Source organism: Amycolatopsis sp. CA-161197, assembly GCF_050942255.1.
Lineage (GTDB): Bacteria > Actinomycetota > Actinomycetes > Mycobacteriales > Pseudonocardiaceae > Amycolatopsis.
The window spans coordinates 5,686,828-5,742,565 of the sequence record NZ_CP192059.1 but is presented as its reverse complement, the minus strand read 5'-3'; the positions used below and the strand labels follow the sequence as shown (position 1 = coordinate 5,742,565).

Sequence of the window (55,738 nt, the reverse complement as noted above, 5' to 3'; positions counted from 1 at the left end):
CGGTTTCCCGCACGCGGTGTACCGGGACGGCTCGGGCCGCGCGGCGGTCGAGACCTACTCGATCACGGGCATGGGCCACGGTCAGCCGGTCGCCCCCGGCACGGGTCCCGACCACTGCGGGCACGCCGGTGCCTACCTCCTCGCCGTGGGCGTGTGCGCGGCGGCGCAGGTCGGGAAGGCGTGGAACCTGGCCTCCTGAGGGGGTACCGGGTCGCCCGCGCTTGCCTCCGGCGCGTCACCGGCGGATGATGGGCGACTCGGTATCCCCGAGGTCAGGGAGGCGCGCGATCGCCGGCAACGCTGCCGAACCCGGGCGCACGGTGCTCAGCCGTGCGTTCGCGATCCTGGACTCGTTCCTCGACGGCCGCCCCGAGCAGACGCACGGTGAGATCACACGGGCCACCGGGTTCGCGCCCGCCACGGTCTACCGGCTGCTCGCGGAGCTCGTCGGCTGGGGCGCGCTCGAACGCACCGGTCGGGGCCGCTACCGCATCGGCCTGCGAATGTGGCAGCTCGGCTCGCAGGCGCCGACCGGGCGGGAGCTGCGCGACGTCGCGCTGCCGTTCCTGCAGGACCTGCTGCAGGTGACCCGCGAGGTCGTGCACCTCGTGGTGCTCGACGAGGGCCGCGCGCTCTACCTCGAAAAACTCGAGGCGCACCCGGACGTGGTGGTCACCTCCCGCGTCGGGAAACGGTTGCCGCTGCACGCGACCGGGCCCGGCAAGGTGCTGCTGGCGCACGCGCCCGCCGAGTGCCTGGACGAGGTGGTGTCGGCCGGCCTGGACCGCCGGGCCAGTGGCACCATCACCGATCCCGCGCAGCTGCGTGGTGTGCTCGCCGAGATCCGCCGTTCCGGCTTCAGCATCTCGCGCGACGAGATGACCGACGGCGCGTCGTCGGTCGCGGCGCCGGTGCGCGGGGTCGCCGACGAGGTCATCGCCGCCATCTCCGTGGTCGTGCCCAGCAGCACGCCGAACCTCTCGCCACTGATCCCGGTGGTCCGGATGGCCGCGCTCGGCGTGTCCCGCGCGATCCAGACGGGGTGAAGTTTTCCGTCCAGTGAGAGCGGGGCTGGGTTTCGCAGGCGGACGTAACGGACACTCCTGAGCCACCCACTCCAGGGAGGTTCCTTGCCCGCCACCGTCCGAGACGCCGCGTTCGACGTCCTGCGCCGCTTCGGCGCGACGACGTTGTTCGCCAACCCCGGCTCGACCGAGATCACGCTGCTCACCGACCTGCCGGGCGACTTCGAGTTCGTGCTGGCGCTGCACGAGGGCTCGGTGGTCGGGATGGCCACGGGCTGGGCGCTCGCCGCGGACCGGCCGGCGGTCGCGATCCTGCACACCACCGCGGGATTGGGTAACGCGGTGGGCGCGCTGGCGACCGCGCGGGTCAACCGGGCGCCCCTGGTCGTCCTCGTGGGGCAGCAGGACCGCCGCCACCTCGCGCTGGAGCCGTTCCTCGCGGGCCACCGGCTCGACGACGTCGCCGCGCCCGCGCCCGTGTGGGTCGGGGAACCGCCGCGGCCGCAGGACGTGCCGGGCGCGCTGGCCCGCGCGTGGCACGAGGCGCGCGACCACCGCGGTCCCGCGCTGGTGATCGTGCCGATGGACGACTGGCTCGCGCCGGCCGCCGACGACGAACCGCTGCCCGCGCCGGCGCGACTGGTCCGGACCACCGCGGCGGAGGTGGAGGTCGTCGCCGAGCTCGAGAAGTTCCTGGCGCAGGCCGAAAAACCGGTGCTCGTGGTCGGGGCCGGCGCGGACGACCCGGAGTCGTGGCACGCGCTGGAAGCGCTCGCGCAGCGGCTTCAGTGTCCGGTGTGGCAGGAGGCGTTCGGCGCCCGTGCGGGGTTCCCGCAGGACCACCCGCAGTTCGCCGGGCACCTGCCCGCGGGCCGCGCGGAGCTGCGCAAGGTGCTGGCCGGCCACGACGCCGTGCTCGCCGTGGGCGCGCCGGTGTTCCGGCAATACCCGCGCGAGCCTGGCCGGCTGATCGGCCCGGGCACGCGGATCGCCGTGGTCACCGACGATCCCGACGAGGCCCACCGCAGCCCGGCCGATCTCGCCGTGCTCGCCCGGCCCGCGGCGGTGTGCGGTCCGCTCGCGCAGCGCCTGCCGGCGCGCCCGACGCCCGCCGAACCACTGGGGCGCACGATCGACCTGCCCGCGCCGCCGACCGTCGGGCTGGCTCCGGAGCACGTGTTCGCCGCGCTGGCCCGGCGGATCCCGCGTGACGCGGTGCTCGTGGAGGAGACGCCGTCGAGCCGGCCGTCGCTGCACGCGCTCGTGCCCGCCCGCGAGCCGCTCGGTTTTCTCAGCGCCGCCATGGGCGGCCTCGGTTTCGCGGTGCCCGCGGCGATCGGCGTGCGGATGGCCCGCCCGGACCGCCCGGTGATCGCGGTCGTCGGCGACGGCTCGTCGCTGTACGCGATCCAGGCGCTGTGGAGCGCCGCCCACTACGGAGTCGGCGTGCTCGTGGTGGTGCTCGCGAACGGCCGGTACGCGATCATGGACGAGCTGGCCGCCCGCCACGGCGAACGGTCGGCCGCGCCCGGCGCCGCGCCGTGGCCCGCGTTCGACGAGATCAGCGTGAGCGGTCTCGCGCGCTCGCTCGGGTGTCCCGCCCGGCGGGTCGAGACCCCCGAGGAACTGGAGTCCGTTTTGGACGAAGCACTGCCCGCACTGGCGCGGGCCACCCGGCCGCTCGTGCTCGACGTGGCGGTGGCGCGGTGAGCGCCCCGGCCGGCGCCCTGCTCGGCGCGGTCCGTTGGCAGGGCAGGATCTTCTCGGGCGGCTGGGTGCCCGGCTCCGGCGGCGAGTACGACTCCGTGGAACCGGCGACGGGCCAGGCGCTCGCGCGCGTCGGCGCCGCCTCGGCCGCCGACGTGCCGAAAGCGGCCGAGACCGCCCGGCGCGCGCAGCAGGAGTGGGCCGCGCTGCCCTACGACCGGCGGGCCCGGGTGCTGCGCCGCGCGGCGCGGCTGTTCGAGGATCACGCGGACGAGATCGACGAGTGGCTCGTGCGCGAGTCCGGGGCCACGCGGCCGTTCGCGCGCTTCCAGACGGTGGCGGTCGCGGCCGAGGAGTGCCACGAAGCCGCGGCGCTGGCGGCCCACCCGTACGGTGAGCTGCTGCGCTCCAGCCAGCCACGGCTGTCGATGGCCCGGCGGGTCCCGGCCGGGGTCGTCGGCGTGATCTCACCGTTCAACGCGCCGGTCATCCTCTCGATCCGCGCGATCGCGCCCGCGCTGGCGCTGGGCAACGCCGTGCTGATGAAGCCCGATCCGCGCACGGCCGTGTGCGGCGGCGTGGTGCTCGCCCGGATCTTCGAGGAGGCGGGCCTGCCGGACGGGCTGTTCCACCTGCTGCCGGGCGGGGCCGACGTCGGCGGCGCCCTCGTGGCGGACCCGCTGGTGCGCGTGATCGCGTTCACCGGCTCCACGCGCGCGGGCCGGCAGATCGCCGCCGCGGCGGGGGAGCGGCTCAAGCGGGTTCACCTGGAACTGGGCGGGAACTCGGCGCTCGTGGTGCTCGACGACGTCGACGTGGAGCAGGCCGTGTCGGTCGGCGCGTTCGGCTCGTTCAACCACTCCGGGCAGATCTGCATGGCCACCAGCCGCCACCTGGTCGCGGAGAAGATCGCCGCCGACTACTCGGCCGCGCTCGCCGAGCACGCCGCCCGCCTGCCCGTGGGCGACCCGGCGCGGGCCGACGTCGCCGTCGGCCCGATCATCGACGCCGGGCAGCGCGACCGCATCCACGAGATCGTGACCAGCAGCGTCGACGCGGGCGCGAAACTCGCCACCGGCGGCACGTTCGAGGGCCTGTTCTACAGCCCGACCGTGCTCACCGATGTCCCGCTCACCGCGCCGGCCTACGCCCAGGAGATCTTCGGCCCGGTGGCCCCGGTCGTGCCGTTCTCCACAGTGGACGAAGCGGTCCGCCTGGCCGGCGGTACCGAATACGGGCTGTCACTGGGCATCCTGACCCGGGACGTCACCCAGGGGCTCGCGCTCGCCGAGCGGATCCCGTCCGGGCTCGTGCACATCAACGACCAGACCGTGAACGACGAGGCGCTCGCGCCGTTCGGCGGGGTCGGCGAGTCGGGCACGGGCTCGCGCCACGGCGGTGCGCAGGCCAACCTGGAGGCGTTCACCGAGACGCAGTGGGTCACCGTGCGCGGTGATCTGCCGCGATATCCCTTCTGACGCACCGTTTCCCCAGTCCCCTCCGACGACGCAGGTGATGACATGACGGTCTCTTCCCCGACTGACCCCCGGGCCCGCTACGCGCGCTGGGTGGCCCCGCTCTGCTGGACGGCGGTGGCGCTCGAAGGGTTCGACCTCGTGGTGCTGGGTGTGGTGCTGCCCGCGCTGCTCAAGGTGCCGAGCTGGGGCCTGGACCCCAACTCGGCCTCGCTGATCTCCGTGGTCGGCCTCCTCGGCGTGGCCGTGGGCGCGCTCGCCATCGGCCCCGTGAGCGACCTGTTCGGCCGCCGCGGCACGATGCTGCTCACGGTCACGAGCTTCTCGCTGTTCACGTTGCTGTGCGCGGTGGTCGACGGCCCCTGGCTGTTCGGGCTGCTGCGTTTCCTCGCCGGCCTCGGCCTCGGTGGTGTGCTGCCGACCGCGCTCGCGCTGATCACCGAGTACGCGCGGGTCGGCCGGGGCGGCAGCTCCACCACGGTCCTCATGACCGGCTACCACGTGGGCGCGGTGCTCACCGCGTTGCTCGGGATCCTCGTGGTGGAGCGGTACGGATGGGAGTGGATGTTCGTGATCGGCGCCGCGCCGGCGGTGATCCTCGTGCCGCTGATGGTGAAGTTCCTGCCAGAGTCGGCCGAGTTCCTCAAGGCGCGCGGCACCCGCGCGGCCCGGCCGCCGCGCGAGCGCAACCCGATCGGCATCCTGTTCCGCCACGGCTACGGGCGCGCGACCATCGCGTTCTGGGTCACGTCGTTCATGGGGCTGCTGCTCGTGTACGGCCTCAACACCTGGCTGCCGCAGATCATGCGGGAGGCCGGCTACGAGCTCGGCGCGGCGCTCGCCCTGCTGCTGGTGCTCAACGTCGGCGCCGTGATCGGCCTGCTGATCGGCGGCCGCGTGGCCGACCGGCTGGGGTACCGGCGGTCCACCATCGTCTGGTTCACCGCGGCGGCCGTGTTCCTCGCGCTGCTGAGCATCAAGCTGCCCGGCTTCAGCGTGTACGTCGGCGTGCTGCTCGCGGGGATCTTCACCTTCAGCGCGCAGGTGCTCGTGTACGTCTACGTCGCCCGCGTCTACCCGGCCGCCGCGCGCGGCACGGCGCTGGGCGCGGCGAGTGGCATCGGCCGCTTCGGCGCGATCTCCGGCCCGCTCGTCACCGGCTTCCTGCTCACGGCCGGGCTCGCGTACCCGTGGGGCTTCTACCTTTTCGCCGTCGTCGCGGCCATCGGCGCGGTCGCGATCACGGTCGTCAACCGCGATCCGGCGCCCGACGCACCGCTGGAGGTGACGGCGGAGGAGGAAGCCTCGACCCGCACCGAGTGACGGGCGGGGGTCAGGCCCGCTCGTCGAGGTCCGTGAGCTGGAGAGCGGCGTCGAGGACCAGGTTCCGCAGCCAGGTGTGCAGCGGGTCGGCGTCGAGCCGCGGGTGCCAGGCCATGCCGTACGCGAAGTCCTCCAGCTCCTCGGGGGCGGCGGCGACGCGCACCTCCCGCTCCGGGACGTGGTCCACGAGGCGGCTCGGCAGGACCCCGATGAGCGGGGTGCCGGGCAGCGCCGCGATCGCCCCGGTGAAGAACGGGACCCGCAGTCCCGGCCGCGTCGTGACGCCGAGCGCCGCGAGCCGGGACTCCGCGAGCATCCTCTCGGCGCCCAGCACCACGACACTGGCGTGCGGGTACGACGCGAGGTCCCGGACGGTGAGGCGGTCGCCCGTCAGCGGGTGATCGCGCGACAGGACGCAGACGAAGCGTTCGGTGAACAGCGGCTGCCAGCGCAGGGGAGCCGGCGGTGGCACGGGCGTGAGGACGAGGTCCGCGCGGCCGTGTTCGAGGTCGTCGAACGACTGCGGCGAGAGCCACGCGGCCTGCACGGAGATCTCCGGCGCCTGCCCGAACACCTCACGGAACAGCCGGTTTCCCAGGACCACGGCCGCGTAGTCGGTGAGCTGCACGCGCACGACGTCGGTCACGGAGGCGGGCGAGAACTCGTCGCCCCGCACGATCGACCGCAGCCGCGGCATCACGAGCGCCAGCTCGCGCTGGATCGTGCGCGCCCGCGGAGTCGGCTCGAAACCCCGGGCCGTGCGCACGAGCAGCTCGTCGCCGAACGTGGCGCGCAGGCGCGTGAGAGTGCGGCTCATCGCCGACTGGCTGAGGTGGATCCGCGCCGCCGCCCGCGTGAGGTGCCGTTCCTCCAGCAGGACCTCCAGGGCCTTCAGGAGGTTGAGGTCCGCGTTCTCGAGTTGCACGTCATGCATGTTAGACCTGAGCACCATGCAGTGGACGCTCGATCGGTCCGGGACGAAGGTGGTGGGGTGCAGCCCGAGAAGAGGACCGGAACGATGACGAAAACCGAACTGGCGACCGCACTCGACCGGCTCGCCGGCGCCCTCGGCGGACGGGCGGCGCTCGAAGCCGTCGCGGTCGAGCGAACGGTGGCCACCGGGTGGCGGCGGCACCCGGGGTGGGGGACCGACCCCGCGAAACCCGAGCTGGTCGCCGACTTCACCGCGACGCTGGAGCTCGACGTGGCCGGGCCGCGGTACCGGTGGGCGCACCAGGCGAAGACGTACCTGGTGCCGACGGAGCTGGACTACGTGGAGACCGGGAACGGCAGCCGCGGCCACGTGTCCGGTGTGGACTTCATGTTCGACACCCGGCCGGTGGACACGGACATTCCCTCCTGGCGGGTCGCCGCACGGTTGCGGCACTTCGACCTGTCCTCACCCCTGCGGCTGGTCCGCAAAATGCTGGCGCCCGGTGCCGACGTGACCGTCGAACAGGCCGGTGCGGACACCGTGCTGACGCTGCGGGAGTTCGGCCGTCCGCCGGTCCGGCTCACCGTGGCGGCGACGGGGCTGCCGGTGTCCGTGGAGGTGACTGAGGAGCACTCGCCGCTCGGCGACGCCGCGGTCCGGGTCGCGTTCGACGACTTCCGCCGGGTTTCGCGGGTGCTGCTGCCCTTCCGCGTGGACATCACGATCGGTGATCTCCACGTCCACAGCGAAACGCGGACGGAAGCGACCGTCGGCGAGTCCGCTGACGACGCGGTTTTCGGGTCAGGGGAAGGGAAAATCGTCGACTCGACCGTGGAGCAGGCGTCCTACGCGCTGAATTCGACCGAGTGGATCATGAACTACGTCTATTCCGGCGTGCGGTTCTACTTCGACCTGCAGACGGCTCCCGTGACACCGGAACCGGTCGATCTCGCGCCCGGGGTGAAGCTGGTGATCGGGCCGAGCCACAACACCCTGGTCGTGGAGCTGCCGGACCGCCTGCTCGCCGTGGAATCGCCGCTGTACGACGACTACAGCCGCGCCGCGCTCGCCCAGGTGAAGCGCGCGTTCCCGGGCAAGCCCCTGCGTGAGCTCGTCTGCACGCACTTCCACTACGACCACGTCGGTGGTGTGCGCGAGTTCGCGGCCGACGGTGACCTGACCGTCCACGTCGGAACGCCGTCGGTGGCGTTCTTCGAGCAGGTGCTGGCCGCACCGCACGAGGTCGACCCGGATCGCCTCGCCGCCGGGCCCGTGACGACGGCCGTGCACGGTATCGACGACACGCTGACCTTCGACACGGCCGGCGGCGGGACCGTCGCGGTCCACCGGATCGTCAGCGACCACGCCGACGACATGGTGATCGTCCACGTGTCGTCGGGCAAACTGGTCTTCAACTCCGACCTCTGGAACCCCACCCCGGTTCCGCCGGCGCCGGGTGACCAGCGCGGCCGCCTGGCCACCCAGCTGTACGACGCCATCCAGGCCCTGGGGCTGGACGTCGACACCGTCGTCGGCGGGCACCGCGGCAGCGACGGGACGACGTGGGCCCACGCGGCGCCCGTCGAGTACCTGAAGCGGGCGGCCGGGTACTGACGGAGTCGTTTGTAGACGGACGCGCCGGCGGGAAGGGACAAATCGCCCGCCGGCGCAGGGGTTCAGCCGAAGTTCAACCGGTGGCCACCGGCGGGATCACCCGGGGCTCAACCGCGGCCGAAAGCCTGTCGGAGCTCCCACCGTGCCCGAAGCCGGAAGGATTCCGATGACCGACGCCCCGGAGAACGACAGAACCGGTCTCACCCGTCGCAGGTTGTTCGGCGCTGCCGCCGCCGGTGGCCTGGCCGCCGCCGCGTCCGTGCTGCCCCCGAACGTCCGCAGCGCGCTCGCGTCACCGCCGCCGGCCGGCGGGCGCTTGCGCGACATCGAGCACGTCGTGCTGCTGATGCAGGAGAACCGCAGCTTCGACCACTACTTCGGCACGCTGTCCGGCGTGCGCGGCTTCGACGACCCGCACGCGCTGCGGCTGCCGGGCGGGCGTTCGGTGTTCCACCAGCCCGACCCCTCGCACCCGGACGGCTACCTGCTGCCGTACCGGCTGAACACGAAGATCACCGCGGCGCAGGCGATCCCGTCCACGAGCCACGCGTGGGGCGTGCAGCACCAGGCGTGGAACGACGGGAAGATGGACAACTGGCTGCCCGCCCACCTCGCGGCCGACGGCGCCACCAACGGTCTTTACACGATGGGCTACTTCACGCGCGAGGACATCCCGTTCCAGTACGCGCTGGCGGACGCGTTCACGATCTGCGACGCCTACCACTGCTCGGTCCTCGGCCCGACCTGGCCCAACCGCTACATGTGGCTGGCCGGCACCATCGACGCGGACGGCGAGTTCGGCGGCCCGTCGCTGGAGACGGGCAACGTGCCGGACGGGCACTTCACGTTCAAGACCTACCCCGAGCGCCTCACGGAAGCCGGGGTGAGCTGGAAGGTCTACCACTCGCCGGGCGGCGCGACCGGGCTCCCGCCGTTCAACGCGATCAAGGCCTACGCCGACGCGCAGCCGGGTTCGCCCCTCTACGAGCAGGCGATCAAGCCGTCGCCCCTCGGCCAGTTCGAGTACGACGCGCTGCACGACCAGCTGCCCACCGTCAGCTGGCTGCTGCCGCCGAGCGCCGCCGACGAGCACCCCGCCCACCTGCCGGCCGCGGGCGCCCAGTTCGTCGCCGGCAAGATCGACGCGATCGCCGCCAACCCGGAGGTCTGGGCCAAGACGGTGTTCATCCTGTCCTACGACGAGAACGACGGCCTGTTCGACCACGTCCTGCCGCCCACCCCGCGCCCGGGCACGCCCGGCGAGTTCGTGTCCGGCACCTCGCCCAGCGGCGTCAAGGGCGGCGGCCTGCCGACGGGACTGGGCTACCGCGTGCCGTGCATCGTCGTCTCGCCGTGGACCGCCGGCGGCTGGGTGAGCTCGGAGCTGTTCGACCACACCTCGCAGCTGCGCCTGCTGGAGAAGGTGACCGGCGTCGCCGAGCCGAACATCAGCGACTGGCGCCGCCGCACCGTCGGCGACCTGACCTCGGTCTTCCGCTTCCACGACGCGACCAAGCACGCGCCGGTCCTCCCCGACACGCAGGGCCAGTACACCCTGGCCCAGTACGAGGTGGCGCAGCTGCCGAAGCCGACCGCGCCCGCCGGTGGGCAGGAAGTGCCGCACCAGGAACGCGGTCACCGCCCGCAGGTGCGCTGACCCCGGGAGTCTCGGTCAGCCGGTGACGGTGTCGCCGTGCCGGTGGGCCACGCGCCACACCCCGTGTTCGCGGCGGTAGACCTGCGTCGCCCGCAGGGTGTAGGTGCGTGGCTCACCGTTCACGGACACCGTGGTGTGCTCGAAGCCCGTGGTGTAGGCCATGTCGCCGACGACATCGCAGGCCAGCACCTCGAAGCGGAAGTCCGTGCAGTCGGAGAAGGTCTCACCCAGAGCCGTGAAGAGGCCGTCGACCTCCCGCCGCCCGCACGCATTGCGCCACGCACCCAGCACACTCACCGGCTCGGCCCGCGACCAGATCGCCCGCCGCGGCGCCGGATCTCCGTTGTGCAGCGCGAACTCCGCGTCGTGCAGCGTGGTCCCGACCCACGCCAGGAACTCGTCGCGATCGCTCATCGCCCCATCGTCCGCCGCAGCGGGCGGGAAAGCACCGGCCCGGATTTCACCCCGGGTCCCGCCGCGGACTCGGCCGGACGGCGGGAAGGCGCCGGCCGGCTTGGGGAAACGCACGCAGAAACATGTGTTGCCGGGCCAACTGAGTGACCAGTTTCGAAGCCAAGCCCCGCCGCCAACCGGCGCGCCGTGGCCAACGGGCGAAGGGTTGCCGGTGCGGTTGTCCACGCGCTGGACAGTGAAGTCGAGAGCCGACAAGGACCCTCCGCCGCTCCGGTACGTCGCTGGTGGGGGGAAGCGCCTAGCCCACGCCGGCTTCGGCAGGCGAGTGGGCCTCGCCCGACGCCCGACGTGGACTCGGCCGGACGGCGGGAAGGCGCCGTCCGGCCGAGGGATCGGGGAGTGCTCAGTTGTAGAAGTGGATGTAGCGGAAGTCGCCCGTGTCGAGGTCGTGGACGAGGTAGTGGCCGTCTCCGGCCCAGTTGTAGTCCTCGACGGTGACGGTGGAGCCGTGGACGCTGTCGACGACGGCGACGTGGCCGTAGCGGCCCGCGTCGGTCTGGGCGATGGAGCCGGGGGTGGGCGTGTTGTCCACGCGGTAGCCGTGTGAGCGGGCGTTGTCGTCCCAGTACTTGGCGTCGCCGTAGTTCGAGGCGCTCTCGCCGTGGCGGTCGATGGTGAACGCGGCCCAGGAGACGCACTCGCGGTTGTACATGTTCCAGTCGTCGACAACGGAGTCCTGCGGGATGTTGCGCCACTTCGCGGGGTAGTTGTCGCCGATGAGGTTGACCTTCGCCGACGGTGCGAGGGTGCCGAGCCGGGCGGCCATCGACATCGGGCGGGCGGCGGCGGTCGCGGTGGCAGGCGCCGCAGGAGCGGCCAGGGCCGGCACGGCGGCCGCCGCGCCGGTGGCCGTGAGCGCGGCCGCGGCGGCGAGGGTGGTCAGGGTCCGGGTGAGACGGCGCATGGCGGTGCCTTTCCGGGGAAACGGGGAACGGGAGGACCGGGAGAATGTTGTGGCGGACGGTAACCACCGCCGCACCGCGCGTTCCAGACCGAAGTGGACGGCCGGGGTCCGGCGCCGAAGACCCGCAGGTCGGCAGCTCGTGTTCACAGAATTGGCGTCACCACGTCCAGCACGCGCCGTGGATGCCGGGCCGCGCGTCGCGGGTGGCGAACGTGACGGCGTGGGTCGTGCCGACCCGCAGCGGATCGCCGGTGCGGCGGGGCCCGTCGGGACCGCGGCGCTCGAACGAACGGACCTGCCGCGGCAGCCGCAGGCCGAACTGCACCTGGCACACGTACTCGCGCACCGGCCGCGTGAAGCGTCGCCCGTACTCCTGCGTCGGCGTGCCGGGCGGCAGCACGATCTCGTACTCGACGGCCGTGACCTCACCGGCCGCGAGCACCCGGTCGAGCAGCAGCTCGCCGGCCGTCATCCCGGTCTCGCGGTCCACCCGCACGCGCCCGACGCGCGCGAACCGCACACCCTGGTACCGCGGTTCGGCGGGCAGCGGGCCGTCGGCCTGGTGGTAGGTCATCATGCGGTCGACGCCGTCCATGGTGGCCTCCGCGACGAGCCGAACGTGCAGGGCGCGCTCGCACCCGTCGTCGTCGACGGCCACGCGGTCGTGCACCGACCAGAACGCGAGCTGCCCGTCCGGTGGCGGTTTGAGGTCCACGGTGAGCGGCCGCAGATCCGGCCACAGCCGGCGGCGCTCCACGCGGTCGGGCGGGTGGCCGAGCCAGCGCCCGCGCGGCGCTCGCGGGCCGAGCAGCGACGTGAGCGACCCGGGGGAGAGCTCCAGCACCGCTTCGAGCTGCGTCACGGCGTTCAGCGACGTTTCGCGCTCGGGCCGGGACCGGCCGCGGCGCCAGTAGGACAGGGCGGAGCGCGAGAGCGTCACGCCTCGGGTGGCGAGGTGGTGGCGGACCCGGTCGAGGGAGAGCCCGGAGTCTTCGATCGCGGCGTCGAGCGTGACCGCGAACGAGCCGGGGTGCTGCGCAGACACGCCCCCAGCATGATCAACACCCCGGTCGTGGGGAACCGACGAAAGTCGGGGTCACCGCCCGTGACCCGTCGCGCGGTCTCAACCTTTCGGCCGTCCCACCCGTTGGACCCGGAGGAAATGTCGCCGGAGAGCTGGGGAAGTGCGTGGCGCAGGACGAGACGCGGGCGCGGGAACCGCTGCGCGCGTCGTGGAAACCGTTGCAGGAGCGCAGATCCGCGAAAAGGAAGAAGGGTTTCCTGCGCACGTACGGCTGGCGCCTCTACGCGCTGCCGGTCATGGTCGTGCTCACCGTGCTGGTGCTGGTGAACACCGCCACCACCTCGGTCCCGTCGACGGCGGCGCAACAGCCCGCGCCGGCAGCGGCGCCCGCCCGCGTGGAGTCCTCCGTGGACTTCGCCGAGCCGGGTGTTCCCGAGAACCCGGCGAAACCGGCCGATCCGAACGTGCCCACCGCCGACCTGCCCGCCGGCGGGCCGTACACGCAGACCGGCCAGGGCAGGTGGCACGTGATCCCCGGCTCCGGGCCGAAGATCGGCTCCGGTCGCCTCTACCGCTACACCGTCGAGGTCGAGGACGGCATCGACCCGGCGAGCTACGCCGGTGACGACAGCTTCGCCGCCGCCGTACAGGGCATCCTGTCCGACCCGAAGAGCTGGACCGCCGACGGCAAAGTCGCGCTGCAGCGTGTGGACGCGAGCGATCCGCACCCCGACTTCCGCGTCAGCCTCTCCACCCCGGACACCACGCACCGCGCCGACGCCTGCGGGTTTTCCATCACCTACGAGGCTTCCTGCTTCCGGCGCAGCATGCACCGCGTGCTGATCAACCTCTCCCGCTGGGTCCGCGGCGCGAAGGCCTACGGCGCGAACACGACCGCCTACCGGCAATACGCGATCAACCACGAGGTCGGCCACGCGCTGGGTCACTCCCACGTCGGCTGCGGCGGCACCGGCCGGCCGGCGCCCGTGATGATGCAGCAGACCTTCGGCGTCGCCGACGATTACGTCGCCCGCCTCAACAACGTCCCGGGTGGCGACCAGGGTGCCGTACCGGCCGACCACCGCGTGTGCGTGACGAACTCCTGGCCCTTCCCCGACGGCCGCTGATCTGTATAACGCCCTATACGGCGGCCGAGGGGCACGAACATCCGGCGCGGCCTCCGGAAAGATCAAGCGAGGACGGCGACCGCCACCTTCGCGAGCCGCTCCGGATCCGCGATCACTTCGTACGCGGCAATACGCCCGGCCGCCACCGTCACCTTGAGCGCGCCCGTCAGCCGGCCGTACGGCGCCAGCACCAGCCCGACCGTGCCGTCCACCAGGGCCGGCTCCGCGAGCCGCGCGCGGTCGGCGAAGGCGGTGGTGCCGCGCGCGACGGCGTCGGCTCCGCGGAGGACGGCGGCCGCGCCCGGCGGCAACGCGGCCGCGTCGGCGTGCCGGACGACGTCGGGGGCCAGCAGTTCGAGCAGGGCGGCCAGATCGCCGCCGCGGGCCGCGGCCAGGAACGCCTCCACGACCTTCCGGTGCGCACCGAGGTCGGCGCTAATCGCGGGCGTGCCGCGCACCCGCAGCCGCGCGCGGCTGGCGAGCTTCTTCGCCGTCGCGGGCGTGCGGTCCAGGATCGGGCCGACGGCGTCGAACGGCACCGAGAACAAGTCGTGCAGCACGAACGCCACGCGCTCGGCGGGCGCGAGCGTCGCCAGCACCACGAGCAGCGCCCGGCCGACCTCGTCGGCGAGCGCGACGTCCGCTTCGGGCCCCGCCACGCCGCGGTCCGGGACCTGGTCGAACGGCGTCTCCCGCCGCGCGCGCAGCACGTCGAGGCAGATCCGCGAGACGACGGTGGTCAGCCAGGCCGCCAAGTTGTCGACTTCGGACGCCGACGCCAGCCGCAGCCAGGACTCCTGCACGGCGTCCTCGGCTTCTGCCGCCGAGCCGAGCATCCGCCGGGCGAGCGCGCGCAGCCGGGGCCGTTCCGCTTCGAACCGGGCCGCGAGGGTTTCGGGCATCGGTCACCTTTCCTCTTCGTGGTGCGTCGGGGTGGGTGAGTGAGACCGACCCGCTGGACCTGAGGAGAGGAACCGGATGACCGACATGCTAGCGCCCCTGCTGCGCATCGACTCGAGCGCCGACGGTGCGGAGTCCGTGACGCGGCGGCTGACCTCGCTGTTCGTGCGGTACTGGCGGGGCGAGGTGCGCCACCGCGACCTGGCCGCCGACCCGGTGCCACCGATCCGCGAGCCCTACGCCCGCCTCGGCCGCCGCGTCGAACGCCGGGGGACCGTGCCGCCGGCCGACATCTCCGCGCTGGCCGTCGACGAAGCCGAACGCCGCGAGTGGGCCCTGACCCTTCCGCTGGTCACGGAGCTGCGCGAAGCCGGGACCGTGCTGCTGGGCGTGCCGATGTACAACTTCTCCGTCCCCGCCGCGCTGAAGGCGTGGATCGACCGCGTGACGTTCCCCGGCGTGTTCGCGAACGCCTTGGGTGACACCAGGTTCGTGGTGATCACCGCGCGCGGCGGCGCGTACGGCCCGGGCACTCCGCGCGAAGGCTTCGACTTCCAGGAGCCCTACCTGCGCGCCTACCTCACGAACTTGGGCGTCCGTCCCGACAACCTGGCGTTCGTGCACGCGGAGCTGACGCGCGTGGGCGACATCCCGGCGCTGGCCGGCCTGGAGGATCTCTCGGAGAAATCCCTGGCCCGGGCCGAAGAGCGCATTCTCGAGCTCGTCGCATGACCGCGCTCGCCCGAAAATGCGGGGCGCCCGCGGGAAAACTCCCGCGAGCGCCCCGGCACTCACCTCACGTCAGATCCGAACACTTCAGCGCGTCCGGATCTTTCGCTCCGCCAGGCGACCACCTCACGTTCGCGAACGACGCCGAGAACGGCCCGTCGGTGTAGACCAGGAACGGCGTGTTGACGTTCTCGAAGTCGAGCCCGTTCGCGAAGCACGACAGCGGGATCTTCACCGTCGACTTCTGGCCCGCCGGCAGGTCCGTGAACAGCTTCGTGGCGTTGACCTCCGAGAAGCACGGGTAGACGCAGTGCATGCTCACCACGGTCCGGTTCACCGGTGGCGAGTTCACGATCACGTCGAACTCGAGCGCCCCGTCCGCGTTGGGGTATCCGCGCAGGTCGCTGGTCGCGGGGCTCTGCAGGTACAGCTGCGCCGCACCCGTGCCGGTCCACGTCGTCTTGAGGCCGTCGGCCTGCACGTTGACGTCGGCCGGGGTCACGGTGATCTCCGGGTGCTCCGCGGTGCCGTCGGGGCCGATCTCGGTGCCGCCCCAGTTCGAAGCCGAACCGATGTAGCTCTTGTACGGCGCGATGTCCGTGCGGTCGAAGATCGACAGGTCCTCGGTCGCGGTGCCCCCGCCGCCGGTCGACCCGCAGGTCGTCGGGCCCTCGGTCTCGTCGAGCTTGGCCACGGTGGCGCGCTGGCCGGTCTTGAGGCCGTAGCCCAGCGCGAACAGCGGGTCGTAGTCCGGGCTCCACGGGTTGAGCGGCGTCTGGCACGCGCTCTTCGGCCACGAGTAGGACAGCTTGCCCTGGTACCCCGTGCCGTCCTTGCCCTTGACCATCATGTCCGCGACGCCGCCGCCCTCGGTGCCGGGCAGCCAGGCCGCCACGAACGCGTCGGAACGGTTGATCTCCTTGTTCAGGTACAGCGGACGGCCGCCGACGTAGGCGGTGACGACCGGGACGCCCTTGCCGCTCACCTTGTCGAGCACGGCGAGGTCCTCGGGGTAGAGCTTCGCGGCTTCCAGCGACTTGCGCTGCAGGTCGCCCACGCCCTCGGCGTACGGCGTCTCGCCGATCACGGCGATCACGGCGTCGTAGCCGGCCGGGTCGACGTCGCCCTTCTCGCTGTAGGTCACGTTGGCGTCGCCGAGGTCTTCCTTGAGCCCGCCCAGGATCGAGGTGGCGTTGGGGAAGTCGGCGTTGGTGTTGCCCGTGCCCTGCCATGACAGGGTCCAGCCGCCGGTCTGGTTCTGGATGCTGTCGGCGCTCTTGCCGACCACCAGCACCTTCGACTTCGGCTTGAGCGGCAGCACGTTGCCGTTGTTCTTCAGCAGCGTCTGCGACTCGCGCACGGCGTCGCGGGCGAGCCACTTGTCCGTGAGCGCCTCGTCGGAGTTGGCGTACGAGCGGTCCGACGGCTTCTGCTCGTCGAGGATCCCGGCGCGCAGCTTCACGCGCAGGATGCGGGTCACGGCGTCGTCGATGCGGGCCATCGGGATCTGCCCGTCGTTGACCTGCGCGACGGTGTTGGTGATGAACGCCTTCCAGTCGGCGGGCACCATCACGAGGTCGACGCCGGCGTTGATCGCCTGCGGGCAGCTCGCGTTGGTGCAGCCGGGGACCTGGCCGATGCCGTTCCAGTCGGACACGACGAGGCCGTCGAAGCCCATCTTGCCCTTGAGGATCTGGTTCAGCGCCTTGTCGCTGCCGGTCAGCTTGCCCTCGTTGATGCCGAGGTCGGCGTTGGTCCAGCTGTTGAACGACACCATCACGGTCTGGGTGCCGGCGGCGAGCGCGCCGTAGTAGCCCTGGCCGTGGATGTTGATCATGTCGGCCTCGGACGAGGGGTTCACGCCCTGGTCCTGGCCCTTGATCGTGCCGCCGTCGCCGATATAGTGCTTGGCGGTGGCGATCACGCCGTTGTAGGTGATGCGCTTGGTGGCGCCGTCCTGCAGGCCGTTGATGGCCTCGTAGCCGTAGGCGCGGGTGATGCGCGGGTCTTCGGAGAAGCCCTCGTACGTGCGTCCCCAGCGGTCGTCCTGCACCACGGCGAGCGTGGGCGCGAACGCCCAGTCCTGGCCCGTGGCGCGGATCTGGCGGGCGGTGGCGTTCTCGACGTCGCGCACCAGGCAGGAGTCGTGGGCGGCGCCGAGCGCGATGTTCTGCGGGAAGACGGTGGCGCCGTAGACGTTGTTGTTGCCGTGCACGGCGTCGATGCCCCAGATCACGGGGATCTTCGTGCGGCTGGTCTTCGACGCGCTCCAGTAGGCGTCGGCGAGGTTCAGCCAGTCCTGCTGGGTGGCGTGCTTGTTGCCGCCGGGCCACGAGCCGCCGCCGTTGAGCACCGAGCCGATGGCGTACTGCTTGACCTCGGCGGGGGTGATCGCGTTGATCTCGGGCTGCGTCATCTGCCCGACCTTCTCCTCCAGCGTCATGCCGGAGAGGATCTTCGCGATGCGCGCCTCGTCTTGCGGGTTCTTCTGCATCTTGCTGTCGACCTTCGGCCAGTCCGAAAGCGTCGGCAGGGTGTTCTCGATACGCGCGCAGCCGTTCTTGTCGAGCGCGGGCTGCCCGATCTCGGGCTGCGCCGCGGCCGGGGCGGCCGGTGCGGCGGTGGCGGGCGCCGCGTTCGCGACGCCGCCCAGCAGGGTGAGGCTCGCGAGTGCGGCGAACGTGGTCCTTCGGGCCCGGGACCACCCGGGGGATCTTCTGGCCATCGACAGTCCGTTCTGCAGAGGGCGGCGGGGACGGGCCCAAAGCGGGCCTTGGCGATCCTGACCGGACAAAGAGGATGGCGTCAAGAGGTCCGGACCCTACGGAAGTCCGTTATTTCTCGACTCGAATTAAGGCGTGATCGCACGGGGGTCACGGATGGACCAGACCAGTGCGCGCCGCGGGCAGACCCGGGTGGCCGCGAAGGCAGACTTCGCCGGATCGTCAGCGGATCGCGTCGGTGGGGAGTACCGCGTGCACACCCCAGGTCTGGTTGGCGACCTGGGTGACGCGCAGGTCGACCACCGGGCTCGCCAGCGCCAGCGCGGTGGGGCGGTCGAGGTCGTGGAGCGTCTGCAGCCACGTGAGCATCGCGCCGAGCGCCTCGGCGGTGGCCTCGTTGAGGTCGGTGTGGAAGCCGAACGTGACGCGCCCGGCGGGGGTCTCGGCGTGGATGCCGGGCACGGGCCGGTCGGTGGTGAGGTCGAGCGTGAGCTCGGTGGTCATCGGGCACTCGATCGCGGTGCCGCCGACCTCGCCGTCGCCCTGGGCCGCGTGCCCGTCGCCGGCGAGCAGGTGTGCGCCGGGGACCGTCACGGGCAGGTACAGCGTCGAGCCGGCCACGAGCTCGCGGCAGTCGATGTTGCCGCCGCCTTCCGGGCGTGGCGGCACGGTGGAGTGGTCGCCCGGCTCGGCCGGCGGCAGGCCGATCACGCCGAGGAACGGTGCCAGCGCCACGGTCTGGCCGCGGTCGTTGGTGCCGGTGCGCTCGCCGGCGTCGAGCTCCCACAGCAGCCGTCCGGGCGGGCCGCCGGCGACGCCGAGCTTGCGCGTGAGCCAGTTGTCCTTCGACGCCGACACGGTCCAACCCCAGTCGCCGGGCCGCAGGTCGTCCAGGTGCACGGCGAGCACGGTGCCCGGCTCCGCGCCGCGCACGGCGATCGGGCCGGTGAGGCAGTGGCCGCGGCTCGGGTCGATCATCCGCGGCCGCTGCTCGCCGGGTGTGCGCTGGCGTTCCAGGAATCCGTGGCAGTCCAGCGATCCGACCACGACCGTGTCCCCCGGGTCGACGGTCAGGACGGGCTCGGTGTCCCGGTTGAAGACGTCGATCGTGGTTTCGCGGGTCGGATCGAGGTGGTGCCGGGCCATGTGCGCGCTCCCTGGGGTCGGTGCTCGCCCCGGATCGTCGCACGGACACTCGTCCGCCGGCGCCGCCGAGTGAGAAATGCCGCCAGGCGGCCGAGGCGTTCGTCGGCTTCGCGGTGGTCGCGGCGCGTCTGGTGGTCGAGCTGCCAGGCCAGGTTCGGAGTGATCACGGTGCGCTCCCTCTTCGTCGGTCGTCGGGGGGACGACTCACGGGAGAGCGCGAAACAGACACCTCTTCGCTATCCGGTTCGACCGGCCCGTTCCACGACGGCGCCGGCGACCACCGACGCGAACACGCTCAGTGCCACGATCAGCTCTGCCCACAGGAACGCGGTGTAGTCCAGCAGCGTCCCGATCGGCGGCGAGCCCGGGGCGGCGTTGCGGAACGACGCCAGCGCGAACAGCGACGCGGCCATGAATCCGAACGCCGGCCACACCAGCCCGCGGCGGCGCGCGATGAGGTGGCGCGCCCCGAGCGCCACCGCGACGGCGATCGCCCACATCGCGAACATCATGAACAGCGCGAACACGAGCACGCTGGTCGCGCGGGTGAGGCGGATGTCGAGTCCGCCGGAGCTGTCGGAGCCGGTCACCGCGAGCCCGAACAGGCTGTCGACCTTGTCCACGGTCAGCAGCACCGGCACCGGCTTCCCGTCCTGCACGGCGGCGAACTGGATGTGGCTCTCGTAGCCGTCGAACGGGTAGTCGGTGATCGCGCCGCCCGTCAGCGCGATCGGCAGGTCGGCGCTCGCGATCCGCTCGTGGGCGGGGAACGTCTGGTCGCCGCGCAGGCTCGAGGAGTTCAGCAACGTGAGGTCGCTCGCCGGCGCGAACCCGTCGTCCTCGCCCAGCCGCCCGCGCGGCACCACGAGCACCCGCAACGTCACCTTCCGCGCGACCGCGTCGACCTTCTGCACGGTGGCGTTCACGTCGATCCGGTCGGGCTCCTCGGTGCCGATGGAGTGCCACGTGTCCCCGGCCGTGCGCTCGGCCGCGTGCACCCACACCCCGGCCCCCGCCGCGACCCCGATGCCCACCAGCACGCCCGCGGCCCAGGCCACGCCCTTCCACCTCATGGCGGTGATGGTGACACCACCGGTGCCGGCCCGCCCCTCCGCTCACGCAGGCGGGTGACTGGTCGTTGCGCATGATGTGCTGCATGACGCGGTGGATTCGCTACCCCTGGAGCGACGAAGACCTGATCGGTTTCATCGAATTCGGCGACGACGGCTGGGCGATCCGGCACGTCGAGCTCCAAGGTCCTGACCGGCGGCCGGTGACAGCGGCGTCTCTCGACGAGGTGCTGCACATCCGCGACCACGGCGATCTCGGTGACATGCAGGCGTACGAGCGCCAGTACGGCGTTCTGGCCGAGGGGGACGTACGGGGCTGGGGCGAGGCAGATCAGGTCGTCGAGATCTCCGGTGCCGAGTTCGAACGAGTGTGGGTGCCTGCTCGTCGTGCCCTGGACCAGGCCGGCCCCTCCGCTCACGCAGGCGGGTGACCCCGGGTGACAGGGGAGACGAACCGGTTCGTATCCTCACCGCATGGCGTTCTTCTCAGTGACCCGCCGCGGGCGGTGGACGTTCGTCGGGCCGGACGGGGAGCCGTTCGTGTCGATCGGGGTCGCGCACGCGCACGACACGAACCTCCGATACGCGCACAACCGGGACATCTGGCGCACGCGCTACGGCGGCTCGCGCGAGAAGTGGCTTCGCGACGGGCTGGGCGCGGACCTGCGCGCCTGGGGGTTCACGACGGTGGGTTCGACGGCGGAGTACATCAGCGGCACCGGGCTCGGCGTGACCGGCACGGTCGTCGATCTGGGGCACTCCGAAGACCTGCCGGGCGCGGACGTCGCGCAGGCCGGGTTGCCGTACGTGCAGGCGTTGCGGGTCGCGGAGATCGAGTCGTGGAACGGGTATCCGGCCTACCGTGACCCGCGCTCGCCCGCGTTCGCGGAGCACTGCGACCACCTGGCGCGCACGCTGTGCCGGCCGGAGGACCCGTTGCTGCTCGGGTACTTCCTCGTCGACGGGCCGGCCTGGGCCCGCCACCCGACGGGTGCGGGCTGGCCCGGGCCGCTCGCCGATACCGCGGAGGCCTACTACGCCACCGCCACCGCGGCGATCCGCCGCCACGACCCGGACCACCTCATCCTCGGTGACCGTTTCGGCACGAAAGCCGGCGCACCGGACGAAGTTCTCGACGCGGCCGCGAAGCACGTCGATGTCCTGTCCGTGCAGACCTTTCCCGGCCCGGGCGCGCTCGACACGGCGCTGGAGACGCTCGACCGCTGGCACCGCAGGACCGGCCTGCCGGTGCTCGTCGCCGACACCGGCAACTGGTGCCCGACCCGCCTGAGCCCGCACCGCACCGGCAGCATGCGCGACCAGGCCGACCGCGCCGCCGGGTACGTCCGCACCGCGGAGGCGTTCGCCGCGCTGGACTGGTGCCTGGGCTGGCACTGGTGCGCCTACGTCGAGAACCCCCAGCGCGGCTGGGGCCTCAAGGATCCGTGGGACGAACCGTACGAAGACCTCGTCGGCCCCATCGCTGAGGTCAACCGGCGCGTGGCCGCCACCTGGGCGGTGCGCGGTGCCTGACGCCACCCGCCGCAACCCCCAGACCCACCGCGCCATCCTCGACGCCGCCTGGGACCTCACCGCCGCCGGCGGCTGGGGCGCAGTCAGCGTCGACGCGATCGCTGCGCGCGCCGGCGTCGGCAAGCGCACCGTGTACCGCTGGTGGCCCAGCAAGGCCGCGGTGGTGCTCGAAGCCTTCCTCGACCACGCCCGCGCCAACGCCGTCACCACGCGCGCCACCACCGCCGAAGGCCTGCTGCGCGCCCACGCGCGCCACTTCGCCGACCTCTACGTGGACACGGTGCTGGGCCGCGTCTTCACCGGCCTGCTCGGCGCCGCGCAACAGGACCCCGACCTCGCCGCCCGCCTCGACGAGCACTGGTTCGAGCCCCGCCGCGCCCCTGTGCGCGCCGCGGTGCGCGAGGTCGTCGGCCCGGACGTCGACGTGGAGCTGCTGCTGGACTTGGTCTTCGCGCCCCTGCACTACCGCCTCCTCACCGGCCGCCGCCCGCTCGACCACACCTACGCGGACGCCGTCGTGACCTCGGTTGTGCGCGGGGTACTAGGTTGACGATCGAGAGCCAGCAAGCTGATCGACAGGAGTGACATGCGCAAGGAGAAGGTGGACGTCCCGGCCGCAGAAGGGGTCGCCGACTCGTACCTGGTCGTTCCGGACGGCGGGCCGCACCCCGGGGTGCTGCTGTTCATCGACGCGTTCGGGTTGCGGCCGCGGATCGAGGAGATGGCGGAGCGCATCGCGGAGGCCGGTTACGCCGTGCTCGCCCCGAACCTGCTCTACCGCGGCGGCCGGGCGCCGCAGATCGACGTGGCGGAGCTGGGCGATCCGGACAAGCGGGGCGAGATCTTCGGCAAGATCATGCCGCAGATCCAGGCCCTGGGCACGGACAACGCGATCCAGCGTGACGCGGAGAAGTACCTCGACTTCTTCGCGGCGCAGGAAGGGGTCGCCCAGGGCCCGGTCGTGATCACGGGCTACTGCATGGGCGGCACCAACGCCCTGCGCGTGATCGAGGCGTTCCCCGAGCGCGTCAAGGCGATCGCCGCGTTCCACGCGGGCGGGGTGGTCACGGACGCGCCCGACAGCGCGCACCTGGGCGTCGGCTCGATCACCGGCGAGGTGTACTTCGGGCACGCCGACCAGGACCACTCGATGTCGGCCGAGGAGATCAAGACGCTGGAGGCCGCGCTCGACGAGGCCGGGGTCACCTACCGCTCGGAGGTCTATGAGGGCGCGACCCACGGGTACACCATGACCGACACGGCGGCTTACGACGAGGCCGGCGAGAAGCGGCACTGGGAGAACCTGTTCGCGCTGCTGGAACGCGTGAAGTGACCCACCGGCGGGGCGGCTCTCCGAACAGAGAAGCCGCCCCGCCGCCGGTCAGTCCCTGCTGCGGTGGAAGATCATCCGGTACGCGACGAGGATGATCAGTGCGCCGAGGATGGCCAGGCCCCACGTGCGCAGGTCGAAGAACGTGCCGAGCTGCACGTGGAAGAGCGTCTTGCCGACCCAGCCGCCCACGAACGCGCCGCCGATGCCGAGCAGGATCGTGATGATGCAGCCGCCGGGGTCCTTGCCCGGCATGAGCGCCTTCGCGATCAGCCCCGCGATCAGGCCCAGCACGATCCAGCTGATGATTCCCATGACTGTCCTCCCGGCCGCGGTGCGGCGTCGAGCTCCGGCGCTAACCGCGCGTTCTTGAGCGCACAGGATGGCAGGCACCCGAACGGGTGGCGCGGCGAGCGGACCGGACGTGACCTGGATCTCATCGGACCGCGGGATCGGGAGTATCCACAATGGACCTGCGGCCCGCTCGATCGGTGGGGGGTGCGGACATCTGGGACCGTGGAGGTACAGACCCCGTCCGATCCCACGTACGCGCCGAACAGAGGAGCGGTCCATGGCCCAGCCCGCACCGGTCACCAAGAATCCCGACAAAGGATATCTGGCCGTGCTCGGCTGGAGTCTCAACGCGGTCGAGGCGCTCGACCGCTTCGACCGCCGTTACGTGGTCGTCGCGCCCGACTGGGCCGAGGAGTACTGCGCCGAGCACGACATCCCGTACCTGCCGTGGAACTTCGAGAGACTCAACGACCGGTCGATGGAGATCGCCGAAACCCTGAAGCAGGAGGGGGTCGACGTCGCCATCCCGCTGTTCGAGGAGACGGTGGAGTGGGCCGGCGCGATCAACTCCGTGCTGATGGACAACCCGCGCCTATTCGGTCAGGCGATGTTGTTGCGGGACAAGGCTTTGATGAAACGCCGCGCGCAGCTGGGCGGGATCCGCGTCGGCATCTTCGAAGAGGCCCACGCGCGTGACGACGTGGTGCGGTTCCTCAAGCGCGTCAACCAGACGCTGCTCAAGCTCGACGGCGACCCCAACGACCCGATCCACCTCAAGGCGTTCGACAAGGCCGGCTGCCTGGGCCACCGCGTGATCCGCACCCCCGACGAGATCGACATGATCCCGGAGGAGGAGTTCCCCGTCCTCATGGAATCCCACCTCGACGGCTGGGAGTTCGCCGTGGAGGCGTGGATCCACGGCGGGAAGATCAAGTTCCTCAACATCTCCGAGTACGTCACGCTCGGGTACTCGGTGTTCGTGCCCGCGACGCCGGAGCTGGAGCGCTACCGGCCGCAGATCACCGCGCAGATCGAGAAGCTCGTGAAGACCTTCGACATCGAGTTCGGGTTCGTGCACCCCGAGTACTTCGTGACCAGCGACGGCGAGATGTACTTCGGCGAAGTCGCCTACCGCCCGCCGGGTTTCAAGGTGTTCGAGCTGCTCGAACGCGCCTACGGCTTCAACGCCTACCAGGCGCTGGCGCTCGCGTTCGACCCGAAGACGACCGAGGAGGAGATCGACGCCTTCTTCCCGCGCGAGGTCGTCGACGCGACCGGTGTCGCCGGCTGCTTCGGGGTCTACCCTCGGCGGCGGGTCGTCAGCGAGCTGCGGATCCCGGAAGAGACCGAAGACGACGACTACTACGAGTCCCACGACCTGTCGGCACCGCTGGAGGAGACGGTGACCAAACGGACCGCGTTCGGCACCCACTGGGGACTGCTGTACTTCTTCGGTGACGACGCCTACCGGATGCGCGAAACGCTGAAGAAGCAGGAAGAGCTCGACTTCTACGTCTGAGAACCAGGCGGGAGAGCCGACCGGGGTAACACCAGTGAATCCGAACGCCGACAGCACGGGCGGTACCACCCTCGCCAAACGGGTGGCTTCGCTCGACGACGCCGTCCAGGCCATGGCCGAGACGCGCGATTTCGGCAAGCACGCCAAGCTGCGGCGGGTGCTGGAGGCCCTGCGGCGCGTGCTGCTGCAGCCCGGCGGGGCCGCCGCCGTCCAGGCCCGCGCGCGGGCGCTGGACGAAGCCGGGCTGTACCTGGGCACCGACTGGGCCTCGCCGGAGATCCTGTTGCCGGCGCTGGTCGGCGCCGGGCTGCACAGCGGCGAAGCGGACACGGTCGTGATCGAGGCGGCGAGCGAGCTGCGTATGCTCGCCGTCGCGCTGGGGGAGTACGAGCACCCGACGCTGTCCGCGGAGGACGCCCGTGGGTTCCTCTCGCAGGTCCTGGCGATGAACCTGGAGCTGCTGTTCACCCCGCCCACCGAGGCCGAGCGGGCGCACGAGGGCCGGACCGCGCAGCTCATCCGCGCGCTGTTCCGCCACCTCGCCGACGGGATCGGCTACGCCAGCGTGCTCGACAAGCTCGTCGAGGAGATCTGGCGGATCCTGCGCCAGCGCCCGATCCAGGTCGAGCAGGTGCAGTCGCTGATCACGCGGATCTCCGTCTACCGCGGGGATCCCGAGGTGGACCTGGGCCCGAACTCCGGGCAGGGGCTCGACCGGCTCATCACGAGCCTGTTCGGCACCACCGAGGCGTGCCGCGAGGACCCGGGCTTCGAGGTCTTCCGCGCGCGGCTGGAGGCGATGGACGCCGGCGGCCTGCAGTACGAGGCGTCCGGCTTCGCGCGGGCGATGCACGACACCGGGCTGGTTTCGCCGTACCACGCCGAGCTGCTGCGGTTCGTGCGCAACGAGGGCGACTACCTCGTCGCGGAGGCGCTCGGGCTGTCCGACACCGGGCGCAACTGCCTGCTGCGCTACCGAGATCTGGTGCACCAGCTGATCGAGGAGGCCGTGCACCCGGAGACCGCGCAGTGCGTCTACGGTCTCGCGCTGCTGCTCGACCGCGGCATCCTGCACGAGCCGCCCGTGGTGCCCGCGTTGTGGCGCCAGCTGGCGCTCACCCTCGGCCCGGTCGCGCGCGAGCGGCTCACGGCCGTGTTCGGCCCCGCGCCCGACGCGAAGGCGCGCCTGACCGCCGGCGTGCTGTCGATGCTCGGGCTGCCGCTCGGCGTCGGGCAGGGCGACAACCCGACCTGCCAGTCGGCCCGCGCGCTGTCGATGTGGGCGGGTAACGACCCGGACTACCTGCTGCAGATGGTCGTGTGGGCGGCGCGCGACGACGAGATCACCATGCACTTCGAGGGCCAGCCGATCTCTTCGCGCGAAAGCGAGGGCGGCGTCGCGCGCAAGCTGCCCGTGGACCTCGACCCGGTGTCGCTGCTCGTGGTGCCCCACCTCGACCGCATCTACGCCGAGATGGGCCGGCGCTGCGTCGACCGCCCCGGTGACCCGCACCGCTGGGTCAACCCCGAGTTCCACGGCTGGTGGGCGTTCCGCGGCTTCCGCATCAACGTCGACGTCGCCACGGGGAACCTCATCGACCTCGACGAGTTCCTGCGGGCCTTCCACGCCAGCTACCACCCGGCCTACAACGGCGACCAGCCGCTGATCCACCCGCAGCCGGCCGGCGTCGCCGTCACCGACAGCGCCGCGCGCTACGTCGGCTGGCACGCGATCACGATCCTGCGCGTCGCGCCCGACCCGCAGGACGTGATGCGCGTGTACTTCTTCAACCCCAACAACGACAGCGGCCAGGACTGGGGCGACGGCGTGGTCGTCTCCACCGCCGGCAACGGCGAACGCTTCGGCGAGGCGTCGCTGCCGTTCGACCAGTTCGCCTCGCGGCTCTACCTCTTCCACGTCGACCCGCTCGAACACGGCGAGCCGGAGAAGGTGCCGGCCGAGGACGTCGAGCGCATCGGCGGGTACATCGAACGCAGCTGGGGCGCCGACCGGCTGCCGGCGGGGAGCTTCCAGGCCGCGCCGCCGCCGCACTGAGCCGCCGCCCGCGTGGCATCATGGACAGGCGGAACAGTGTTCCGTTCAGGTCGATGAGGAGAGCTGTGGTGAACGAGGAGCCCGTCGCGCGGACGAAGCGGGCGGACGCGCGGCGCAACGAGGAGTCGCTGCTGGCCGCGGCGGCCGCGGTGTTCGTCGCGTCCGGGGTCGACGCGCCGGTGCGCGACATCGCGGCGAAGGCCGGGGTCGGGATGGGCACGATCTACCGCCACTTCCGGACGCGGGCGGAGCTGATCGTCGCCGTGTACCGGCACCAGATCGAGGCGTGCGCGGAGGCCGGGCCGCGGCTGCTCGAGAGCGGCCCGACGCCGCACGCCGCGCTGGGGCGCTGGATCGAGCTGTTCGTCGACTTCCTCGTGACCAAGCACGGGCTCGCCGGCGCCATGCAGTCCGACCAGGCCGGGTTCGAGGCGCTGCACTCGTTGTTCCTCGACCGCCTGATGCCGGTGTGCGCGCAGCTGCTCACCGCGGCGGCCGAGGCCGGGGAGGTCCGCGGCGACGTCGAGGCCTACGAGCTGATGCGCGGCGTCGGCAACCTGTGCATCGGCGCGGAGAACGACGACCGCTACGACGCGCGCCGCCTGGTGTCGCTGCTGGTCGCGGGACTGCACACGTAATCCCGCGCCGTCGGCTGGACCGGCCCGGCGCCCGGCGCTACGCTCCGCGTGGCCCGAGTCCGGCCGATGCGGAAAGGTGCAGATGACTGCGTCGACGACGATCCCGCACCGGGAGAAGCTGCTGCGCGAGGGCATGCGCCGGCTCTACGTCCACGGCTTCCACGGCACCACGATCGACGCGATCCTCGAGGGCGCCGGGGTGCCGAAGGGCTCGTTCTACCACCACTTCGGCTCGAAGGAAGGCTTCGCGAAGCAGGTGCTCGCGCGGTACGTGCAGTTCCAGCTCGACCAGCTCGGCGAGTGGAGCGGCCGCGCGGACCTGACCACACCCGCTGTGCTTTCGGGCTACTTCCGGGCGATGGCCGACCGGTTCATCGCGTCCGGGCACCGGGACGCCTGCCTGGCGGGCAAGCTGGCCACGGAGCTGTGCGCGGACCACGAGGTGTTCCGCGCACAGCTGGCCGAGGACCTGGGTGTCTGGAAAGGACGGATCGCCGAGCTGCTGCGGCAAGGGCAGCGGCGCGGTGACGTGCGGGCGGACCAGCCGGCCGAGACGCTCGCCGACGCCGTGCTCGCGTTGCTGCAAGGGGCTTTTGTCGTCGCGCTGGCTTCACGCGACGACGCTTCGCTGGCCTCGGTGGGCACGGCGCTGGAGCTGCTGGTCGCGCCGCCCGGTTGACCGTCCGTTGTGGACTCAGAAGACGAGCACGCCCTGCGCGGCGGGCTGCAGTGTGCCGACCTCCACGGACTTGATCGGGAACTGGGGCACCTGAACGGTTTGCCCGTCGAGGCCGATGAGGTCGATGTTCGTGGTTCCCGTGGTGCCGGGCGGGGTCGCCTCGAAGTTGCTCGCCACGAAGGCGTCGGGGTCGGCCTTGTCGCCGAGCGTCCACTTCACGCCGGCGAACGCGGTCGTGCCGGGCTTGAGTGTGACGGCGGTGGCCGCACCCGGGATCTCGACGTCGTGGATCGGGAAGCCGAGCGGTGAGCCGTCGGCGCCGAGGAACCGCAGCTTCGGCCAGCCCTTGAGGGTCACGGTGGTCTTGCCGCGGTTCTCGAGCGTCAGCAGGGCGACGTTCTGGTCGGGCTGCAGGGTGAGCTCCGCGTGGAACGTCTCGGCCGAGGCGGCCTTCTGAACAGGCGGTTTCGCGGATGTCGACGGGGCCTGCGGCGGGGCCGCAACCGTGGCGGGCGCGCTCGCCGACGCCGTGGCGTTGCGGGCGACGAGCGAGTCGGGCGAGGCTGAGCCACCCGTCGAACCGCTGCACGCGGTGAGGGACACGGCGAGCGCGGCGAAGGAGACGACGGTGGCCACGGTGGTGACGCGCATGGGACACGAACCCTTTCTCGAAGTGCCGGATCGTCCGCCCGGCTCACCGCCCATCACGGACGCCGGCGGAATCCGGTTCAGTGCAACGGTTTCCGGGCCTGTGACCAGGTGCGACGCGCCGGTGGACCAGGGCCGGGAACCAGGCGCGCGCGAATGCGCCTACGCTGTGGGGCCATGGCGGATCGCGCGCTGTGCCTGGAGCCACTGGAGCTGTCCGGGCGGGAACGATCGGTCCTGCGGAGTGTTGCGGTCCGCGGGGCGTCCTCGTCGTTGTACTGCGAGCTCGAGGCAGGACACGGCCACGAGCACGTCGCGGGCGTCCGCGGTGACGGGCCCGGCGGCCCGAGGTGGTGGTTGCGCTGGTGGCCCGGCCGGCGTGTGCTGGAGGCCCGCGCGGAGTGCGGCGCGCTCGCCGAAGACGGCGCGGTGTGCCGTGTGCCCGGCGGCCACGAGGGCGGTCACACGTCCGAGCTCGTGGATCTCGAGCACGTCGAGGAACTGGCCGACACAGCGCGGTCGGCCGGACCTCGGTAGAGTCGCACTTCATGCGCGAAGGCTTCAAGGACGACCTCGACCGGCTCGACGAACGGCTCGCCGGGATGGGTGACGCCGCGGCCGCGGCGATGCGGTCCGCGACCCGCGCGTTGCTGACCGCGGACCTCGCGCTCGCCGAGCAGGTCATCGGCGCCGACTCCGACCTCGACGACCAGCGCGCCGAATGCGAGGAAGAGGCGTACTCGCTGCTCGCCCTGCAGGCCCCCGTCGCCGGCGACCTGCGTGGCGTGCTCGCGGTGGTGTACTGCGCCGAGAAGATCGAGCGGATGGGCGACCTCGCCGCCCACATCGCCAGCACCGCCCGGCGCAGCCACCCGGAGCGCACCGTGCCAGCCGACCTGGAGCCCGTCTTCGCCGAACTGGGCGACGTCACCGCCCGCATGGCCGACCGCCTCACCCAGTTCATCCGCGGCGGCGGCGTCGAGGGCGGCTACGCGGAGCTCAGCCGCTCCGACGAAACCGTCGACGCCCTCCACGCCCGCGTGCTCGCCACCATCACCTCCGCCAAGTGGACCCACGGCCAGCGCACCGCCGTCGCCGCCACCCTGCTCACCCGCTTCTACGAACGCTTCGCCGACCAGACCGTGTCGGTCGCCAAGCGCCTCGAATTCGCCGCGACGGGCGCTTTGCCGGGCTGAGCCTGCCCGTCGGGTTCCTCGGGCTGGGCTTGATCGCGGTAGCCGCCTGCTTGCCGCCGTTTCGGCGAGCGTCTTGTCGACGCGGCTGTGTCGCCCGCCCGGAACTCGCGGCGACAGTTGTCTTCGCTGGGCCTACGCTGACGCTGCGGCCGATGGTTCCTCGGGCAGGGCGTGATCGGGTACCCGCCTGTTTGCCGCGGTTTCGGTGAGCGCCTTGCCGACGCGGCTGTGTCGGTCGCTGCCGCGCCCGGAACTCGCGGCGACAGTTGTCTTCGCCGGGCCCACGCTGACGCTGCCCCACGCGGCGACCGGCGCCTCCTCACGCCGGCCGCCGCCAGTGTCCGATGTGGACAATCAGCCGCGAAGTCCCGTCACCCCAGGCACTCGCGCAGTGCCGTGACCAGGTTGGTGGCCCGTGCGTCGCCGTGGCCGATCATGCGGTTGGCGACGTAGGCGAAGCCCACGGAGTGTTCGTCGTCGGCGAAGGAGAATTGGCCACCGGCGCCGTCGTTGCCGAGGCTGCGCGCGCCGAGCATCGGGCGGAAGGCCGAGTCGAGCAGGAAGCCCGAGCCCCAGCGGGCGCCCGCGTCGAAGCCGAACCAGTCCGGGCCGGAGGAGACCTCGCGGGCGGCGTCGGTGACGGTCGCGGGGGACAGCAGCCGGGGGCTGCCGTCGAGGCCCGTGACGGCGGCCGCGTACAGGCCCGCGAGCCCGGTCGCCGAGGCGGTCGCCCCCGCGCCCGGCAGCTCCATGCCCAGCAGCGCCGGGTCGTTCCAGCCGTGCGGTTCGTCGAGGCCCGGGAACGCGAGTGCGCCGTTCATCGTGACGATCCGGGTCAGGATGTGCTCCGGCGGCGGCATGGGCGGGCGGCCCTCGGCCTCGGCCAGCCGGGCCCGCGCGGCCATCTCGGCCGCGGGCAGGCCGAGCCACGCGCGCAACCCGAGCGGCTCGGCGACGACCGAGCGGAAGTACGCGCCCGGCGTCTGCCCGGTGAGCCGCCGCACGAGCTCGCCGAGCAGGAACCCGAACACGTGGCCGTGGTAGGCGTACGTGGTTCCCGGTTCCCACAACGGTTTCTGCTCCTCGATCGCGCGGATCACCGGGGCCCACCGCGCGATCTGTTCGAACGGCACGGTCTCGTCCAGCACCGGCAGCCCCGCGCGGTGCCCGAGCACCATCCGCGCGGTGATGTCCGCTTTGCCCTCCGGTGCGAACTCGGGCCAGTACCGGCTGACCGGCGCGTCGAGGTCGAGCTTCCCCTCCTGCGCGAGCAGGTGCGCACACACGCTCACGATCGCTTTGGCACAGGAGAAAACCGGCACCACGGTTTCGCGTTCCCACACGCGTCCGTGGCCTCGTCGGCGACGCCGCCCCACAGCTCCACGACCTTGCGGCCGCCTACGAACACCGTCACCGCGGCACCCAGTTCGGGGAAGTCGGCGAAGTTGCGCGCGAACGCGTCGGCGACGGCGCCGAACCGCTCGTCGGCTTCCCCGTGGTGGGTCGTGCTCACTGTCGCGCTCCTCCGTGCTCGATGCCGACGCGCACGCTACGGCGCGAACCCCGCCCCCACCACCGAATTTGCCGCCGGTCACCCGGCGGTGCCAAGATCCGCCCATGCCGACCTTCGCCGCGCCGGACGGGACCACCCTCGCCTACCGCGTGCTCGGCGCCGGCACACCCGTCGTCTGCCTGCCGGGCGGCCCGATGCGCGACGCGGCTTACCTCGGCGACCTCGGGGGACTGGCCGCGCACCGCAGCCTTCTGGTGCTCGACCTGCGCGGCACGGGCGCGTCCGCGGAGCCCGAAGACTCCGGCACCTTTCGCTGCGACCGCCAGGTCGGCGACGTCGAGGCCCTGCGCGCGAACCTCGGCCTCGAAACCCTCGACCTGCTCGGCCACTCCGCGGGCGCGAGCCTGGCGATGCGGTACGCGGCCGCGCGGCCCCGGCGCGTCGGCCGGCTCGCGCTGATCACCCCGAGCGCCCGGTCCGTCGCCTCCGAACCGACACCCGACCGGCGACGCGAGTCGATCGCCCGCCGGGCCGCGGAACCTTGGCACGCGGCCGTCGCGGCGGCGTACGAAGAGATCGCCGCCGGGCGCGCCACGAGCGCCGCCTGGGCCGCCCTCGCCCCGATGTACTACGGCCGCTGGAACGACACGGCGAAAGCCCACCACGCCACCGAATCGGCCCAGCGCAACGCCCGCGCCGCCCGCCGCTACAACTCCGAAGGCGCCTTCGACCCGCCGCGCACCCGAGCCGAACTGGCCGCGGTCACGGCCCCGGTGCTCGTGCTCGCCGGCGAGCTCGACTGGATCACCCCGCCGGACATCGCCGCCGCCATCGCGGCGCTCTTCCCCGACGCGCACACCGTGACCCAGCACCGCGCGAGCCACTACCCGTGGATCGACGACCCGGCCGCCTTCACCGAGACTGTGGCGAAGTTCCTGTCCTGACGCGGTTCCGCGCGCCTCTCCCGCCGCCGCTCATCGCCGCTTTCGCCGTGCCGCCCGCTGCCACTCGGCGTCTTTGACGCGCAGCCCGAACGCCGCCTTCACCTCGGGCCGCTGCAGCGGCCGCAGCACGGCCTGCGCCAGAAGCAGCCACAGGAAGAGACCGACCGGTGCGGCGCCGCCGCCCGAGCCCGCCGAAAGCAGCGTGACGAGACCGCCCACCAGAAGGATCAGCCCGAACCCGAGCTCGATGCCGAACGTCGTCCACCACACCGCGGGCCGGCGACGGCCGAGCAGCACCGCGCAGACGGCCACCGCCACGGCCAGCACGGCGTCCAGCGAGGCCAGCGCGAGGACACCGCCGAGGCCGTCGGCGTCGTCGAGGCTCGTCACGAGGACCCAGATGAGCACCGACAGCGCGAGGTACAGCGTCGCCTGGGCGGCCATCGCCCACCGCGCCGAGGAGATGGCGTGGCGGATGTCTTCGTCGTCGTACCGGTACTGCGGAGCCGGCAGCTCGAAGGGACTCGGGTCGGACACGGCGGGCACCACCTCTCGGAGACGTCCGCCGAGCAAACCCCCGCGGGGCGCTTTCCGGTGGACGGCGGCAGGAACCGGCCAAGACCACCACACCCGGGCGGGACCGGTCCCGGCGTCTCCGATCAGGGCAGCCGGCTCAGCTGTCCGTGGTCTTGCTGCACGTCACCGGCTTGCCGGGCGCGGGCGAAGTCGCCTTCGCGAGCTCCCTCTGCTTGTCCAGCAGGATCCGGCACGTCAGCGTGACGTTGCCGGTCGGCGTGGCGGTGACCGAGGCGTCGCGGCCGGCGCTGATGATCACGTCCAGCTTCCACGGCAGCCCGAGCGGGCCGGTGAGCTGGTGCTGCGTCGCGTCGTCCTGGTAGCGGTCGACCGACTGCGAGTAGGTGATCCCGCTCGTGGTCCCGCTGCCGGTGACCTCGTAGCTGATGGCCCACGATTTCCCGGTGGGGTTGGTGCAGGCGACGAGACCGAGGAGCGCGGCGGGCACGAGCGCCGCGGAGAGAGCCTTCTTGATCACGCGGCGACTGTACTGGGTGTCCGGTTCGCCCGCCGCGCAGGAGAAGGGCAGGATCGGGGTATGACGGCGCTGACGACGACCAGACGATCCCTGCACGGTGTGGCCGAGCTGCTGCTCGCCGGACCCCAGTTCCGCACGTCCGAGCGCATCGAGCTGCGCGTGGTCGGCGAGGGGTTCGCGACGATCGCCGAGCCCGACCTGGTGGTGGAAGGAACCCGGCTGCGGACGCCGACCGCGGCCGTCGAGCTGCCCGGCCGCACCTACCGCGAGGTGGCCGCGTCGATCGGGGTGGAGCCCAGCGACCTCGCCGACGTCTACTCCGACGGGCCGGCCGTGGGACCCGACGAGACGATCGAGCTCGACGCCGCCGCGGTGGCCACCCTGCTGTCGGCCTTCGCCGCCGGCGACCGGGCCCTGCGGGAGTTCGCGCCGGACGAGACCCCGGTGCTGTGGCCTGAACACTTCGACGTCGCGATCACGCTCGGCGCCGTCAACTACGGCGTCTCACCCGGCGACGGGTACCTGGCCGAGCCGTACGCCTACGTCGGCCCGCACGAGCCGCGCCAGGGCCAGTTCTGGAACGCGCCGTTCGGCGCCGCGCACCCGGTGCGGGAGCTCGGCGACCTCCTCGCGTTCTTCCGCGAAGGCCAGGCGCTCGCGGGATGACCGCGTGTCGCTGACCTCGGAGCTGGCCGACCCGGCGAGCGTCCTCACGTCCTGGTGCGCCCGGGTGTTCACCGGCACGCCCGCCGCGGCGGCCCGGGTGGAGGCGGCGGTGCAGGACGTGCGGCCGGTCCGCCCGGCCGCCCGCGACGTCCCGCGCCGGCACTGGGCCGAGATCGGGGGCGCGTTCGGCCAGCGCGTGGCCGATCTCGTGCAGCCGGCGCCGCCGTACTACGCGCTGCTCGGGCTCGTCGGCGCGCAGTGGGCCACCGGGGCGTGGGCGCACGCGCAGGCCGCCGAGTACCCGACGCATCGGGGGTTGCCGCCGGAGTTCCGCGCCCGTGCGCTCGGCGTGCGGCCCGCCGCGACGACGTGGCTGGATCTCGGCGACCGGCTCGGCGGCGCGGTGGCCGAGCCGCTGCCCGGCGTCGCCGGGGCATGGGCGGAGTTCTTCGACCGCGCTCGCGCGTACCAAGATCGTTACGCACCACCGGGAACGCTGGGCTCGCAAGGTGTGGAGGCCGGCCTGGCGCGCACGAACTTCGTGCTCTCGGCGTGTGAGGACGTCTACCGCTCGGGCGGGATCGACCCGCGGCTGGCGCGGGTCGTCGACGGCGGTGGCGCGAGCGTCGACGCGCTGCGCGGGCTGGCGACGGACGAGCAGGTCTCGGAACTGGCGGAAATCGCGAAGCGGCTGCACGACCGCGGCGCTTTGTGGGAGCTGCGCCGGATGGGCGGGAACCCGCCGGACGGCGCGCAGCTCGGCATCGCCGGGCCGACGATCGTCCCCGGCTGGGCCGACGGCGACGTGCTGCTGGGCGCGATCGACCCGGCCGGCGGGATCGGCGACGGCAGCGCGACGCTGCTCGACGTGAAGACCGTGGTCGGCGTCCGCGATCCGGACCGCGTCGGCCGCTGGCTGTGGCAGCTGCTGCTCTACGCGTGGCTCGACATCGGGGACATCTACCGGATCCGCGACGTCGGGCTGCTGCTCGCGCGGCACGGCACCGTGGTGACGTGGCCGGTGGAGCAGCTCGAAGAGGAGCTGCTGGGCACGCCGGACGTCATCGAGTTCCGTCGCGACGAGGCGCGCGAGCTCGTGGGCGCCATCCTCGCGTCGGTGGGACTGGCGTTCCCGGAGAGCTGACCTCCCGCGGCGCCCGGCCGGCGAAACACACCGCCGCCACGACGACCGCGCAGCCGGCCAGCTGCAGCACCGTCGGCTCCTCGCCGAGCAGCACGATGCCGTAGCCGACGGCGCCGATCGGCTGCAGCAGCATGAGGACCGAACCCGTCGCGGACGTCATCCTCGGCAGCCCGGCGGCGATGAGCAGCCAGCCGACGACCTGGCCGACGAATGCGAGGGCCACGAGCCAGCCGAACGCGGGCCACCCCGGCGTGAAGTCGAGCCGGTGAGTGGGCACCCCGAGCGCGACGGCGACGGCGCCGGCCGAGAGCGTCGCCAGCAGCAGCGATCGGATCTGCGTCGAAGGGCCGCTGCTGAGCCGGATGAACAGCAGGTAGCCGGAGTAGCCGGCGCCGGCGGCCAGCGCGAGGAGTGCGCCGCTGAGCGGGTCGGAGCCGACGGCGCTCTTGCCGAGGAACCCGCCGCTGAGCACGATCCCGACGAGCAGCACCGGTGCCGTGAGCAGGAAGCGGCGGCCGGGGCGTTCGGAGAGGAACAGCAACGCCAGCAGCGGCACGATCACGACCTGCACGCCGAGCAGCACCGTCGCGATCCCGGCGCCGACGCGCGGGATCGACTCGCCCCACAGCACGAAGTCGAGGCCGAGACCGATTCCGCCCAGCAACGGGAACAGGATCTTCGGCCGCACGCCCGTGCGCCGCCACTCCCAGAAGGCGAGCGCGGCCAGCACGGGGAGCGAGAGCAGGCACCGCCAGAACGAGCTCGTGGAGCCGCTCGTGCCCGACACCTTGATGAACACCGACGACAACGCGATGCAGAGGCTGCCGGCCGCCGCGAGCAGGCGCGGGTCGATCCGTTCGGTGAGAACGGTGATCGGCCCGGCCACCGGGGAACGGGACGGGAGCTCGGTCGTGGTCACCCCTTCAGCCTGAGGTGCGCGACTGTCAAGGACAAGCGAATGTTCCTGAGCGGAATTCGGTAGCATCACTACCGTGTTCAGCCTGGATCGCATGCGCGCCCTGCACGCGGTCGCCCAGCACGGCTCGGTGGCCGCGGCGGCCGCGTCACTGCACGTCACGCCGTCCGGGGTGTCGCAGCAGCTCGCGAAGCTGGAACGCGAGGCCGGCCAGGCGCTGCTCGAACCCCGCGGCCGCGGCGTGCGGCTGACGCGCGCGGGCCAGGTGCTCGCCGGGCACGCCGGCCGGATCCTGGCCCAGGTCGCGCAGGCGCGGTCGGATCTGGAGCTGCTCAACGAGGACGTGCTCGGCCCGCTGCGCCTCGGCGCCATCCCGACGACGATCCACGCCCTTCTGCCGCCGGCCCTCGCGACGCTCGCCGCCCAGCACCCGCGCCTCGAGGTGACGCTGCGCGAGGGCGAGGCCGAGCAGACGCTGCCCCAGGTCGTGGCGGGCGACCTCGACATCGCCGTGGCCGAGAGCTGGGCGGACCGCCCTACGGTGCTCCCGCCGACGGTCACCGCCACCACGCTCTTCTCCGACGTCGCCGACCTCGCCCTCCCCGGCACCCACCGCCTCGCGCACCGCCGCACCGTCGACCTGGCCGAGGTCGACGACGTGCCGTGGATCGCCTGGACCGCCGGCTCGGGCTGCTACGAATGGCTCGTCCACGTCCTCCGGGCGCAACAGCTGGAGCCCCGGATCAGCTGCACGGTCGGCGGCTATCCGACGCAGCTGGCCCTGGTCGCCGGCAACGCGGGCGCGGCTCTGGTACCGCGCCTGGCCCGCGGCACACCGCCGGCCGGCGTACGCATCCTCACCACCCGCCCGGCGTTGTCCCGCACGATCATCGCGGTCTGCCGCGCGGGCGAGGAGGAACACAGCGGCATCCGGGCGGCACTGGACGCCCTGCTGGCCGCCTCGGCCCGCTTCGCAACGGGCGCGCAGCCGGTCCGCTGACGCGGGACTTTCGTGGCGGAGGTGCGGTGTCGAGAGTCGTTCGCTGGACCGCCGCCGAAGGCAGTTCGTGGCGGCTTTGTTTGTGGGAGTCAGTGCGGGCGGTGCGCTGGGTGTGGGTTCGGCTGACGCGGGACTGTTGTGGTGAAGGTGCGGTGCCGAGAGAGTCGTTCGCTGGGGCCGCCGCCGAAGGCAGCTTGCGGCAGCGTCGCTTGTGGGGAGCCAGTGCGTGCGGTGGGCCGGGCGTGGATCCGTCGGCGCGCGCCGGGCGGGATCCGATCCGGTCCCGGACCTTCCGCGCGAGCGGGTCGCCGCCACCGGTGGCGGCGCGCAGGCACTCGGGGTTCAGGCCTTCGGCCCCGGGTCGTTGGGATGCGGTTCGAGCGCCGTGATCTCGAACGTCATCCAGTCGCGCAGTGGGAGGGTGCCCAGGACGTCGGTGCGGAGGGCGGCTTCGGTGTCGGCGCGCCAGATGCCGATGCTGCGCAGCTCGCCGACCGGGCGCCACAGGCGGCCGAGGTGGCCGGTGGCGGCGAGCTCACGGGCGCGCGCGGCTTCGGCGGTGCGGCGGCGGTCGACCTCGGCGGGGTCGGTGCCGTCGGGGATGGTGGTGGTGATGCGGACCAGGAACTCCTGCATGGTGGCCTCCTCGGGATGCCGTTGCGGCAAGGAGATCCTGCGCCCCGCCGGGCGGCGGGCGCCACGACCGGATCCCTCGGACGTCGGAGGCCGCGGCTCACACGGGGTCGGGCGTGCGGCGGGCGTACGGGTCGGTCGCGGGCACCCACGTCGAGTCGTCCAGGCCGAAGGTGCCGAGGTCCGCGGTGAGGGCGTCGACGACGGCGCGCACGGAAGCGCGGGTGTCGTCGCGGCGGGTGACGAGCGACCAGGTCCAGCACGGCGTCGGGGAGACGATGGGGCGGCGCACCAGGTCCGGTGGCAGGGGAGTCGTCTGGCCCTTCGGCGAGTTGACCACGGGCCGGCGCAGGCGGCGGACGTGCTCGAAGAACGCCGGGCCGGTGATGCCGCCGTCGTCGGTCCGCTCGACGGTCGCGCCGGTGTCGCGCGCGAACTGGCCGGCGTAGAGGTTCCACGACGACCAGCTGAGCGTGTCCGAGTCGACCAGCACCACCACGTCCTTCGCCGCCACGGGTGCGGTGTCGGTGCCGGTGGACACGGCGTAGAGGTGGTCGGCGCCGATGAGGCGCGCGGTGAGGTCCTGGTCGGCGAGGTCGGGCGTCTGCACCCAGCAGATGGCCAGGTCGATGCTGCCGTCGGCGACGCGCCCGGCCTGCGCGTGCGAAGGCAGTACCCACGCGTCGACCTGCACGCGGGCGACGCCGGCGGTGCGTTCGACGAGGTCGGCGGGCCGCCAGTTCACGTAGCCGAGGCGCACGGCCTCGGTGCTCGACAGCCCGGTGGCCCGGCGGCGCAGGTCGTCCGCCTGCTGCAGCAGCGCGCGGGCGCCCGGCAGCAGCGACTCGCCGATCGCGGTCAGCGCCACCGAACGGCGGTCCCGGTCGAACAGCCGCACTCCCAGGTCACGTTCGAGCGCCTTGATCTGCTGGGAGAGCGACGGTCCGGCGATGTGCAGCCGTTCCGCGGCCCGCCCGAAGTTCATCTCCTCGGCGACGGCGACGAAGTACCGCAGCTGGCGCAGTTCCACCAGCGCATCGTAGTTCCCGCGTCACGGCCCGCTGACGAACACCGGCGTGAGCGAAACGGCCAGCCGCACCGTGCCGCCGTCGAGACGCACGGACACCGGCGCACCGAAGGCGTCGACGGCGACCGCCCCGGACGCGGTCCACGGCAGCGTCACCGGGACCGGCGGCTCCTGCTCCCCGTCCACCGGATCCCGCTGGTCCCACACCACCACCAGCGGGCCGCGCCCGGCGCGCTCGGCGGCGTAGGCCGGTACCTCGGTGTCCATTCGCGACACTCGCTCGACCCCCGCGAGCTGCTCGGCGACCAGCGAAAACGTGTCGGCCATCGGCCGCCGCACCGCCAACGACCGGCCGTGGTAGCCCAGCAGCGGCAGCTTCCCGAACAGCAGGTGCATCATCTGCAGCGGGTCGACGGGCCCGGGCACCTCCGGCGCGAGGTTCCAGTAGGCCGTGCGCCGGATCCCCGACGCGAGCGCCAGCACCGTGCGCACCACGAGCTGCCGGCAGCCGATCCGGTCGCGCAGCGCGTCGAGCTCGGGCGGGCAGCCGTCGAGGAACATCTGCAGCCGCGGCGGCAGCTCGGCCATCCGCGCGTACAGCGACCGCATCGCGGCCCGCTCCGGTGTCTCCTGCGCCGCGCGCTCCTGCAGCTCGCCGGTGCTCTGCGTGGCGGGCGCGTCGGCGAACGCGCTCAGGAACGCCTGCTGCATCACCGGTTCCAGCTCCGGGACTTCGAACGGCACCGGCCCGCCGTGCTCGCCCGCCACGATCGGCTTGGGCTCGCCGTACGCGGCCATCATCTCGCGCGCAGTGTCCACATAGGATGGAACTGCCGACGGATCACCGTAGAGGTGCACGCTGAACACGTCGAAGTGCTCGCGCCCCGCCGACACGAGGTGGTCGAAGAACTTCCGCGGCTCACTGCCGGGTTCGCTCGAGAACACGTCGTACCCGCACCCGCCGAGCACCACCAGCGCGGCCGGATCGACCTCCTTCACCCCGTCGTGCAGCACCTTCAGCTGCCCGACGTACTCCTCGGCCGTGCCGGCCCACAGCAGCCCGGTGTTGCTCGGTTCGTTGTCGCACTGCCAGAAGTGGACCCGGCCCGCGCACCGCCGCACCAGCTCCCTCACGAACCGCCCGTAGGCGGCCGGGTCGTGCGCCGGCGAAGGCGGCAGGAAGTCCGTCGGCACCTTCGTCGCCCACGGTGAGCTGGAACAGACGGTCAGCCACACCTCCTCGTCGCCGTCGAGCTGGGCCAGCAGGGCGTCGACCGCCGTCCAGTCGTACTCGCCGGGCCGCGGCTCGACCTGGCTCCAGAACACGTACGCGCGCAGCAGCCCGGCGCCGAGCGCGCGCGCCTGCGGCACGAACTCACCGGGCTCGCCGAACAGCCCGTAACTGATGCCCCGCACCACACCCAGCCGGACACCCTGCAGTACTTCGGTCACCGCATCCCCCTGAAAGTTTCACTGATAAACTCAAACTATATGCGATAAACTCAGCGCATGCCAGTAGAGCCCCCGTTGATCTGGACGCTGCCCCCGCCTCCGCCGCGTCAGCGCTCCCTCGGCCGCGAAGAGATCGTCGCCGCGGCGATCGCCCTGGCCGACGAAGGCGCCGCGGTCACCATGAAGTCCGTGGCCGGCCGGCTCGGCCCCTACACGTCGATGGCGCTCTACCGCTACGTCCACAGCCGCGAAGGCCTCAGCGACCTCATGCTCGACGCGGCCGTCGCCGAGGTCCCCGTGCCCGCCGCCCCCGGCGGCGACTGGCGCGAAGACCTCCGAGCCCTCGCGCTCGACACGCGCGGCATGCTCAAGCGTCACCCGTGGTGCGCGCTGCTCGCCCACACCCGCCCGCCGGCCGGCCCGCACCTCATGCGGCGCCTCGAGTTCATGCTCGCCGTCCTGACCGCGTGCGGCGCCACGCTGTCCGACGCGATGACCTACGCCGCGCTGATCGACCGCCACGTCCTCGGCAGCGGCGCGCAGGAAGCCGAGGAAGCGCGACACGAACCCACCGGCGAAGCCCTCACCGAGGCACTGGCGTCGGTGCGCGACCTCGCCGCCGCCGACCCCGCCGTGCCCCTGCTCACCGCGTGGCTCACGAAGCCGGCCGGCCCGCCCCGCGACGTCCAGTTCGACCTCGGCCTGGGGTTCCTCCTGGACGGCATCGAGTCCCGGCTGCCCGGGCGGTGACGCTCAGCCGCGCCGTTGCGCGAGCCACGCCGGGATCCGGCTGCGCGAGCTGAAGCCCAGCTTGCCGAGGATGTGGTCCACATGGGACTCGACCGTGCGGCGGCTGATCACCAGCCGTTGCGCGATCTCCTTGTTGGTCAGCCCCTCGGCGACGAGCTCGGCCACCTCGAGCTCGCGGCTCGTGAGCTCGGGCTCCGAGGTGTCCCGGACGGGCGCGACCGGCGCGGGAGGGGCGACGGTCTCACCGAGCAGGTGGGCGAGGGCGGCCTCGAAATTCGTCGAAGCCTCGGCGCCACGCTTGAACGCCGTGCGATACCGGGCGTTCCCGAGGGATTCGCGGACCGCCTGTTCACACGCCGCGTGCTGGTCGAGCAGACGGCGCATCCCGAGCATCGCCTTGCCGCCGGTCAGCGGCCACACGCGGTGGGCCACCCCGAGGCGCTCGGCCGCGAGCTCCGTCCGGCCGGTTGCGGCTGCGGTCCACGACAGCAGCTCCACCGACAGCGCCGCATTGAGGATGTCGTTGAACAGGCGCGCCGTGCGAATTCCGCGCAGCAGCCCCGTTTCCGCCGCGTCATGCTCGCCGAGCATCCATTGCGCGAGCGAACGCGAGTACAGCAGGTGCGTGCGGGCGCGCAGCTCACCGGTCGATTCGCACGCGGCCAGCCCCTCCTCCGCGACGGCCACGGCTGTCGCCGGGTCACCACCCCACGCCTCGGACTGCGCCACCGTGCCCAGGCTGAGCACTTTGATGCTGGTGTAGCCGGGGATGCCGGCGAAGCGGTCGTGGGCTTTCCGGAACACCGTGGTGGCCGTCGGGAAATCTCCTTCCAGGAAGTGGCACGCCGCCGTCAGCATTTCCGTGTAGCCGAGCACGACCTCGTCGCCGTTGCGGCGGCCCCAGTCCTCGGCTTCACGGATCAGCGGCAGCGCGGCGCGGGGTTCGCCCATGAGACAGGCGGCGTACGCGCTGATCCACAGCGCCCGAGCGCGGTCGCGGCTCGGTTCGGGGTTCACGTCGAGCGCCCGCGCGAGCCACAGCCGGCCTTCGGTGAGGTGGCCGCACTGCAGCCAGAAGAAGTGCAGGGTCACCACCAGGTCGAGGCCGGCCGCGTACCGAGCGGGGGTGCCCAGGTCGTGATCGAGCGCGGTGCGCAGGTTCGCGTGGTCGCGCAGCACCGTCGCGTACACCTCGACCTGGTCGGCTCCGGAGTCCCAGTCGGTCTGGGCGCGCTGGGCCAGGCGCTGGAAGTACTCGCTGTGCCGGTTGCGCATCGCTGCTTCGCCGCCCGCCTCGGCCAGCTTCTGCCGGCCGTACTCGCGGATCGTCGTCAGGAGGCGGAAGCGGGTCGGCGCCCGGTCGGCCGAGGTCTGCACGATGGACTTGTCCACGAGCCCCGCCACCAGGCCGAGCACGTCGCCGGGGTCGATGCCGTCTCCGGAGCACACCTCCTCGGCCGCCGCGAGGTGCAACCCGCCGGTGAACACCGCGAGACGCGTCCACAGCACCCGCTGACGCGGTGTGCACAGCAGGTAGCTCCAGTCGATCGTGCTCATCAGCGACTTCTGCCGTTGCGGCGCGACCGGGTTGGGGCTCAGCAGCTGGAAAGTGTCGTCGAGCCGGTCCAGGAGCTCGTCGATCGCCAGGGTGCGCAGCCACACGGCGGCCAGCTCGAGCGCCAGCGGCAGCCCGTCGAGCCGGCGGCACACCTCGACGACGATGGACCAGTTGTGGCTGTCGAGGGCGAACCGGCTGGACACGGCGGTTGCGCGTTCGGTGAACAGCGTCACCGCGTCGAGCCCGACGGCACCGGCGAGGTCGTGGACTTCCGGCACCGCCAGCGGCGCCACGGCGTACACGTGTTCGCCCTGGGCACCCAGCACGTGCCTGCTGGTGGCGAGGATCCGGAGGTCCGGCGCCGCGGCGAGGAGGTCGCGCGCGAGCCGTGCGCACGCCTCGACGAGGTGTTCGCAGCAGTCGAGCACCAGCAGCGGGCTCTTGTCGCGCAGGTACTCGGCGAGCCGGCGCGGCGGGTCCTCGTCGGCGTCGCGGATCCCGAACGCCGCGCCGACCGTCTGGGCGAGCAGCGCGGGATCGTGGAGGTCGCCCAGCTCGATCAGCCAGACGTCGTCGGGGAACGTGTGTGCCACCTGGTCGGCGACGCGGAGGGCGAGTCGGGTCTTGCCGACGCCGCCGGCCCCGGTGAGCGTGACGAGCCGTCCCACGGACAGCAGTCTGCGGACCTCGACCAGTTCGCGCTGCCGGCCGATGAAGCTGGTCAGCTCTGCGGGCAGCGTCCCCATCGAGACCACCTCCACGAGTTGTGAGAGTACGTCTCGCGGTGGCCGATGTCAGGTTGTTCCGTTTTATCCGGGCAGCACCGAACCCCGTACCACGGTGCGGCGCGGGTACGGGGGTTCGGCGGGTCGGCTCACTCGATCGGGGGCGAGAGTGAGGACCTCCTTTCCGCGGGGGCGCTTTTCTTTCAGGCAGCCAGATCCGATGCGGGCGGTCTGGTGTCCGGTGCGGGGGAGTGCAACGCCTCCCGGTCGCGCCCGGCCGGCTCGCAGCCGGGGCGCCAGGTGCCGACGTGCGTCCACTGCCGGCCCCACCAGTGGCTGATGAGGACGGTGGACCGGAAGCAGACCGGGCACGGCTGGCGAAGCGAGTCGATCGCCATGGGGACCTCCGTGTCGGTGGTGCTTCTTGTCCTTCAAGAATCGCGGCTCGGCGCGGCCCGCACATCGGAAGTCCTACGGAGAAACTACGTACGTATCCGGTTCGGCAGAGTTCACCGCCGCTCCAGCCGCCGGACAGGTCCGGGTCGACCGCGCCGGGTGGACTCACCCGGATCCGCTTGAGGCAAGGGAGAAACCCACAGTGTTCACCTCGTCACGCGCCCGGCGCGTGCTCGCGGCAGCCGTCGTCGTCGCAGGGGCGGCTGCGGTGCTCACGCCGGCCGCCGACGCGTCGGTGCCCGGTCCCGCCGGCTACACCTGGACCACCGACGTGGTCGCGCCGGGCGTCACCGTCCGCACCGGCGTGCTGAGCCGCACGGCCCACCCTCCGTTCTGGACGGTCACGATCACCGCGCCGGCCCGGAACATCCTCACCGGCGCCGCGACGACGGCCGAGCTCGGCACGGCGGCCTGGGCGCGCGACACCGCCGCCAAGCTGGCCGCGGCGGGCTACCCGGCGCGGCAGGACACCGTCCGCTGGCCCGGTTTCTCCGACACCCCGCACGGCGTCGAGGGCGTGCGCGTGCGCACCGGCTCCTACCCGACGCAGGCCGCGGCCACCGCGGCGGCGACGACGCTGAAGGCGGCCGGGTTCAGCGCCGTGGCGGAGTGGACGGGCTACGACGCCGACCAGGCGCCCGACGCCGAACGCGTCCACGTCGCCGTGATCGACCGCGACCGCTTCCACGGCAGCATCGAGGCGACGCACGACGGCACGGTGGCGCAGCGGGAAACCACGTCGTCGATCGCGGCGAAGACGGGCGCGCTGGTGGCCGTGAACGGCGGGTTCTTCGTGACCGCCGACGCCGACGGGTTCCAGGGCGTGCCCGCCGGGCTCGCCGCCTACGACGGCAAGCTCGAGTCGCAGTCGTCCGGCGCCCGCGCGGCGCTGGTGCTCGGCCGCCGCGGCGACGTGTCCATCGAGAACGTGACGTCCACGGTGACCCTGCGCTCAGGCGCGGCGACCCACGCGGTCGAAGGCGTGAACCGCAAGCCCGGTGTCGTGCGCGACTGCGGCCGGCCCGGCCTGACGCCGACCACGAAGCCGCGGCAGGACTTCACCTGCACCACTGCCGACGACCTCGTGCTCTTCACCGCCGAGTTCGGCGCCGCCCTGCCGGCCGGCCCGGGCACGCAGGTCACCCTCGGCCGCGACGGCCGTGTGCTCACCGTGGGCGCGCGTGGTGGCGCGGTGCCCGCCGGCGGTTCCGCCGTGCAGGGCATCGGCGCGGCCGCCGGCTGGCTCACCGCCCACGCCGTCGCCGGCCGCAAGCTGACCGTCGACGAGCGCGTGCGCACCGCGTCGGGCCGGCCGGTCGACCTCCGCGCGGGCGACGGCATCGTCAGCGCGGCGCCGGTGCTGCTGCGCAACGGCCGCCAGGCCATCGACGCCGCCACCGAGGGTGTGCTCGACCCGAAGGACCTGTCGTTCGGGTACGCCTGGGCCGAGCAGCGCCAGCCGCGCACGATGGCCGGGCTCGACGCGCAGGGCCGCTTGCTGCTCGTGACGGTCGACGGCCGGCAGCCCGGCGTCAGCGAAGGCGTCACGATCGAGGAAGGCGCGCAGCTGATGCGCAGCCTCGGCGCGGTCGACGCGCTCAACCTCGATGGCGGTGGCTCCACCGCGATGGCCGTCGCGGGACAGCTCGTGAACCACCCGTCGGACGCCACGGGCGAGCGCCCGATCGGCGACGCGGTGCTCGTGCGCTGACCCGTCCGGCCGGGCGCGTCCGATCCACCCGGACGCGCCCGGCCGGACAAACCGGGCACCTCCGCTTGCCTTGCCGCCCTTGACCGGCGGCGCCCTCCCGGCGTCCGACATCGATGTCATCTCGGCGGATTCTTGTCTCTCTTGTCTTCTTGACGGGCGGGTGAGCGGCCGGGAAGCTTCCTGGCAACGTTGTCACCCGTCGACGTCGACGCCTGCGGTCCCCGCGTCACGAGGACGGGTTTTGTCTCGAGACCGGGAGATCCCATGACGTTGGACCAGAGCGGCGCGCCGGGCGCGGATTCGGCACTGTCGCGCCGGGGCGTGCTGGCCGCCGGCACCGGGTTGCTGGCCGGGTTCGGCCTGACGGCGGTGCTGCCGGGCGTGGCCTCGGCGGCGCCCGCTTCCCCCGCGGTCGCCGACGGGCACAGCTCGACCGACCTGGCGCTGTTCCGCCCGGTGCAGGTGTCCTCCACCGACTACGCGGCCACCCCGGCCGAGTTCGCGGTGGACGGCCTCGCGCAGGTCGGCGTGCAGGGCTCCGGCTGGCGCGCGGCCGGGAGCGGCTCGCAGTGGATCATCGTGGACCTGCAGGGCCGCTGCCAGGTCGACTCCGTGGTGCTCACGTTCGAGGCCCGCCCGGGCGACCCGGCGTTCGACCCGGCCGCCTCGCGCAGCAACACCAAGGGCACCGAGGTCCAGTCGAGCTACGCGACCGTGTTCGACCTCGACGTCTCCCAGGACGGCAAGGCCTGGCGCACCGTCTACAGCACCGCGCAGGGCACCGGCGGCGTGGTGACCATCCCGCTGAAGCCGGCCGTCGCCGCGCGCTGGGTCCGCCTCACGAGCTCCGCCGGGTCGACCACGAACCCGTTGGGGCTCAACGGGTTCCAGGTCTACGGCACCACCCGCGACAACCGCCCGGCCGTGCGCGGCTGGACGTCGTTCCCCGTGCGCGGCCACGACAACCCGCCGGCGCTGGCGGTGGCCGCCGACGGCTCCGTGCCGCTGGAGTCCGGCTGGGTCCTCACCATGCAGGACTGGGCGCCGAGCACCGACGGCGCCGTCCTGTCCGGCACCGCGGTCGACACGCGCGGCTGGCTGCCGGCGTCCGTGCCGGGCACGGTGCTCGGCTCGCTCGTGGAGCAGGGGCAGCTGCCCGACCCGGTCAAGGGCATGGGCAACATGCACATCCCCGAGGCCCTTTCGCGGCACTCCTGGTGGTACCGCCGCACGTTCTCCGTGCCGCGCGGCCTCGACACCTCGGCGGGCCGGCACGTGTGGCTCGAGTTCGACGGCGTCAACCACGAGGCCGACATCTGGCTCAACGGCGCCCACGTCGGCAACCTGGCGCACCCGTTCGGCCGGGCCGCCCTCGACGTCACGGCGGCGCTGCGCCGCACCGGTGACCAGAACGTCGCGGTGAAGATCGCGCCGATGCCGTTTCCCGGCAGCCCGGGCGACAAGGGCCCGGCCGGGCAGTCCTTCGTGGACGCGGGCGGCACGATGTTCGCGAACTCGCCCACGCTCGTCGCGGTGTCCGGCTGGGACTGGATGCCCGCGGTGCGCGACCGCGCGTCCGGCATCTGGAACCACGTCCGGCTGCGCTCGACCGGCGCGATCGTGGTGGGCGACGCCCGCGTGGACACGAAACTGCCCAACCTGCCCGCGACCGACGTCGCGGAGGTGACCATCACGGTCCCCGTCCGCAACGCCGGTTCGGTGGCCCAGCGCGTGAAGGTCACCGCGGCGTTCGACGGGATCTCGGTGTCGAGCACCGTCACCGTCGCGCCGGGTGCGGAGGGCGCGGCCGTCTTCGCGCCGTCCGACTTCCCGCAGCTGCGGATCAAGAACCCGAAGCTGTGGTGGCCCAACGGCTACGGCGACGCGACGCTGCACGATCTCACGGTGACCGCGGCCATCGGCTCCGCGGTGAGCGACCGCAAGAGCCTCAAGTTCGGCATCCGCCAGATCACCTACACCTACGACCAGCCGATCGTGCCCGTCGACGGCGTCGCCTCCCAGACCGTGGACCTCGCACCGCAGCAGGCGCGCTACGTCCGGGTGCAGTGCGACAAACGCGCCACCGGCTGGGGGTTCTCGCTCTGGACGATGTCCGTGGTGGACAGTGCGAACGCCGGCACCGACCTGGCCCAGGGCAAGACGGGCACCAGCTCCACCGTCGCCGACGGCAATCCGCCGCAGAACGCGTTCGACGGCGACCCGAAGACCCGCTGGACCTCGGAGTACGCCGACAACCAGTGGCTGCAGGTCGACCTCGGCGCCACGACGTCGTTCGACCGCGTCGTGCTGGCGTGGGAAACCGCGTACGCGCAGACGTTCCGCATCCAGGTCTCGGCCGACGGCGACAGCTGGACCGACGTGACGTCGGTGGACAACTCCGCGAAGCCGCTGACGTTCATCGTCAACGGGGTCAAGGTGTTCTGCCGCGGCGGCAGCTGGGGCTGGGACGAGCTGCTGCGCCGGATGCCGCCGGAGCGCGTGGACAACGTCGTGGCGATGCACCGCGACATGAACTTCACCATGCTGCGCAACTGGATCGGCTCGTCCTACCGCGAAGAGCTGTTCGAGGCGTGCGACCGCTACGGAATCCTCGTGTGGACCGAGTTCTGGGACGGGTTCTCCACCGACCCGGCCAACCACGACATCTTCCTGGCCCAGGCCAAGGACACCGTGCTGCGCTACCGCTCCCACCCGTCGGTCGCGGTGTGGTTCGGCTGCAACGAGGGCACCCCGCCGGCCGTGATCGACCAGGCGCTGCGCGCGATCGTCACGGAGAACACGGACCTGCTGTACCAGAGCAACTCCGCCGGCGGCGTGATCACCGGCGACGGCCCGTACCGCTGGCTCGACCCGAAGCAGTACTTCACGGGTGAGGCGACGGGCGGCAAGGCCGGGTTCTGGAGCGAGATCGGCATTCCCACCGTGTCCGTGGTGGAGAGCATGCGCAACCTCGTCGGCGACGGCGACCCGGGCTGGCCGATCGGCGCGCCGTGGTTCCTGCACGACTGGTCCACGCAGGGCAACCAGTCGCCGCAGACCTACCTCGCGGCGATCGACGCGCGGCTCGCGCCCTCGTCGAGCCTGGAGGAGTTCTGCCGCAAGGCGCAGTTCGTGAACTTCGAGAGCATGCGCGCGATCTTCGAGGCGTGGAACTCGAAGCTGTGGAACGACGCCACCGGCGTGCTGCTGTGGATGTCGCACCCGGCCTGGCACAGCACGGTGTGGCAGACCTACGACTACGACCTCGACGTGAACGGCAGCTACTACGGCTCCCGCAAGGGCTGCGAGGCCCGCCACGTGCAGGCGGATCTCACGACCTGGCAGGTGCGCGCGATCAACCACACGCCCGACGCCATGAGCGGCATGACCGTCACCGCGCAGCTGCACGGGCTCGACGGCAAGCCGCTGGGCGCGGCGCAGACGCAGAAGGTCGACGTGGCCCCGATCTCGGGCACGGCCGCGTTCACGGTGCCGTTCGGCGCGGACCTGCCGGCGCTGCACCTGCTGCGCCTGACGATGACGGACTCGCACGGCGCCGTCGTCTCGGAGAACACCTACTGGCGCTACCAGGCGGACACGGCGATGCGCGCGCTCAACCAGCTCGGGCGCACGCAGCTGTCGACGAGCCTTCGCCCGGCGGGCAAGGACGGTTACACCGCGACGATCCGCAACACGGGCAAGACCGTGGCCGCGATGGTGCGGCTGTCGCTGCGCGAGAACAACGGCAAGGACCGCGTGCTGCCGACGATCTACGGCGACAACTACTTCTGGCTGCTGCCAGGGGAGTCCCGCACGGTCACGGTCGTGCCGCGGCGCTCCGTCAAGTCCCCGCGGCTGTCGGTGGAGGCGTACAACGTGCCGGCCAAGCTGAGCTGACTCCCGGTTGCCGGGGCCTGTCCGCGAGGCGGCCCCGGCGACCGGTGTTCACGAGACGGCCGCCCGCAGGCGGTCGGTGAACGTCGCGTCGTCGAGCCCGTCGGTGAGGTGCGTCGCGTAGGCGCCGTCAGGATCGAGCACGTAGGTGATGGCCGTGTGCGGCACCGCGTAGCCGTCGGGGTCCTCGGGATCGTCCTTGCGGCGCGCGAAAACCCGGAAGGCGCGCTTGGCCCGCTCGATCTGCTCGGGCGTGCCGGTGAGGCCGGTGAAGCGCGGGTGGTCGCCTTCGAGGTACGCGCGCATCACCTCGGCACTGTCGCGCTCCGGATCGACGGTGATGTACAGCGGCTGGATCTTGTCCGCCAGCGGCCCCAGCGCGGCCAACGCGGCGTCCAGGCGCCCGAGCGCCCGCGGGCACACCATGCGGCAGTGGGTGAAGCCGAAGAAGACCGTGACCCACTTGCCCCGGTAGTCCCGCTCGGTCACGGCCCTGCCGTGGTGGTCGACGAGACTGAAGGTGGCGTCGATCGGCGTCACGCCGGGTCCTCCCTGTCGCTCCGGGTGGGTCTTCGGCCAGGCACTCGATGGTCAGCGTAGTGGGGTTCAGGCCCCGGCGTGAGGGGGCCACTTATTCTGCGCAGGTGACGGATTCTTCTGTGGCCGAGCAGCGCCGGGACACGATGCTCCGCGCGTCGGGCCTTGTTGTGGTGAAGACGAGCACGCTCGCCGATGGCCCGCAGCCCAGGGACGCGTGGCGTCCGGTCGTCAGTGGTCACGCTGTTCCGACGGCGACGGTTGCCTTTGGTTCCGGCGAGGACTATGTGAGTGAAGTCGATCGCAAGTGGGAGTCCATTGCGGAGGATCGCGGGATTTTCGGGAACGACGGAGAATTTTTGATCAGTGTCGGGGGCGGTGGGCTGGGAATCCTGGCCTGGGCTCAGGTCAGGCGCGTGGGAAGCGTTTCCCTCGCGCGCAATCTTGACGTGGGTCCCGAGGAGCCGGAATTCGTGGCCATGTCGCTGGACAGGCGGACCGTATGCGGCGTGACAGCCGAGGAATACGACATGTGGATCGTCGCCGTCGATCTGTCTTGAATCGTGGGGCCGCGAGCTCGGCCGTGCGAAGCGATGTCGTCAGATCAAGTCAAGCACTTGACTTAACTCGCGAAGATCCGGTTGACTGATCACGAACCGCAGGCACGACGCGGGGAGGAGCAACCGTGGCCGGAGTGATCGGGAAGGCGGTCCGCGCCGAGGCGACGCGGGAGCGGATCCTCGCCACGGCCGAGCGGCTGTTCGCCGAGCACGGCGTGTACGCGGTGTCGAACCGGCAGATCAGCGAGGCCGCGGGGCAGGGCAACAACGCGGCCGTGGGCTACCACTTCGGTACGAAAGCCGACCTCGTGCGCGCGATCGCCCGCAAGCACGCCGGGGGCATCGAGGAGATCCGGACGCGCATGGTCGCGCGGGTTCCCGAGGACGCCGGCGTGCGCGACTGGGTCGAGTGCCTGGTGCGGCCGGTCACCGATCACCTGGCCGCCCTGCGCGCGCCGACGTGGTTCGCGCGCTTCGCCGCGCAGGTGATGACCGACCCGGCGCTGCGCGGGATCATGATCGAGGAGGCGCTGAGCGCGCCGGCGCTGCACCGCATCCTCCACGGCCTCGACACCTGCCTGCCCCACCTCAGTCCCGCCGCCCGCGCCGAGCGCGACGCCATGGCGCGCCTGCTGATGGTCCACACCTGCGCCGAACGCGAACGCGCGCTCGCCGAAGCCGGCCCCACTCCGCGCCCCGACTGGCCCACCGCCGGCACGGGCCTCGTCGACGCCATCGTCGGCCTCTGGCTCGCCCCTGCCACGGTGCCGGCACCCGATGCCCGCTGACGTCACACCGAAGCGGGCCACCGTCCACTTCAGACCGACAACCACCCACCCCGCCGCGGAGGAACGCATGACGAGCACGCTGGACCAGGCCACCCCGGGCGCCGACGAGGTGCCCGAGTTCCCGATGGCCCGGGCGGCCGGGTGCCCGTTCGACCCGCCGCCGCGGGCGCGTGAGTTGCAGGAGGCCGGGCCGCTGGCGCGGGTGCGGCTGTGGGACGGCAGCACGCCGTGGCTGGTGACGCGGTACGCGGACCAACGGGCGCTGCTGGCGGACGCCCGGGTGAGCGCCGACATCACGCGGCCCGGCTACCCGAGCCCCGCGCTGTTGCCGCCGGGCGGGTCGGCGATCAGTTTCATCCTGATGGACAACCCGGAGCACGCGCGGTTGCGCCGGATGGTGACGGCGCCGTTCACGGTGCGGCGGATCGAGGCGCTGCGCCCTGCGGTGCAGAAGATCGTGGACGACTCGCTCGACGCGATGCTCGCCGGGCCGAACCCGGTGGACCTCGTGGAGGCGTTCGCGCTGCCGGTGCCCTCGCTGGTGATCTGCGAGCTGCTCGGCGTGCCCTACCGCGACCACGACTTCTTCCAGACCAACAGCAAGGTCATCATCAAGCGCGACGCCGACCCGGCCGAACGCGCCGCCGGGCACCGCGCGCTGCTGGGGTACCTCGACGACCTCATGGGGGAGAAGCTCGCCCGCCGGCAGGACGACCTGCTGTCCGGGCTCGCCGACCGCGTCGAGGCCGGCGAGCTCACGCGCGCCGAGGCCGCGCAGATGGGTGTGCTGCTGCTGATCGCGGGCCACGAGACCACGGCCAACATGATCGCGCTCGGCACGCTGACGCTGCTGCGCCACCCGGACCAGCTCGCCCTGGTCCGCGAGACCGACGACCCGGCCGTGATCGCCGGCGCGGTCGAGGAACTGTTGCGCTACCTCACGATCACGCACAACGGCCGCCGCCGCGTGGCGATCGAGGACATCGAGATCGCCGGTGAGACGATCCGCGCGGGCGAAGGCCTGATCATGGCCAACGACATCGCCAACCGCGACGAGAGCGTGTTCCCGGACCCCGACGGGCTCGACGTGCGCCGTCCTGACTCGCGCCGCCACGTGGCGTTCGGCTTCGGCGTGCACCAGTGCCTCGGGCAGCCGCTCGCGCGCGTGGAGCTGCAGGTCGTCTACAACACGCTCTACCGGCGCGTCCCCACGCTCGCCCTCGCGGCGGACCTGGACGAGATTCCCTTCAAGCACAACGGTTCCGTGTACGGCGTGTACGAGCTGCCCGTCACGTGGTGATGCGGAGCCCCTCCAGCACGACGTCGAGGTAGGGCTCGGCGGTGCGGCCCGTCGCCGGGTCCTTCGGCAGAGCGCCGACGAGGGTGAGCACCTGAGTCGCCGTCACGTCGGGCCGCACGTGGCCCTCGGCGCGGGCGCGGTCGAGCAACGCGGCGAAGCTCGCCTTCATCGGCGCGCACGTGGTGGCGACCGGGGAGCCGTCGTCGGCCAGCCCGTCGCCGACGTGCCCGCTCAGGCCCGGGTACTCGGTCGCGGCGCGGTCGTAGAGCCGCAGCCACTCCGGGAGCCGGGCGGCGCCGTCGGGCGCGTCGAGCAGTTCGCGGGCGCGCGCGTCGAGCAGGTCCGCGCTGTCGCGCATGATCGCGGCGAACACGTGCTCGCGCGACGGGAAATGCCGGTACAGCGTGCCGCGGCCGACTCCCGCTTCCTGCGCGACGACCTCCAGCGGCGCGTCGGTGCCCAGGCGCGCGAAGACGTCTTTCGCAGCTTCGAGGAGCACGTCGTAGTTGCGGCGCGCATCGGCGCGCCGGGGTTTCGCGGGACCGGTCACGTCCCGAGTGTATCCGGACGCGGTGTCCGCTATCACCGTGACAACCGGACGCGGTGTCCATATCGTCGGTGACAGGAAACGGACACGACGTCCGGATGGAGAGGAGATCCCATGGCTCCCGTGATCGCCGTGGTCACCGGCGCGAGCCGCGGCGCCGGCAAGGGCATCGCCCTGGCGCTGGGCGCGACCGGCGCCACCGTCTACGTCACCGGCCGCAGCGCGAACCCCGGCGACTCGCCCCACGGCGGCACGGTCGCCGACACCGCGGCCCTGATCGACGAAGCCGGCGGCACCGGCGTGCCCGTGGTCGTGGACCACGCCGACGACGAGGCCGTCGCCGCGCTGTTCGCCCGCGTCGCCCGGGAGCGCGGCCGGCTCGACATCCTCGTGAACAACGCCGCGAAGGTCGCCGAGCCGATGCGGCCCGGCGGGTTCTGGGCCAACCCGGTCGAGGCGGCCGACCTGATCACCGTCGGCCTGCGTTCGCATTTCGTCGCCGCCCACCACGCCGCGCCGCTACTGCTGGCCAACGGCCGCGGCCTGATCGTCCACACCGGTCACTACGGCGCCGTCTCCTACCACCAGGGCCCGGCCTACGGCGCGCAGAAGGCGGGCGCGGACAAGATGGCGGCCGACATGGCTAAAGACCTGCGTCCGCACCACGTCGCGGCCGTGTCGATCTGGATGGGCGGCCTGCGCACCGAACGCGCCGAGGCCCACCTCGCGACACTCCCGCCGGCCGCCCGGACCGGCCTGCGCGAGTCGCCGCAGTTCACCGGCCGCGTGATCGCCGCGCTCTACGCGTCGCCCGACCTGATGGGCTACTCGGGCCGCACGCTCATCGGCGCCGAGCTCGGCGCCCGGCTCGGGGTCACCGACGTGGACGGCACGGTTCCGCTCAGCCGGCGCGACGAGCTCGGCGCGCCTCCCGAGCCGCACCCGTCGCTGCTGGGCTGAACCGGGCCGGAGAAACTTTTCGCCCCACTCGCCGCGCCGTGTCGAGTTACGGTCGGGCTGTTCGTCATCCTCTTCGGACGAGCTGGACCAGATGAGGCGGAGGACCTGTGCAGTACATGTTGCTGATCTACAACTGCGTACGCCCCGAACCGGGCGATCCCGGGTTCGAAGAGGCGGTGGCACGGGTGAACGCGTTCGCCGACGAGTGCCGGCGCCGCGGCGTGTGGGTGGAGGGCAAGCCGCTGCAGCCGGAGGCGACGGCGACGACCGTGAGCGTGCGGGACGGGCGCACGTTGATCACCGACGGCCCGTTCGCGGAGACCCACGAGCACCTCGGCGGGTTCTACCTGTTCGACTGCCGCAACCTCGACGAGGCTCTCGAGCTCGCCGCACTGTGCCCGATGGCGGAGGAAGGCTCGATCGAGGTGCGGCCGGTCGTCGGGATCCCGGGTGTGGGCCACGCGCCGCTCGACGTGGCGGCCCCTGCTGAGTGAGCCGGCCGCCGCCGCGGTGGAGCGGGTCTACCGCGCGGACCGCGCGCGGATGCTCGCCGCGCTGATCCGCGTGCTCGGCGACTTCGAGCTCGCGGAGGACGCGTTGCAGGAGGCGTGCGCGCTCGCCCTGCGCAAGTGGGCCGCCGTGCCCGACGACCCGGTCGCGTGGCTGCTCACGGCGGCGCGCAACAACGCGATCGACCGGCTGCGGCGCGCCCGGCTGGGCCGGGAGAAGCTCGCGGCGATCGGGGCCGAGGTCCAGGAGGTGCCGATGACCGACTTCTCCGATCGGCGCCTGCTCGACGTGGGCGACGAACGGCTGAGCCTGATCTTCACCTGCTGCCACCCGGCGCTCGCCGAGCCGGCGCGCGTCGCGCTGACGCTGCAGGCCGTGGTCGGGCTGACGGCCGGGCAGATCGCCCGGACGTTCCTCATCGGCGAAGCGACGCTCGCGCAGCGGCTGGTCCGGGCCAAACGCAAGATCCGCGATGCCGGCATCACGCTGGAAGTCCCGCCGGATCACCTGCTGCCCGAACGGCTCGCCGGAGTGCTCGCCGTGGTGTACCTGATCTTCACCCAGGGCTACACCGCCGCGGCCGGCTCGCCCGAGCACACCACGCTGCGGCGGGAGGCGATCCGGCTCGCCCAGCTCGTGGCCACGCTGATGCCGGACGAACCGGAGGCGCTCGGCCTCGTCGCCGCGCTGCTGCTGCACGATTCGCGCGCGGCGGCGCGGCACAGCCCGACCGGTGACGTGGTGCTGCTGGAAGATCAGGACCGGACGCGGTGGGATCGCGGCGAGATCGCCGAAGCCCTGGGGCTGCTGGACCGCGCGCTGCGCCACGGCGAGCCCGGGCCGTACCAGGTGCAGGCCGCGATCGCCGCGCTGCACGCGCAGGCGCCCTCGGCCGAGCTCACCGACTGGGCGGGCATCGCGGGCCTGTACGCGCGGCTGCTGGAGCTCACGCCTTCGCCCGTCGTGGCGCTGAACCACGCCGTCGCGGTGGCGATGGCGCAGGGCGCGGCCGACGGGCTCGCGCTGATCGACCGCATCGACGGGCTCGGTCAGTACCACCTGATGCACGCGGCGCGCGCCGACCTGCTGCGCCGCCTCGACCGCCGCGATGAGGCGGCCACCGCCTACCGGCGCGCCCACGAGCTCGCCCACACGCCGGCGGACCGGCGGTTCCTCGCCCGCCGCCTGCACGACCTCGACGCACGCACCCCTGGGGAGGCACCGTGAGACTGTCCATTCTGGAGCGCGGCCACCGCCGCCGCGCGAAGCTGTTCCTGTCGGCCACGTCCGCGATGTCCCGCGTGGACAGTCCCGACATCGTGCGGACGCTGCTGTACCGGCCGGAGTTCATGACCCGTGCGCTGCTGG

55 protein-coding genes (2 of these 55 running past the window's edge) are annotated in these 55,738 nt (G+C 72.3%); 33 read left to right on the top strand and 22 right to left on the bottom strand.

Annotated features, from left to right (window positions below; all coding sequences use genetic code 11):
- The 5 genes from ACQPXB_RS26725 to ACQPXB_RS26705 all read left to right on the top strand — a co-directional run.
- Nucleotides 1-199 carry the 3' end of an extracellular catalytic domain type 1 short-chain-length polyhydroxyalkanoate depolymerase gene (locus ACQPXB_RS26725; protein ID WP_432844843.1) on the top strand. It extends 755 nt beyond the left edge of the window, so 199 of the gene's 954 nt are visible here — the last part of the coding sequence; the start codon falls outside the window, past its left edge; its stop codon occupies nt 197-199.
- Between the two features lie 49 nt (nt 200-248).
- Nucleotides 249-1,046: an IclR family transcriptional regulator gene (locus ACQPXB_RS26720; protein WP_366576581.1), complete on the top strand. Its 798-nt coding sequence runs from the start codon at nt 249-251 to the stop codon at nt 1,044-1,046.
- 84 nt (nt 1,047-1,130) lie between these two features.
- On the top strand, nt 1,131-2,735 hold the full coding sequence (locus ACQPXB_RS26715; RefSeq protein WP_432844842.1) for a thiamine pyrophosphate-dependent enzyme: 1,605 nt from the start codon (nt 1,131-1,133) through the stop codon (nt 2,733-2,735).
- Entirely contained in the window at nt 2,732-4,210 is a 1,479-nt protein-coding gene (locus ACQPXB_RS26710) for an aldehyde dehydrogenase family protein (RefSeq protein ID WP_432844841.1), read from the top strand. Before ACQPXB_RS26715 ends, ACQPXB_RS26710 begins: the two co-directional genes overlap by 4 nt.
- Nucleotides 4,211-4,252: 42 nt before the next feature.
- Nucleotides 4,253-5,530, top strand: coding sequence for an MFS transporter (locus ACQPXB_RS26705; RefSeq protein WP_432844840.1), 1,278 nt, complete (start codon nt 4,253-4,255; stop codon nt 5,528-5,530).
- A 10-nt stretch (nt 5,531-5,540) separates the two neighbouring features.
- Here ACQPXB_RS26705 and ACQPXB_RS26700 read toward each other — a convergent pair whose 3' ends face one another.
- Nucleotides 5,541-6,455, bottom strand: a complete 915-nt coding sequence (locus ACQPXB_RS26700; protein WP_432844839.1) for a LysR family transcriptional regulator — start codon at nt 6,453-6,455, stop codon at nt 5,541-5,543.
- A 93-nt stretch (nt 6,456-6,548) separates the two neighbouring features.
- Between ACQPXB_RS26700 and ACQPXB_RS26695 the strand changes: the two genes are divergently transcribed.
- On the top strand, nt 6,549-8,078 hold the full coding sequence (locus ACQPXB_RS26695; protein ID WP_432844838.1) for an MBL fold metallo-hydrolase: 1,530 nt from the start codon (nt 6,549-6,551) through the stop codon (nt 8,076-8,078).
- 166 nt (nt 8,079-8,244) lie between these two features.
- Complete coding sequence (locus ACQPXB_RS26690) at nt 8,245-9,735, top strand: alkaline phosphatase family protein (RefSeq protein WP_432844837.1); 1,491 nt, start codon at nt 8,245-8,247, stop codon at nt 9,733-9,735.
- A gap of 15 nt (nt 9,736-9,750) precedes the next feature.
- Here ACQPXB_RS26690 and ACQPXB_RS26685 read toward each other — a convergent pair whose 3' ends face one another.
- The 3 genes from ACQPXB_RS26685 to ACQPXB_RS26675 form a co-directional block, all read right to left on the bottom strand.
- The gene (locus ACQPXB_RS26685) at nt 9,751-10,149 is read right to left on the bottom strand and encodes a nuclear transport factor 2 family protein (protein ID WP_366576567.1); all 399 of its coding nucleotides are present in this window, start codon (nt 10,147-10,149) and stop codon (nt 9,751-9,753) included.
- Between the two features lie 403 nt (nt 10,150-10,552).
- Nucleotides 10,553-11,113 (bottom strand): CHAP domain-containing protein, encoded by a 561-nt coding sequence (locus ACQPXB_RS26680; RefSeq protein WP_432844836.1) that lies wholly within the window; start codon nt 11,111-11,113, stop codon nt 10,553-10,555.
- Between the two features lie 157 nt (nt 11,114-11,270).
- Complete coding sequence (locus ACQPXB_RS26675) at nt 11,271-12,158, bottom strand: XRE family transcriptional regulator (RefSeq protein WP_432844835.1); 888 nt, start codon at nt 12,156-12,158, stop codon at nt 11,271-11,273.
- Between the two features lie 143 nt (nt 12,159-12,301).
- Here ACQPXB_RS26675 and ACQPXB_RS26670 point away from each other — a divergent pair, with 143 nt between their 5' ends.
- A complete protein-coding gene (locus ACQPXB_RS26670; RefSeq protein WP_432844834.1) occupies nt 12,302-13,264 on the top strand; it encodes a DUF3152 domain-containing protein in 963 nt (320 codons plus the stop codon).
- Nucleotides 13,265-13,326: 62 nt separating this feature from the next.
- On the opposite strand, the gene ACQPXB_RS26665 is transcribed toward ACQPXB_RS26670, so the two are convergent.
- On the bottom strand, nt 13,327-14,166 hold the full coding sequence (locus tag ACQPXB_RS26665; RefSeq protein WP_432844833.1) for a sigma-70 family RNA polymerase sigma factor: 840 nt from the start codon (nt 14,164-14,166) through the stop codon (nt 13,327-13,329).
- Nucleotides 14,167-14,242: 76 nt separating this feature from the next.
- On the opposite strand from ACQPXB_RS26665, the gene ACQPXB_RS26660 reads away from it, so the two are divergent.
- Nucleotides 14,243-14,896 carry an FMN-dependent NADH-azoreductase gene (locus ACQPXB_RS26660; RefSeq protein WP_432844832.1) on the top strand — a complete coding sequence of 218 codons (654 nt, stop codon included), beginning with the start codon at nt 14,243-14,245 and terminating at the stop codon, nt 14,894-14,896.
- A 64-nt stretch (nt 14,897-14,960) separates the two neighbouring features.
- Here ACQPXB_RS26660 and ACQPXB_RS26655 read toward each other — a convergent pair whose 3' ends face one another.
- The 3 genes from ACQPXB_RS26655 to ACQPXB_RS26645 form a co-directional block, all read right to left on the bottom strand.
- Entirely contained in the window at nt 14,961-17,618 is a 2,658-nt protein-coding gene (locus ACQPXB_RS26655; protein ID WP_432844831.1) for a glycoside hydrolase family 3 protein, read from the bottom strand.
- Between the two features lie 220 nt (nt 17,619-17,838).
- Nucleotides 17,839-18,762, bottom strand: coding sequence for an acetamidase/formamidase family protein (locus ACQPXB_RS26650; protein WP_432844830.1), 924 nt, complete (start codon nt 18,760-18,762; stop codon nt 17,839-17,841).
- Nucleotides 18,763-18,998: 236 nt separating this feature from the next.
- Entirely contained in the window at nt 18,999-19,835 is an 837-nt protein-coding gene (locus tag ACQPXB_RS26645; protein ID WP_432844829.1) for a DUF4436 family protein, read from the bottom strand.
- A gap of 83 nt (nt 19,836-19,918) precedes the next feature.
- Here ACQPXB_RS26645 and ACQPXB_RS26640 point away from each other — a divergent pair, with 83 nt between their 5' ends.
- The 4 genes from ACQPXB_RS26640 to ACQPXB_RS26625 are packed head-to-tail and all read left to right on the top strand — an operon-like array spanning nt 19,919 to nt 22,698.
- Entirely contained in the window at nt 19,919-20,263 is a 345-nt protein-coding gene (locus ACQPXB_RS26640) for a hypothetical protein (protein ID WP_432844828.1), read from the top strand.
- Nucleotides 20,264-20,306: 43 nt separating this feature from the next.
- Nucleotides 20,307-21,365 carry an agarase gene (locus ACQPXB_RS26635; RefSeq protein WP_432844827.1) on the top strand — a complete coding sequence of 353 codons (1,059 nt, stop codon included), beginning with the start codon at nt 20,307-20,309 and terminating at the stop codon, nt 21,363-21,365.
- On the top strand, nt 21,358-21,915 hold the full coding sequence (locus tag ACQPXB_RS26630; RefSeq protein ID WP_432844826.1) for a TetR/AcrR family transcriptional regulator: 558 nt from the start codon (nt 21,358-21,360) through the stop codon (nt 21,913-21,915). The genes ACQPXB_RS26635 and ACQPXB_RS26630 overlap by 8 nt, the downstream gene beginning before the upstream one ends.
- A gap of 36 nt (nt 21,916-21,951) precedes the next feature.
- On the top strand, nt 21,952-22,698 hold the full coding sequence (locus ACQPXB_RS26625; protein ID WP_432844825.1) for a dienelactone hydrolase family protein: 747 nt from the start codon (nt 21,952-21,954) through the stop codon (nt 22,696-22,698).
- A gap of 48 nt (nt 22,699-22,746) precedes the next feature.
- On the opposite strand, the gene ACQPXB_RS26620 is transcribed toward ACQPXB_RS26625, so the two are convergent.
- Nucleotides 22,747-23,010 (bottom strand): GlsB/YeaQ/YmgE family stress response membrane protein, encoded by a 264-nt coding sequence (locus tag ACQPXB_RS26620; protein ID WP_364058448.1) that lies wholly within the window; start codon nt 23,008-23,010, stop codon nt 22,747-22,749.
- A 256-nt stretch (nt 23,011-23,266) separates the two neighbouring features.
- Between ACQPXB_RS26620 and ACQPXB_RS26615 the strand changes: the two genes are divergently transcribed.
- The 4 genes from ACQPXB_RS26615 (at nt 23,267) to ACQPXB_RS26600 (ending at nt 27,881) form a co-directional block, all read left to right on the top strand.
- Nucleotides 23,267-24,508: an ATP-grasp domain-containing protein gene (locus ACQPXB_RS26615; RefSeq protein WP_366576541.1), complete on the top strand. Its 1,242-nt coding sequence runs from the start codon at nt 23,267-23,269 to the stop codon at nt 24,506-24,508.
- A gap of 34 nt (nt 24,509-24,542) precedes the next feature.
- On the top strand, nt 24,543-26,564 hold the full coding sequence (locus ACQPXB_RS26610) for a hypothetical protein (protein ID WP_432844824.1): 2,022 nt from the start codon (nt 24,543-24,545) through the stop codon (nt 26,562-26,564).
- 68 nt (nt 26,565-26,632) lie between these two features.
- Nucleotides 26,633-27,202 (top strand): TetR/AcrR family transcriptional regulator, encoded by a 570-nt coding sequence (locus ACQPXB_RS26605; RefSeq protein ID WP_432844823.1) that lies wholly within the window; start codon nt 26,633-26,635, stop codon nt 27,200-27,202.
- Nucleotides 27,203-27,284: 82 nt separating this feature from the next.
- Complete coding sequence (locus ACQPXB_RS26600) at nt 27,285-27,881, top strand: TetR/AcrR family transcriptional regulator (protein ID WP_432844822.1); 597 nt, start codon at nt 27,285-27,287, stop codon at nt 27,879-27,881.
- Between the two features lie 15 nt (nt 27,882-27,896).
- Here the strand turns inward: ACQPXB_RS26600 and ACQPXB_RS26595 are convergent, their stop codons facing one another.
- Complete coding sequence (locus ACQPXB_RS26595; protein ID WP_366576533.1) at nt 27,897-28,532, bottom strand: DUF4232 domain-containing protein; 636 nt, start codon at nt 28,530-28,532, stop codon at nt 27,897-27,899.
- A 174-nt stretch (nt 28,533-28,706) separates the two neighbouring features.
- Between ACQPXB_RS26595 and ACQPXB_RS26590 the strand changes: the two genes are divergently transcribed.
- Nucleotides 28,707-29,066, top strand: coding sequence for a hypothetical protein (locus ACQPXB_RS26590; RefSeq protein WP_366576531.1), 360 nt, complete (start codon nt 28,707-28,709; stop codon nt 29,064-29,066).
- A gap of 11 nt (nt 29,067-29,077) precedes the next feature.
- The gene (locus ACQPXB_RS26585; RefSeq protein ID WP_366576529.1) at nt 29,078-29,725 is read left to right on the top strand and encodes a phosphate signaling complex PhoU family protein; all 648 of its coding nucleotides are present in this window, start codon (nt 29,078-29,080) and stop codon (nt 29,723-29,725) included.
- Nucleotides 29,726-30,096: 371 nt separating this feature from the next.
- On the opposite strand, the gene ACQPXB_RS26580 is transcribed toward ACQPXB_RS26585, so the two are convergent.
- Together ACQPXB_RS26580 and ACQPXB_RS26575 are read right to left on the bottom strand one after the other, a co-directional pair.
- Complete coding sequence (locus ACQPXB_RS26580; protein WP_432856796.1) at nt 30,097-31,047, bottom strand: serine hydrolase domain-containing protein; 951 nt, start codon at nt 31,045-31,047, stop codon at nt 30,097-30,099.
- A complete protein-coding gene (locus ACQPXB_RS26575; protein WP_432844821.1) occupies nt 31,014-31,238 on the bottom strand; it encodes a hypothetical protein in 225 nt (74 codons plus the stop codon). The genes ACQPXB_RS26580 and ACQPXB_RS26575 overlap by 34 nt, the downstream gene beginning before the upstream one ends.
- Nucleotides 31,239-31,342: 104 nt before the next feature.
- Here ACQPXB_RS26575 and ACQPXB_RS26570 point away from each other — a divergent pair, with 104 nt between their 5' ends.
- Nucleotides 31,343-32,182 (top strand): alpha/beta fold hydrolase, encoded by an 840-nt coding sequence (locus ACQPXB_RS26570; RefSeq protein WP_432844820.1) that lies wholly within the window; start codon nt 31,343-31,345, stop codon nt 32,180-32,182.
- 30 nt (nt 32,183-32,212) lie between these two features.
- On the opposite strand, the gene ACQPXB_RS26565 is transcribed toward ACQPXB_RS26570, so the two are convergent.
- Both ACQPXB_RS26565 and ACQPXB_RS26560 read right to left on the bottom strand, forming a co-directional pair.
- Entirely contained in the window at nt 32,213-32,719 is a 507-nt protein-coding gene (locus ACQPXB_RS26565) for a hypothetical protein (RefSeq protein ID WP_432844819.1), read from the bottom strand.
- A gap of 136 nt (nt 32,720-32,855) precedes the next feature.
- On the bottom strand, nt 32,856-33,236 hold the full coding sequence (locus ACQPXB_RS26560; protein WP_366576521.1) for a hypothetical protein: 381 nt from the start codon (nt 33,234-33,236) through the stop codon (nt 32,856-32,858).
- A gap of 60 nt (nt 33,237-33,296) precedes the next feature.
- Here ACQPXB_RS26560 and ACQPXB_RS26555 point away from each other — a divergent pair, with 60 nt between their 5' ends.
- Both ACQPXB_RS26555 and ACQPXB_RS26550 read left to right on the top strand, forming a co-directional pair.
- Nucleotides 33,297-33,902: a hypothetical protein gene (locus ACQPXB_RS26555; RefSeq protein ID WP_366576519.1), complete on the top strand. Its 606-nt coding sequence runs from the start codon at nt 33,297-33,299 to the stop codon at nt 33,900-33,902.
- Nucleotides 33,903-33,906: 4 nt separating this feature from the next.
- Complete coding sequence (locus ACQPXB_RS26550; protein WP_432844818.1) at nt 33,907-35,046, top strand: hypothetical protein; 1,140 nt, start codon at nt 33,907-33,909, stop codon at nt 35,044-35,046.
- On the opposite strand, the gene ACQPXB_RS26545 is transcribed toward ACQPXB_RS26550, so the two are convergent.
- Nucleotides 34,964-35,965, bottom strand: a complete 1,002-nt coding sequence (locus ACQPXB_RS26545) for a DMT family transporter (protein WP_432844817.1) — start codon at nt 35,963-35,965, stop codon at nt 34,964-34,966. The genes ACQPXB_RS26550 and ACQPXB_RS26545 overlap by 83 nt on opposite strands.
- A 73-nt stretch (nt 35,966-36,038) precedes the next feature.
- Here ACQPXB_RS26545 and ACQPXB_RS26540 point away from each other — a divergent pair, with 73 nt between their 5' ends.
- Nucleotides 36,039-36,962, top strand: a complete 924-nt coding sequence (locus ACQPXB_RS26540; RefSeq protein WP_366576513.1) for a LysR family transcriptional regulator — start codon at nt 36,039-36,041, stop codon at nt 36,960-36,962.
- 342 nt (nt 36,963-37,304) lie between these two features.
- Here the strand turns inward: ACQPXB_RS26540 and ACQPXB_RS26535 are convergent, their stop codons facing one another.
- The 3 genes from ACQPXB_RS26535 to ACQPXB_RS26525 all read right to left on the bottom strand — a co-directional run bounded on the left by ACQPXB_RS26535 (nt 37,305) and on the right by ACQPXB_RS26525 (nt 40,074).
- On the bottom strand, nt 37,305-37,598 hold the full coding sequence (locus ACQPXB_RS26535; protein WP_386945216.1) for a muconolactone Delta-isomerase family protein: 294 nt from the start codon (nt 37,596-37,598) through the stop codon (nt 37,305-37,307).
- Nucleotides 37,599-37,695: 97 nt separating this feature from the next.
- Nucleotides 37,696-38,625 (bottom strand): LysR family transcriptional regulator, encoded by a 930-nt coding sequence (locus ACQPXB_RS26530; protein WP_366576509.1) that lies wholly within the window; start codon nt 38,623-38,625, stop codon nt 37,696-37,698.
- Between the two features lie 21 nt (nt 38,626-38,646).
- Nucleotides 38,647-40,074, bottom strand: a complete 1,428-nt coding sequence (locus ACQPXB_RS26525; protein WP_432844816.1) for a hypothetical protein — start codon at nt 40,072-40,074, stop codon at nt 38,647-38,649.
- Nucleotides 40,075-40,131: 57 nt separating this feature from the next.
- On the opposite strand from ACQPXB_RS26525, the gene ACQPXB_RS26520 reads away from it, so the two are divergent.
- Nucleotides 40,132-40,824: a TetR/AcrR family transcriptional regulator C-terminal domain-containing protein gene (locus ACQPXB_RS26520; protein WP_432844815.1), complete on the top strand. Its 693-nt coding sequence runs from the start codon at nt 40,132-40,134 to the stop codon at nt 40,822-40,824.
- A gap of 3 nt (nt 40,825-40,827) precedes the next feature.
- Here the strand turns inward: ACQPXB_RS26520 and ACQPXB_RS26515 are convergent, their stop codons facing one another.
- Together ACQPXB_RS26515 and ACQPXB_RS26510 are read right to left on the bottom strand one after the other, a co-directional pair.
- Complete coding sequence (locus ACQPXB_RS26515; RefSeq protein ID WP_432844814.1) at nt 40,828-43,128, bottom strand: ATP-binding protein; 2,301 nt, start codon at nt 43,126-43,128, stop codon at nt 40,828-40,830.
- 182 nt (nt 43,129-43,310) lie between these two features.
- Entirely contained in the window at nt 43,311-43,505 is a 195-nt protein-coding gene (locus tag ACQPXB_RS26510) for a hypothetical protein (protein ID WP_366576499.1), read from the bottom strand.
- A gap of 200 nt (nt 43,506-43,705) precedes the next feature.
- Between ACQPXB_RS26510 and ACQPXB_RS26505 the strand changes: the two genes are divergently transcribed.
- Together ACQPXB_RS26505 and ACQPXB_RS26500 are read left to right on the top strand one after the other, a co-directional pair.
- A complete protein-coding gene (locus ACQPXB_RS26505) occupies nt 43,706-45,274 on the top strand; it encodes a phosphodiester glycosidase family protein (RefSeq protein WP_432844813.1) in 1,569 nt (522 codons plus the stop codon).
- Between the two features lie 264 nt (nt 45,275-45,538).
- Entirely contained in the window at nt 45,539-49,171 is a 3,633-nt protein-coding gene (locus ACQPXB_RS26500; protein WP_432844812.1) for a discoidin domain-containing protein, read from the top strand.
- A gap of 48 nt (nt 49,172-49,219) precedes the next feature.
- Here the strand turns inward: ACQPXB_RS26500 and ACQPXB_RS26495 are convergent, their stop codons facing one another.
- Entirely contained in the window at nt 49,220-49,708 is a 489-nt protein-coding gene (locus ACQPXB_RS26495; RefSeq protein WP_432844811.1) for an SCO family protein, read from the bottom strand.
- A 104-nt stretch (nt 49,709-49,812) separates the two neighbouring features.
- On the opposite strand from ACQPXB_RS26495, the gene ACQPXB_RS26490 reads away from it, so the two are divergent.
- From ACQPXB_RS26490 to ACQPXB_RS26480, 3 genes are all read left to right on the top strand, one after another.
- Nucleotides 49,813-50,265: a hypothetical protein gene (locus tag ACQPXB_RS26490; protein WP_432844810.1), complete on the top strand. Its 453-nt coding sequence runs from the start codon at nt 49,813-49,815 to the stop codon at nt 50,263-50,265.
- Nucleotides 50,266-50,390: 125 nt separating this feature from the next.
- Nucleotides 50,391-51,053 (top strand): TetR/AcrR family transcriptional regulator, encoded by a 663-nt coding sequence (locus ACQPXB_RS26485; RefSeq protein ID WP_386945228.1) that lies wholly within the window; start codon nt 50,391-50,393, stop codon nt 51,051-51,053.
- A gap of 67 nt (nt 51,054-51,120) precedes the next feature.
- On the top strand, nt 51,121-52,353 hold the full coding sequence (locus ACQPXB_RS26480) for a cytochrome P450 (RefSeq protein WP_432844809.1): 1,233 nt from the start codon (nt 51,121-51,123) through the stop codon (nt 52,351-52,353).
- Here ACQPXB_RS26480 and ACQPXB_RS26475 read toward each other — a convergent pair.
- Nucleotides 52,343-52,903: a TetR/AcrR family transcriptional regulator gene (locus ACQPXB_RS26475; RefSeq protein ID WP_386945232.1), complete on the bottom strand. Its 561-nt coding sequence runs from the start codon at nt 52,901-52,903 to the stop codon at nt 52,343-52,345. The genes ACQPXB_RS26480 and ACQPXB_RS26475 overlap by 11 nt on opposite strands.
- 111 nt (nt 52,904-53,014) lie before the next feature.
- On the opposite strand from ACQPXB_RS26475, the gene ACQPXB_RS26470 reads away from it, so the two are divergent.
- The 4 genes from ACQPXB_RS26470 to ACQPXB_RS26455 form a co-directional block, all read left to right on the top strand.
- Nucleotides 53,015-53,860, top strand: a complete 846-nt coding sequence (locus ACQPXB_RS26470; RefSeq protein WP_386945234.1) for an SDR family NAD(P)-dependent oxidoreductase — start codon at nt 53,015-53,017, stop codon at nt 53,858-53,860.
- A 107-nt stretch (nt 53,861-53,967) separates the two neighbouring features.
- Nucleotides 53,968-54,354, top strand: a complete 387-nt coding sequence (locus ACQPXB_RS26465; protein ID WP_366576483.1) for a YciI family protein — start codon at nt 53,968-53,970, stop codon at nt 54,352-54,354.
- Nucleotides 54,347-55,597, top strand: a complete 1,251-nt coding sequence (locus ACQPXB_RS26460) for an RNA polymerase sigma factor (protein WP_432856793.1) — start codon at nt 54,347-54,349, stop codon at nt 55,595-55,597. Before ACQPXB_RS26465 ends, ACQPXB_RS26460 begins: the two co-directional genes overlap by 8 nt.
- Nucleotides 55,594-55,738 carry the start of a hypothetical protein gene (locus ACQPXB_RS26455; protein WP_432844808.1) on the top strand. 725 nt of this gene lie beyond the right edge of the window, so only the first 145 of its 870 coding nucleotides appear in the window; it begins with the start codon at nt 55,594-55,596; the stop codon falls past the right edge of the window. The genes ACQPXB_RS26460 and ACQPXB_RS26455 overlap by 4 nt, the downstream gene beginning before the upstream one ends.

Coding starts and splice junctions, on each gene's coding strand:
- ACQPXB_RS26720 (WP_366576581.1), top strand. CDS start 249: ATGGGCGACTCGGTATCCCCGAGGTCAGGGAGGCGCGCGATCGCCGGC.
- ACQPXB_RS26705 (WP_432844840.1), top strand. CDS start 4,253: ATGACGGTCTCTTCCCCGACTGACCCCCGGGCCCGCTACGCGCGCTGG.
- ACQPXB_RS26695 (WP_432844838.1), top strand. CDS start 6,549: ATGACGAAAACCGAACTGGCGACCGCACTCGACCGGCTCGCCGGCGCC.
- ACQPXB_RS26690 (WP_432844837.1), top strand. CDS start 8,245: ATGACCGACGCCCCGGAGAACGACAGAACCGGTCTCACCCGTCGCAGG.
- ACQPXB_RS26685 (WP_366576567.1), bottom strand. CDS start 10,149: ATGAGCGATCGCGACGAGTTCCTGGCGTGGGTCGGGACCACGCTGCAC.
- ACQPXB_RS26680 (WP_432844836.1), bottom strand. CDS start 11,113: ATGCGCCGTCTCACCCGGACCCTGACCACCCTCGCCGCCGCGGCCGCG.
- ACQPXB_RS26665 (WP_432844833.1), bottom strand. CDS start 14,166: ATGCCCGAAACCCTCGCGGCCCGGTTCGAAGCGGAACGGCCCCGGCTG.
- ACQPXB_RS26660 (WP_432844832.1), top strand. CDS start 14,243: ATGACCGACATGCTAGCGCCCCTGCTGCGCATCGACTCGAGCGCCGAC.
- ACQPXB_RS26655 (WP_432844831.1), bottom strand. CDS start 17,618: ATGGCCAGAAGATCCCCCGGGTGGTCCCGGGCCCGAAGGACCACGTTC.
- ACQPXB_RS26650 (WP_432844830.1), bottom strand. CDS start 18,762: ATGGCCCGGCACCACCTCGATCCGACCCGCGAAACCACGATCGACGTC.
- ACQPXB_RS26645 (WP_432844829.1), bottom strand. CDS start 19,835: ATGAGGTGGAAGGGCGTGGCCTGGGCCGCGGGCGTGCTGGTGGGCATC.
- ACQPXB_RS26640 (WP_432844828.1), top strand. CDS start 19,919: ATGACGCGGTGGATTCGCTACCCCTGGAGCGACGAAGACCTGATCGGT.
- ACQPXB_RS26635 (WP_432844827.1), top strand. CDS start 20,307: ATGGCGTTCTTCTCAGTGACCCGCCGCGGGCGGTGGACGTTCGTCGGG.
- ACQPXB_RS26625 (WP_432844825.1), top strand. CDS start 21,952: ATGCGCAAGGAGAAGGTGGACGTCCCGGCCGCAGAAGGGGTCGCCGAC.
- ACQPXB_RS26620 (WP_364058448.1), bottom strand. CDS start 23,010: ATGGGAATCATCAGCTGGATCGTGCTGGGCCTGATCGCGGGGCTGATC.
- ACQPXB_RS26615 (WP_366576541.1), top strand. CDS start 23,267: ATGGCCCAGCCCGCACCGGTCACCAAGAATCCCGACAAAGGATATCTG.
- ACQPXB_RS26600 (WP_432844822.1), top strand. CDS start 27,285: ATGACTGCGTCGACGACGATCCCGCACCGGGAGAAGCTGCTGCGCGAG.
- ACQPXB_RS26595 (WP_366576533.1), bottom strand. CDS start 28,532: ATGCGCGTCACCACCGTGGCCACCGTCGTCTCCTTCGCCGCGCTCGCC.
- ACQPXB_RS26590 (WP_366576531.1), top strand. CDS start 28,707: ATGGCGGATCGCGCGCTGTGCCTGGAGCCACTGGAGCTGTCCGGGCGG.
- ACQPXB_RS26585 (WP_366576529.1), top strand. CDS start 29,078: ATGCGCGAAGGCTTCAAGGACGACCTCGACCGGCTCGACGAACGGCTC.
- ACQPXB_RS26570 (WP_432844820.1), top strand. CDS start 31,343: ATGCCGACCTTCGCCGCGCCGGACGGGACCACCCTCGCCTACCGCGTG.
- ACQPXB_RS26555 (WP_366576519.1), top strand. CDS start 33,297: ATGACGGCGCTGACGACGACCAGACGATCCCTGCACGGTGTGGCCGAG.
- ACQPXB_RS26535 (WP_386945216.1), bottom strand. CDS start 37,598: ATGCAGGAGTTCCTGGTCCGCATCACCACCACCATCCCCGACGGCACC.
- ACQPXB_RS26520 (WP_432844815.1), top strand. CDS start 40,132: ATGCCAGTAGAGCCCCCGTTGATCTGGACGCTGCCCCCGCCTCCGCCG.
- ACQPXB_RS26515 (WP_432844814.1), bottom strand. CDS start 43,128: ATGGGGACGCTGCCCGCAGAGCTGACCAGCTTCATCGGCCGGCAGCGC.
- ACQPXB_RS26510 (WP_366576499.1), bottom strand. CDS start 43,505: ATGGCGATCGACTCGCTTCGCCAGCCGTGCCCGGTCTGCTTCCGGTCC.
- ACQPXB_RS26500 (WP_432844812.1), top strand. CDS start 45,539: ATGACGTTGGACCAGAGCGGCGCGCCGGGCGCGGATTCGGCACTGTCG.
- ACQPXB_RS26480 (WP_432844809.1), top strand. CDS start 51,121: ATGACGAGCACGCTGGACCAGGCCACCCCGGGCGCCGACGAGGTGCCC.
- ACQPXB_RS26470 (WP_386945234.1), top strand. CDS start 53,015: ATGGCTCCCGTGATCGCCGTGGTCACCGGCGCGAGCCGCGGCGCCGGC.